Source organism: Nakamurella endophytica, assembly GCF_014646215.1.
In the GTDB taxonomy this organism is placed as follows: domain Bacteria; phylum Actinomycetota; class Actinomycetes; order Mycobacteriales; family Nakamurellaceae; genus Nakamurella; species Nakamurella endophytica.
The window spans coordinates 57092-114050 of record NZ_BMNA01000008.1 but is presented as its reverse complement, the minus strand read 5'-3'; the positions used below and the strand labels follow the sequence as shown (position 1 = coordinate 114050).

Annotated in this window: 54 protein-coding genes and 1 pseudogene (2 of these 55 cut by a window edge); 33 read left to right on the top strand and 22 right to left on the bottom strand. The window is 74.2% G+C overall.

All coding sequences use genetic code 11. The features are described from left to right. The 4 genes in view from IEY37_RS16660 to IEY37_RS16645 are tightly spaced (at most 26 nt apart) and all read right to left on the bottom strand, a layout consistent with a single transcriptional unit that may run on beyond the window. Nucleotides 1-141: the beginning of an urease accessory protein UreF gene (locus tag IEY37_RS16660; RefSeq protein ID WP_229674530.1), read on the bottom strand. It extends 597 nt beyond the left edge of the window; 141 of the gene's 738 nt are visible here — the first part of the coding sequence; the start codon lies at nucleotides 139-141; its stop codon lies off the left edge, out of view. 5 nt (nucleotides 142-146) lie between these two features. Continuing rightward, nucleotides 147-1853, bottom strand: a complete 1707-nt coding sequence (locus IEY37_RS16655) for an urease subunit alpha (protein ID WP_188943548.1) — start codon at nucleotides 1851-1853, stop codon at nucleotides 147-149. Between the two features lie 2 nt (nucleotides 1854-1855). Then, nucleotides 1856-2188: an urease subunit beta gene (gene ureB / locus IEY37_RS16650; protein ID WP_188943546.1), complete on the bottom strand. Its 333-nt coding sequence runs from the start codon at nucleotides 2186-2188 to the stop codon at nucleotides 1856-1858. Nucleotides 2189-2214: 26 nt separating this feature from the next. Beyond that, the gene (locus tag IEY37_RS16645; RefSeq protein WP_188943544.1) at nucleotides 2215-2517 is read right to left on the bottom strand and encodes an urease subunit gamma; all 303 of its coding nucleotides are present in this window, start codon (nucleotides 2515-2517) and stop codon (nucleotides 2215-2217) included. A 220-nt stretch (nucleotides 2518-2737) separates the two neighbouring features. Here IEY37_RS16645 and IEY37_RS16640 point away from each other — a divergent pair, with 220 nt between their 5' ends. Then, nucleotides 2738-3019, top strand: coding sequence for a hypothetical protein (locus tag IEY37_RS16640; protein WP_188943542.1), 282 nt, complete (start codon nucleotides 2738-2740; stop codon nucleotides 3017-3019). 30 nt (nucleotides 3020-3049) lie between these two features. Here the strand turns inward: IEY37_RS16640 and pucL are convergent, their stop codons facing one another. Genes pucL through uraD form a run of 3 tightly spaced genes read right to left on the bottom strand, consistent with a single transcriptional unit; the run spans nucleotide 3050 to nucleotide 5076 of the window. Then, complete coding sequence (pucL, locus tag IEY37_RS16635; RefSeq protein WP_188943540.1) at nucleotides 3050-3952, bottom strand: factor-independent urate hydroxylase; 903 nt, start codon at nucleotides 3950-3952, stop codon at nucleotides 3050-3052. A gap of 3 nt (nucleotides 3953-3955) precedes the next feature. Then, nucleotides 3956-4309 (bottom strand): hydroxyisourate hydrolase, encoded by a 354-nt coding sequence (uraH, locus tag IEY37_RS16630; RefSeq protein ID WP_229674529.1) that lies wholly within the window; start codon nucleotides 4307-4309, stop codon nucleotides 3956-3958. Beyond that, nucleotides 4306-5076, bottom strand: a complete 771-nt coding sequence (gene uraD, locus IEY37_RS16625) for a 2-oxo-4-hydroxy-4-carboxy-5-ureidoimidazoline decarboxylase (protein WP_188943538.1) — start codon at nucleotides 5074-5076, stop codon at nucleotides 4306-4308. The genes uraH and uraD overlap by 4 nt, the downstream gene beginning before the upstream one ends. A 132-nt stretch (nucleotides 5077-5208) precedes the next feature. On the opposite strand from uraD, the gene IEY37_RS16620 reads away from it, so the two are divergent. From IEY37_RS16620 to IEY37_RS16610, 3 genes are all read left to right on the top strand, one after another. Further along, nucleotides 5209-5580 (top strand): ArsR/SmtB family transcription factor, encoded by a 372-nt coding sequence (locus tag IEY37_RS16620; RefSeq protein WP_188943536.1) that lies wholly within the window; start codon nucleotides 5209-5211, stop codon nucleotides 5578-5580. Then, the gene (locus IEY37_RS16615) at nucleotides 5577-6062 is read left to right on the top strand and encodes an SRPBCC family protein (RefSeq protein ID WP_188943535.1); all 486 of its coding nucleotides are present in this window, start codon (nucleotides 5577-5579) and stop codon (nucleotides 6060-6062) included. The genes IEY37_RS16620 and IEY37_RS16615 overlap by 4 nt, the downstream gene beginning before the upstream one ends. A 105-nt stretch (nucleotides 6063-6167) precedes the next feature. Next, complete coding sequence (locus IEY37_RS16610) at nucleotides 6168-6848, top strand: maleylpyruvate isomerase N-terminal domain-containing protein (protein ID WP_188943533.1); 681 nt, start codon at nucleotides 6168-6170, stop codon at nucleotides 6846-6848. Between the two features lie 31 nt (nucleotides 6849-6879). Here IEY37_RS16610 and alc read toward each other — a convergent pair whose 3' ends face one another. The 3 genes from alc to IEY37_RS16595 form a co-directional block, all read right to left on the bottom strand. Beyond that, nucleotides 6880-7968, bottom strand: coding sequence for an allantoicase (gene alc, locus IEY37_RS16605; protein WP_188943531.1), 1089 nt, complete (start codon nucleotides 7966-7968; stop codon nucleotides 6880-6882). 316 nt (nucleotides 7969-8284) lie between these two features. Beyond that, nucleotides 8285-9730 (bottom strand): allantoinase AllB, encoded by a 1446-nt coding sequence (gene allB, locus IEY37_RS16600; protein WP_229674528.1) that lies wholly within the window; start codon nucleotides 9728-9730, stop codon nucleotides 8285-8287. A 108-nt stretch (nucleotides 9731-9838) separates the two neighbouring features. Then, complete coding sequence (locus IEY37_RS16595; protein ID WP_308426396.1) at nucleotides 9839-10351, bottom strand: nucleoside deaminase; 513 nt, start codon at nucleotides 10349-10351, stop codon at nucleotides 9839-9841. Nucleotides 10352-10530: 179 nt separating this feature from the next. Here IEY37_RS16595 and IEY37_RS16590 point away from each other — a divergent pair, with 179 nt between their 5' ends. Next, nucleotides 10531-11097: a phosphoribosyltransferase gene (locus IEY37_RS16590; protein WP_188943529.1), complete on the top strand. Its 567-nt coding sequence runs from the start codon at nucleotides 10531-10533 to the stop codon at nucleotides 11095-11097. Between the two features lie 125 nt (nucleotides 11098-11222). Here IEY37_RS16590 and serS read toward each other — a convergent pair whose 3' ends face one another. Then, the gene (serS, locus tag IEY37_RS16585; RefSeq protein WP_188943527.1) at nucleotides 11223-12482 is read right to left on the bottom strand and encodes a serine--tRNA ligase; all 1260 of its coding nucleotides are present in this window, start codon (nucleotides 12480-12482) and stop codon (nucleotides 11223-11225) included. 95 nt (nucleotides 12483-12577) lie between these two features. On the opposite strand from serS, the gene IEY37_RS16580 reads away from it, so the two are divergent. From IEY37_RS16580 to IEY37_RS16570, 3 genes are all read left to right on the top strand, one after another. Continuing rightward, nucleotides 12578-12841, top strand: a complete 264-nt coding sequence (locus tag IEY37_RS16580) for a hypothetical protein (protein WP_188943524.1) — start codon at nucleotides 12578-12580, stop codon at nucleotides 12839-12841. Between the two features lie 129 nt (nucleotides 12842-12970). Continuing rightward, nucleotides 12971-15064: an alpha/beta hydrolase gene (locus IEY37_RS16575; RefSeq protein WP_188943522.1), complete on the top strand. Its 2094-nt coding sequence runs from the start codon at nucleotides 12971-12973 to the stop codon at nucleotides 15062-15064. A gap of 92 nt (nucleotides 15065-15156) precedes the next feature. After that, the gene (locus tag IEY37_RS16570) at nucleotides 15157-15504 is read left to right on the top strand and encodes a metallopeptidase family protein (RefSeq protein ID WP_229674527.1); all 348 of its coding nucleotides are present in this window, start codon (nucleotides 15157-15159) and stop codon (nucleotides 15502-15504) included. 33 nt (nucleotides 15505-15537) lie between these two features. Here the strand turns inward: IEY37_RS16570 and IEY37_RS16565 are convergent, their stop codons facing one another. Next, on the bottom strand, nucleotides 15538-16236 hold the full coding sequence (locus IEY37_RS16565) for an alpha-ketoglutarate-dependent dioxygenase AlkB (RefSeq protein ID WP_188943520.1): 699 nt from the start codon (nucleotides 16234-16236) through the stop codon (nucleotides 15538-15540). 110 nt (nucleotides 16237-16346) lie between these two features. Between IEY37_RS16565 and IEY37_RS22855 the strand changes: the two are divergent. The 3 genes and pseudogenes from IEY37_RS22855 (at nucleotide 16347) to IEY37_RS16550 (ending at nucleotide 19064) form a co-directional block, all read left to right on the top strand. Continuing rightward, nucleotides 16347-17179 (top strand): annotated as a pseudogene (locus tag IEY37_RS22855) (LLM class flavin-dependent oxidoreductase). Nucleotides 17180-17338: 159 nt separating this feature from the next. Next, entirely contained in the window at nucleotides 17339-17896 is a 558-nt protein-coding gene (locus IEY37_RS16555) for an alpha/beta hydrolase family protein (protein WP_188943518.1), read from the top strand. Between the two features lie 211 nt (nucleotides 17897-18107). Next, nucleotides 18108-19064 carry a carbohydrate kinase family protein gene (locus IEY37_RS16550; protein ID WP_188943516.1) on the top strand — a complete coding sequence of 319 codons (957 nt, stop codon included), beginning with the start codon at nucleotides 18108-18110 and terminating at the stop codon, nucleotides 19062-19064. Nucleotides 19065-19129: 65 nt separating this feature from the next. Here the strand turns inward: IEY37_RS16550 and IEY37_RS16545 are convergent, their stop codons facing one another. From IEY37_RS16545 to IEY37_RS16535, 3 genes are all read right to left on the bottom strand, one after another. After that, a complete protein-coding gene (locus tag IEY37_RS16545; protein WP_188943514.1) occupies nucleotides 19130-19912 on the bottom strand; it encodes a histidine phosphatase family protein in 783 nt (260 codons plus the stop codon). Beyond that, a complete protein-coding gene (pheA, locus tag IEY37_RS16540; protein ID WP_188943512.1) occupies nucleotides 19912-20838 on the bottom strand; it encodes a prephenate dehydratase in 927 nt (308 codons plus the stop codon). The genes IEY37_RS16545 and pheA overlap by 1 nt, the downstream gene beginning before the upstream one ends. A gap of 67 nt (nucleotides 20839-20905) precedes the next feature. Beyond that, the gene (locus tag IEY37_RS16535) at nucleotides 20906-21517 is read right to left on the bottom strand and encodes a P-loop nucleotide/nucleoside kinase family protein (RefSeq protein WP_188943510.1); all 612 of its coding nucleotides are present in this window, start codon (nucleotides 21515-21517) and stop codon (nucleotides 20906-20908) included. 294 nt (nucleotides 21518-21811) lie between these two features. On the opposite strand from IEY37_RS16535, the gene IEY37_RS16530 reads away from it, so the two are divergent. The 5 genes from IEY37_RS16530 (at nucleotide 21812) to IEY37_RS16510 (ending at nucleotide 27310) form a co-directional block, all read left to right on the top strand. Next, complete coding sequence (locus tag IEY37_RS16530) at nucleotides 21812-22939, top strand: diguanylate cyclase domain-containing protein (RefSeq protein ID WP_188943508.1); 1128 nt, start codon at nucleotides 21812-21814, stop codon at nucleotides 22937-22939. 109 nt (nucleotides 22940-23048) lie between these two features. After that, nucleotides 23049-24227, top strand: coding sequence for a LacI family DNA-binding transcriptional regulator (locus tag IEY37_RS16525; protein WP_188943501.1), 1179 nt, complete (start codon nucleotides 23049-23051; stop codon nucleotides 24225-24227). Further along, entirely contained in the window at nucleotides 24224-25060 is an 837-nt protein-coding gene (locus IEY37_RS16520; protein ID WP_188943499.1) for a class I fructose-bisphosphate aldolase, read from the top strand. The genes IEY37_RS16525 and IEY37_RS16520 overlap by 4 nt, the downstream gene beginning before the upstream one ends. After that, complete coding sequence (locus IEY37_RS16515; protein ID WP_188943497.1) at nucleotides 25057-26238, top strand: Gfo/Idh/MocA family protein; 1182 nt, start codon at nucleotides 25057-25059, stop codon at nucleotides 26236-26238. Before IEY37_RS16520 ends, IEY37_RS16515 begins: the two co-directional genes overlap by 4 nt. Nucleotides 26239-26473: 235 nt before the next feature. Continuing rightward, nucleotides 26474-27310 (top strand): alpha/beta fold hydrolase, encoded by an 837-nt coding sequence (locus tag IEY37_RS16510; RefSeq protein WP_188943495.1) that lies wholly within the window; start codon nucleotides 26474-26476, stop codon nucleotides 27308-27310. Between the two features lie 134 nt (nucleotides 27311-27444). On the opposite strand, the gene IEY37_RS16505 is transcribed toward IEY37_RS16510, so the two are convergent. Beyond that, a complete protein-coding gene (locus tag IEY37_RS16505; protein WP_188943493.1) occupies nucleotides 27445-28599 on the bottom strand; it encodes an AAA family ATPase in 1155 nt (384 codons plus the stop codon). 171 nt (nucleotides 28600-28770) lie between these two features. Here IEY37_RS16505 and IEY37_RS16500 point away from each other — a divergent pair, with 171 nt between their 5' ends. Continuing rightward, nucleotides 28771-29412, top strand: coding sequence for a ribulose-phosphate 3-epimerase (locus IEY37_RS16500; RefSeq protein WP_188943491.1), 642 nt, complete (start codon nucleotides 28771-28773; stop codon nucleotides 29410-29412). Between the two features lie 696 nt (nucleotides 29413-30108). Here the strand turns inward: IEY37_RS16500 and IEY37_RS16495 are convergent. Next, on the bottom strand, nucleotides 30109-30909 hold the full coding sequence (locus IEY37_RS16495) for a DeoR/GlpR family DNA-binding transcription regulator (protein WP_188943489.1): 801 nt from the start codon (nucleotides 30907-30909) through the stop codon (nucleotides 30109-30111). A 275-nt stretch (nucleotides 30910-31184) separates the two neighbouring features. Here IEY37_RS16495 and IEY37_RS16490 point away from each other — a divergent pair, with 275 nt between their 5' ends. From IEY37_RS16490 to IEY37_RS16420, 15 genes are all read left to right on the top strand, one after another. Further along, nucleotides 31185-32135 carry an ROK family protein gene (locus IEY37_RS16490; RefSeq protein WP_188943487.1) on the top strand — a complete coding sequence of 317 codons (951 nt, stop codon included), beginning with the start codon at nucleotides 31185-31187 and terminating at the stop codon, nucleotides 32133-32135. Nucleotides 32136-32230: 95 nt separating this feature from the next. Next, entirely contained in the window at nucleotides 32231-33274 is a 1044-nt protein-coding gene (locus IEY37_RS16485; protein ID WP_188943485.1) for a Gfo/Idh/MocA family protein, read from the top strand. Beyond that, nucleotides 33271-34116 (top strand): sugar phosphate isomerase/epimerase family protein, encoded by an 846-nt coding sequence (locus tag IEY37_RS16480; RefSeq protein WP_188943482.1) that lies wholly within the window; start codon nucleotides 33271-33273, stop codon nucleotides 34114-34116. The genes IEY37_RS16485 and IEY37_RS16480 overlap by 4 nt, the downstream gene beginning before the upstream one ends. A gap of 14 nt (nucleotides 34117-34130) precedes the next feature. Next, nucleotides 34131-34922, top strand: coding sequence for an alpha/beta fold hydrolase (locus IEY37_RS16475; protein WP_188943480.1), 792 nt, complete (start codon nucleotides 34131-34133; stop codon nucleotides 34920-34922). Between the two features lie 79 nt (nucleotides 34923-35001). Beyond that, nucleotides 35002-35769: an SDR family oxidoreductase gene (locus IEY37_RS16470; RefSeq protein ID WP_188943478.1), complete on the top strand. Its 768-nt coding sequence runs from the start codon at nucleotides 35002-35004 to the stop codon at nucleotides 35767-35769. A gap of 289 nt (nucleotides 35770-36058) precedes the next feature. Next, the gene (locus IEY37_RS16465; protein WP_229674525.1) at nucleotides 36059-37009 is read left to right on the top strand and encodes a 1-phosphofructokinase family hexose kinase; all 951 of its coding nucleotides are present in this window, start codon (nucleotides 36059-36061) and stop codon (nucleotides 37007-37009) included. Next, nucleotides 37006-38004 carry a LacI family DNA-binding transcriptional regulator gene (locus IEY37_RS16460; RefSeq protein WP_188943474.1) on the top strand — a complete coding sequence of 333 codons (999 nt, stop codon included), beginning with the start codon at nucleotides 37006-37008 and terminating at the stop codon, nucleotides 38002-38004. Before IEY37_RS16465 ends, IEY37_RS16460 begins: the two co-directional genes overlap by 4 nt. A 22-nt stretch (nucleotides 38005-38026) precedes the next feature. Continuing rightward, a complete protein-coding gene (locus IEY37_RS16455) occupies nucleotides 38027-39112 on the top strand; it encodes a class I mannose-6-phosphate isomerase (RefSeq protein ID WP_188943472.1) in 1086 nt (361 codons plus the stop codon). Beyond that, nucleotides 39109-40599 (top strand): FGGY-family carbohydrate kinase, encoded by a 1491-nt coding sequence (locus tag IEY37_RS16450; RefSeq protein WP_188943470.1) that lies wholly within the window; start codon nucleotides 39109-39111, stop codon nucleotides 40597-40599. The genes IEY37_RS16455 and IEY37_RS16450 overlap by 4 nt, the downstream gene beginning before the upstream one ends. Further along, a complete protein-coding gene (locus IEY37_RS16445) occupies nucleotides 40596-41519 on the top strand; it encodes a hypothetical protein (RefSeq protein WP_188943468.1) in 924 nt (307 codons plus the stop codon). The genes IEY37_RS16450 and IEY37_RS16445 overlap by 4 nt, the downstream gene beginning before the upstream one ends. Further along, nucleotides 41516-42286 (top strand): ATP-binding cassette domain-containing protein, encoded by a 771-nt coding sequence (locus IEY37_RS16440; RefSeq protein ID WP_188943467.1) that lies wholly within the window; start codon nucleotides 41516-41518, stop codon nucleotides 42284-42286. Before IEY37_RS16445 ends, IEY37_RS16440 begins: the two co-directional genes overlap by 4 nt. Further along, a complete protein-coding gene (locus IEY37_RS16435; RefSeq protein ID WP_229674524.1) occupies nucleotides 42283-43356 on the top strand; it encodes an ABC transporter permease in 1074 nt (357 codons plus the stop codon). The genes IEY37_RS16440 and IEY37_RS16435 overlap by 4 nt, the downstream gene beginning before the upstream one ends. An 11-nt stretch (nucleotides 43357-43367) precedes the next feature. After that, on the top strand, nucleotides 43368-44501 hold the full coding sequence (locus tag IEY37_RS16430; RefSeq protein WP_188943465.1) for an ABC transporter substrate-binding protein: 1134 nt from the start codon (nucleotides 43368-43370) through the stop codon (nucleotides 44499-44501). Nucleotides 44502-44716: 215 nt separating this feature from the next. After that, complete coding sequence (locus tag IEY37_RS16425) at nucleotides 44717-49771, top strand: LamG-like jellyroll fold domain-containing protein (protein WP_188943463.1); 5055 nt, start codon at nucleotides 44717-44719, stop codon at nucleotides 49769-49771. Next, nucleotides 49768-50469, top strand: a complete 702-nt coding sequence (locus tag IEY37_RS16420) for a hypothetical protein (RefSeq protein ID WP_188943461.1) — start codon at nucleotides 49768-49770, stop codon at nucleotides 50467-50469. The genes IEY37_RS16425 and IEY37_RS16420 overlap by 4 nt, the downstream gene beginning before the upstream one ends. Nucleotides 50470-50591: 122 nt before the next feature. On the opposite strand, the gene IEY37_RS16415 is transcribed toward IEY37_RS16420, so the two are convergent. Then, nucleotides 50592-52010: a polysaccharide deacetylase family protein gene (locus IEY37_RS16415; RefSeq protein ID WP_188943460.1), complete on the bottom strand. Its 1419-nt coding sequence runs from the start codon at nucleotides 52008-52010 to the stop codon at nucleotides 50592-50594. Between the two features lie 406 nt (nucleotides 52011-52416). On the opposite strand from IEY37_RS16415, the gene IEY37_RS16410 reads away from it, so the two are divergent. Continuing rightward, nucleotides 52417-53211: a CPBP family intramembrane glutamic endopeptidase gene (locus IEY37_RS16410; protein ID WP_229674523.1), complete on the top strand. Its 795-nt coding sequence runs from the start codon at nucleotides 52417-52419 to the stop codon at nucleotides 53209-53211. A gap of 55 nt (nucleotides 53212-53266) precedes the next feature. Here IEY37_RS16410 and IEY37_RS16405 read toward each other — a convergent pair whose 3' ends face one another. The 4 genes from IEY37_RS16405 to IEY37_RS16390 form a co-directional block, all read right to left on the bottom strand. Further along, on the bottom strand, nucleotides 53267-54211 hold the full coding sequence (locus IEY37_RS16405; protein ID WP_229674522.1) for a DUF5926 family protein: 945 nt from the start codon (nucleotides 54209-54211) through the stop codon (nucleotides 53267-53269). 69 nt (nucleotides 54212-54280) lie between these two features. Beyond that, on the bottom strand, nucleotides 54281-55309 hold the full coding sequence (locus IEY37_RS16400; protein WP_188943459.1) for a DUF4328 domain-containing protein: 1029 nt from the start codon (nucleotides 55307-55309) through the stop codon (nucleotides 54281-54283). Nucleotides 55310-55652: 343 nt separating this feature from the next. After that, on the bottom strand, nucleotides 55653-55997 hold the full coding sequence (locus IEY37_RS16395; protein WP_188943458.1) for a rhodanese-like domain-containing protein: 345 nt from the start codon (nucleotides 55995-55997) through the stop codon (nucleotides 55653-55655). A gap of 113 nt (nucleotides 55998-56110) precedes the next feature. Then, on the bottom strand, nucleotides 56111-56959 hold the 3' portion of the coding sequence (locus IEY37_RS16390; protein WP_188943457.1) for an Fpg/Nei family DNA glycosylase. The gene runs 36 nt beyond the window's last position; the window shows 849 of its 885 coding nt (coding positions 37-885); its start codon lies off the right edge, out of view; the stop codon is at nucleotides 56111-56113.

Sequence of the window (56959 nt, the reverse complement as noted above, 5' to 3'; positions counted from 1 at the left end):
GTGCACCGGCATGCCGGCGGCCAGTGCCCCCTCCAGCCCCGCCGACTGGGTGTGCGCGCCGACGGGCAGCCGCGAGTCCGCCAGCAGCAGCTGTACCACCGCCGCCGCCGGTGCGCCGGTCGCCACGGTCGGTCCGGTCACCTCCGTCAGAACAGCGAGTACAGCTGCGCCAGCGGCAGCACATCGGCGGGGGCCGGATCGATGAGCTCGCCGTCCACCCGGATCTCGAACGTGTCCGGGCGGATCTCGATGTGCGGCAACGCGTCGTTGTTCACCATCTGCGCCTTGCCGACGTCGCGGGTGGGTCGTACGGCGACCAGCTGCCGGCGCAGTCCGAGCCGCTCGCCCAGGCCGTCGTCCAGCGCGGCCGGAGCCACGAACGACAGCGACAGATCCGCCCCCACGGTGTCGGCCAGCGCCGGCCGCATCAGCACCGGTTGCGGCGTCGGGATCGAGGCGTTCGGATCGCCCAGGGCGCCCCAGACGATGGCGCCGCCCTTGAGCACGACGGACGGCCGCACCGCGAAGAACCGCGGGTCCCACAGCACCAGGTCGGCCAGCTTGCCCACCTCCACCGACCCGATCTCGTGGTCGACACCGTGCGAGATCGCCGGGTTGATCGTGTACTTGGCGATGTAGCGCCGAGCGCGGAAGTTGTCGGCTGGCAGGTCGTCGCCGGGCAGCTTGCCGCTGCGGGCCTTCATCACGTGCGCCACCTGCCAGGTCCGGGTGACGACCTCGCCGATCCGTCCCATCGCCTGGGCGTCCGACGAGGTGATGGCGATCGCGCCCAGGTCGTGCAGCACGTCCTCGGCCGCGATGGTCGTGGCGCGGATCCGCGACTCGGCGAACGCCAGGTCCTCGGGCACGGCCGGGTTCAGGTGGTGGCAGACCATCAGCATGTCCAGGTGCTCCGCCACGGTGTTCACCGTGTGCGGCAGCGTCGGGTTGGTCGACCCGGGCAGCACGTTGGGCAGCCCGGCGAGGGTCAGGATGTCCGGCGAGTGCCCCCCGCCGGCGCCCTCCACGTGGAACGCCGAGATCGAACGGCCGGCGATCGCGTCGATGGTCGACCGGACGTACCCGGCCTCGTTCAACGAGTCCGAGTGCAGCGCCGCCTGCAGCCCCCACCGCTCGCAGGCGCGCAGTGCCGAGTCGATCGCCGCCGGCGTGGAACCCCAGTCCTCGTGCAGCTTGTAGCCGCCGGCACCGGCCAGCGCCTGCTCGGCCAGTCCCTCCGCGGACACGGTGTTGCCCTTGCCCAGCAGCAGGACGTTGACCGGGAACGGGTCCAGCGCCCGGTGGATCTGCCGCAGGTGCCACGCCCCCGGCGTCACCGTGGTCGCCTTCGAGCCCTCGCTCGGCCCGGTGCCGCCGCCACCCAGCGTCGTCAGGCCGGTCGCGAGCGCCTCGACCACCTGTGACGGCGAGAGCAGGTGCACGTGGGAGTCGAAGCCGCCGGCGGTGAGGATCCGGCCCTCGCCCGAGATGACGTCCGTCGACGGCCCGATGCGCAGCGCGGGATGGACACCGTCGGCGATGTCCGGGTTCCCGGCTCTGCCGAGACCGACGATGCGCCCGTCGCGGATGCCGACGTCGGCGCGGACGACACCCCAGTGGTCCAGCACCACCGCGTTGGTGATGACCGTGTCGGGAGCGCCCTCGGCGCGCGTGGTGCTGCCCTGGGCCATCGACTCGCGGATCGACTTGCCGCCGCCGAAGACCGCCTCCTCGCCGCCGGCGGTCAGGTCCTGCTCGACCTCGATCCACAGGTCGGTGTCCCCCAGCCGCACCTGGTCACCGACCGTCGGACCGTACAGCGCCGCGTACTCGGCGCGCGAGATCTCCACCACGGCTACAGGTCCCCGCCGTCCTTGAGCTGCAGCCCCGGGACCCGGCGGGCCCCGCGCAACGCCACCGCGGCCACCCGCCTCGAGGCGCCCGGCTCGAAACGGCGCGACGTCCCGGACGGGATGTCGAGCCGGAAGCCGTGCGCGGCGGCCCGGTCGAACTGCAGAGCGCCGTTCGCGTCCGGCAGGTGCAGGTGCGACCCGATCTGCACGGGACGGTCCCCGGTGTTGACGATGTCGAGCTCGATCCGCTCGTCCGGGCCGCGGTCGGCGTTTAGCAGGATCGTGCCGTCGGCCACCCGGATCGCGCCGGGTCCGCCGGAGGTGCCGGAAGCCATGGGGTTGTGGGCCTTTCGTCGGGGTGTCAGGCGATGGGCTGGTGGATGGTGACGAGCTTGCGCCCGTCCGGGAACGTCGCCTCGACCTGGACGTCGGTGAGCATCTCGGCGACCCCGTCCATGACCTGCTCACGGGAGAGCACCTCGCGACCGGCCTCCATCAGCTCCGGGACGCTGCCGCCCTCGCGGGCGCGCTCGATGACCCAGGTGCTGAGCAGGGCCACGGTCTCCGGGTAGTTCAGGCGCACACCGCGGGACAGCCGGTCCCGGGCGACCATGCCGGCGACGGCCAGCAACAGCTTCTCGGTGTCGGCGGGACTGAGGTTCACAGGGTCCTCCCGGCGGTGGTGGTGACCCATCCTGCCCGGCGGGTGTGTCCGCCATGTGTCGCCGTGGCTGCGACCGGATGGCCCGGGTGTCCCCCGACCGGTGGAGACCGGGATCCGCCGCCGGGTCCGCCGGGAGGCCGACCCGGGGGCGGCTCCGGGGCCACCAGGGTGGAGCCATCCGCGGCACACCGGCCCGGCCCACGCAGAGAGAGGCACCGACATGACCACGTCGTCCGTCGTCCGCACCGCCAACCCGCGCCGCATCGTGCTCGACGACACCGCCGGCCGGATCTCCAGGGGCCGCGCCCGGGGCTGCGGGCGCCTCGGCGGGCCGGCGCCGGTACCCGCCCGCGCCACCGTGTCCGTGCCGGCCGGCACGGTCCGCGACCTCGGCGGCCACGACCTCGGTCCCTGGTTCCTGGCCGGTGGCGAGGACGTCGAGGCCCACAACCTGCGGTTGGCCGGCTTCGCCCGGTCCGACCGGTCCCTGCTCGGCTGCTGAACCACCGGCGGGCGCGGCTGTCCGACCTGCCTAGACGAAGCCGGACACGCCGTCCCACGCCCACGGGACCGGCTCGACGTCGTCCCGCACCACGGCGGCCTCGATCAGCCCGTACGGGCGGTCGGCGGCGTGGAACACCTCGTTGGGGTTGTCCAGCCCCCACGGCGACAGGTCGACGAGGAAGTGGTGTCTGTTCGGCATCGACATCCGGATCTCGGCGATCTCCGGGCGGCGTTCCAGCACCGCGGTGCCCATCGCGAACAGCGTCTGCTGCAGGGAGAGCGAGTGGAGCGTGGCGAACCGCTCCAGCAGGGTGGCCCGCACGTCGGCGTGCAGCCGGTCGAAGGTGGCCGGGTCGTGTCCCGGGTCGGTGTACCGCCAGCGGGCCGTCACCTCGGTCGCCATGATGCGGTCCCGGGTCTCGACCAGTGACGTGTACGGCGCGTCCGGGAAGCCCCAGAACTCGCTGCCGGTGCTCTTGAGCACCACCAGACCGGCCAGCCCCGACAGGACGACCTCGCGGTCGCCGTCCTTGCGCACCAGGACGGTGCGGACCTCGCCCCCGCTGCGCACGAACGAGTGGTCGTGCGGCCCCTGCGCGGTCGGGATGCGGTCCCAGAAGTGTTGCCGGATCTCCATCCTCGCGCCGGTCACCTGGTCGAACCCGTCGACGAACCACCGCGCCAGGCGCAGGCCGAACTCCTCGACGGCACCGATCCCGCCCGTCCTGGCCAGCGCGTACACCGTGTTCTTCTGCGTGTCGGTGGCGATCACCGAGGCGTTCGACCCGGTCAGGAACGTCTCGTCGAAGTGGCCGAGGAGCTGGCTGGTGACGGTCACGTCCGTCAGGACGTGCCGCGGCGTCGACCGGTCGACGTGCACCATCCGCACCTCGGCCTTGCCGTAGCGGTTGTCCCCCAGCACGATCCCCATCGCTCAGCTCCCCAGGTAGGTCGAGAAGTGGTACGTGCCCAACAACAGCGGGACGTGGTGGTGCGCGCGCGCGGCATCCAGCCGGAACTCCACGGTGACCCGCGGGTAGAAGTCCGACCCGTGCACCCGCCGCAGGTACGGTCCGGTGTCGAAGGTCAGCCGGTAGATGCCGGGGACCAGGTCCGTGCCGAGCTGCGGGATGCGGCCGTCGGCGTCCGTCGTCCCGGAGCCGGCCGCCACGGACCCGTCGCCCTCGCACCGGTCGAGCCGGACGGCGATGCCGTCCGCCGGGCGTCCGGCCACCGTGTCCAGGACGTGGGTCGACAGCCGGTTGCCGGTCCGTTCGTCCGCGGTCACCGGCCGTGTCCCGTCCCCGCGCGCCGGTCCCGGGTGACGGCATCCGGGGAGCCCCGGTCTCCGTCTCCGTCCTCCTCGGCGACCGCCTTGGCCAGCCGCACCGCGGCGATGCGGCGCAACTCCTGCGCCACGACGAGCTGCTCCGTGGCGTCGTCGTGGGTGAGCCTCCGGTGCAGCGCCTCGAGGACCTGCGGCCGGGTGAGCCCGGTGGCGCAGATGAGGAAGATGTGACCGAAACGGTTCTCGTAGTCCCGGTTGCCCTGCCGGAGCTGGTCCGCACCGTCGTCGGCCGAGGCGCCGTGGTCCCCGTGCCGGCCGTCGTGCTCCTGCGCCGTGGCCTGTTCCTGCGCCGACCAGGCCGCCTCCAGTCCGGTGCGGCCGGCGCTCGCCGGACTCTCGCCTATGCGCGGGTGGCGGGCCAGTGCGGCGGCCACCTCGGCCCCGTCGATACGCTCCGCGGCCGCTGCTGCCGCTTCCAGCAGCGCGGCGCGGGAGCCGTAGGGCCGACCGGCGACGACGGCTGTCACCCAGGACGGGACGTCCAGACAGGCGGTGAGCAGCTCGGTGACCGGAGCGGCCGGAGCCGTGTCGAACCAGCCGACCGCGACCGGTGCCGCGACGGCGTCCGCGGTCCCGCCGGTGCCGGCCTCCGTGGTCCCGACACCGGTGTCGGCACCAGCGCCGGCGCCGACGGCAGCCGCGCCGTTGCCCTGGACACCGTCGCCCCGGCCCGCGCTCGACGGTCCTGGCTGCACGACTCGGTCCATGACGTCCCCCTCCCCGGGCCCAGAGCCGCACCGTAGCGGCACGACGTTTCCGGCGGGTGTCCGTCGTGCGGAGCGTCTGGCGCTGCGTACGGCCCTGGACACCGCCGCCCCCGACCGCTAACGTGTAACCAAATGGTTGTAGATGAAGGGACCGAGCAGGAGGTCGACCGCCTGTTCCACGCCATGGCAGACGCCACGCGCCGCGACATCCTGCAGCGCTGCACCGGCGACGGGCTGTCCGTGACGCGACTGGCGGCGGCGTACCCGATGAGCTTCGCCGCCGTGCACAAGCACGTCGACGTGCTGGCCCGGGCGGGTCTGGTGCGTCGGCAGCGACGCGGGCGGGAGCAGCTGGTGCACACCGAGCACGACGGCCTGCGACAGCTCCGGCAGGCACTGGACGACCTGGAGCGCACCTGGCGGGCGCGGGCGGACCGGATGTCCGACCTGCTGGCCGAACCGGGACACCGGACACCGAACACCGATGGAGGGCAGCGACGATGACCGTGACGAGCACCGACAAGGACTACGGCGCCCTGGCTCTGACCCTGGTGGCGCACTTCGACGCCCCGGTGCACCGGGTGTGGGAGCTGTGGTCGGATCCGCGCCGGCTGGAGCGGTGGTGGGGGCCGCCGAGCTACCCGGCGACCGTCGACCGGCACGAGCTGGTGCCCGGCGGGACGGTCACCTACTTCATGACCGGTCCGGACGGCGCGAAGTACCACGGCTACTGGCAGGTCCTTGCGGTCGACGCCCCGCGTGCGCTCGAGTTCGTCGACGGGTTCGCCGACGCCGACGGCCGGCCGGACACCAGCCAGCCGGCGCCGACGTGCCTGGTGTCGCTGTCCGAGGACGGTGGTCGGACCCGGATGGAGATCCGGTCGCGGTTCGACACCCGCGAGGACATGGAGCGGCTGCTACAGATGGGCGTCGCCGAGGGCATGGCCGAGGCCCTGGGTCAGGTCGACGAGCTGCTCGCCGCCTGAGAGCAGCGGCAGGACGGCCCGGTCCCGGCGGCCTGCACACCCGACCGCCACGACCCCGGGTACCGCTGTGGACGGAGCCGGTGCGGCGGTGACACCCTCGTGCCCGTGCACGTCGACCACGAAGCCGGGCTCGCAGCGTTCGGATCGGCGGTGGACGCCCTGCTGACGGCGGTGAACGGATGGCCGGAGCAGGCCTATTGGGCGCCGAGCCACTGCCGCGGGTGGTCCGTAGTGGACGTCGTCGTGCACGTGCACCTCGGCCTGCAGGAAGCGGTCCTGGGTTTGTTCGACCTGGTCGAGGAACCGGCCGACACGGACGCGGTCGGGTACTGGCGTTCGTCGCCGCCGGCCACGGATCCGCAGGCCGACGGGTTGGACGCCGCGGCGTTCGTCCGCCGGGTCGCCGCGGCCTACCGCCGCCCGTCCGGCGCGGTCGCGCACCTTGCCGCCACGTCCCGCGGTGTCCTCCGGGCGGCGGGCCGTGCCACCCCCGGCACCGTCGCGTTTCAGGGCCACCGGCTGGGCACCGGCGACCTCCTGGCCACCTGGGCGGTCGAGGTGGCGGTGCACCACCTGGACGTCGGCCGTGGTCCGGCGGTCGACCCGCCCGCCCCGGACGCCCTGGCACTGGCTCGGCGGACGGTGGAGGAACTGTGCGGAGCCGCCCTGCCCGCGTCGTGGCCGGACGCGCGGGCGGTGCTGCTCGGCACCGGGCGGGTCGACGGCGATGCAGCGGAACGCCGGGCGCTGGCGGCACTGCCGACGCCGCCGCCGGTGCTCGGCTGACCGCGACCCGTCCGTGGCCGCCGGGCTGCGGTCACCACACCAGCCGCAGCAGCTGATCCGCGGACAGCTCGTGCACCGGCCCGTCACCCGGTCCGCCCGGGATCGCCTGCAGCACGCCGGCCCGGGCCGCAGCGGGCAGCAGCCGCAGCCAGTCTCGCACCGCTGCGGCGAGGTGGTCGCGGTCGAGCTCCCCCCACAGGTGCAGGCGGGAGAAGCCGCCGTCCGGGTACACGTCGACCCGCACCGCCGACGCCGGGACGGGGTCGGCGAACGGGAACCGGTTGTGCGCATCCGGCGAGACGCGGGACAGCGGCAGGATCTCCTGCCACGGGTCGCCGTCCGCGGTTTGCGCCGTCACCCGGACGGTGCCGGGGGCGTTGCCCAGGAAGTAGCCGGTATCCAGATCCATCCACTGCAGCCGTGCCGGCCCGGCGATCGTCACGACCAGGTGGTCGTTGCCCGGGGTGCGCCGGCGCGAGGTCTCCCACCCGTCGCTCATCACCCGGGCGACGCCGGGGTGGAGGACGTGGCGCGCGTCCGAGTAGAACATGTTGCTGCAGTCAGCGATGTCGCCGCCGTGGTGCAGCGCCGCCAGGTCGACGCGCCCGCCGAGCAGCCGGGGATCGGCCACCGCCGTCCCGAGCACCCGTAGCCGGGACACCCCGCCGTCGGGGAAGATGTTGAGCCGCACGTGGCTGCACAGCTCGCGGTCCCCGACCGGGTAGCTGTTCACCGAGTCGCCACGGGCCGGCGAGCGCGGCACGACCGGCCGCCACGACGCGGCGGCGAGTTCGTCCGCGGACGGGTTGCCGTCGACCCAGGTGGCGTCGACGGAGATCTCTGGCGCAAAATTGCCCGTGAACCAGGAGGTGTCGACGACGACCTGGTGGACGACGCCGGGCACACCGAGCGCGACGACGGCCCAGTCGTGGCCGGGTGACCGGCGCCGGCGCGTCTCCCACCCGTCGTAGATCTTGCCGTGCGGCCCGAACGTCGTCCGGTCGTGCACGGGTGGCACCGGGTCGAGCAGGGCCTCCCCCGGTGCGAAGAACTCGTCGCTGACCAGCCGCACGGATCCGCCGAGTGCGCGGGAGGCCAGGTCCAGGTCGGTACGCGTCATGCCTGCCACCCTCTCCCGTTCCACCGGCCTTTCGCACGTCGCCCGGTCCGGACGGCGCGCCGGGCCCCGCGGTCCGGCGGGCGGGAGGTCCGCCGATAACCGGGACGCCGCCGCGGGCGGGGCATCACGGTGACCGCGACACCGGGCCGCGCGCGGCACCCGGGTGGCCCCGCCCCGCAGCCGACCGCCGCCACCCGACCGCAGGATCCGCGCGGCCGCGCGGACCGGGCGGTTCGGGAGACGGGGACACTCCGGTGCGGTCGCACCCGCCCCACGTCGCTCGCATCCGGCGACATCCGGTCGTGCGCAACGACGCTCACCGGTCACCGGCGCGCAGCAGGCGCCCGGCCGGCCGGTCGCGGGTGAGCTCCGTCCCGCGGAGCCAGCAGCGGCGCACCACACCGGAGAGCGTCCGTCCCAGGTACGGGGTCACCGGGTGCCGGTGCCGGATGTCGCCGGTGGTGACGGTCCACCGCTCGCGGTCGGCCAGCGCCACCAGGTCGGCGTCCGTCCCGACCTCGATCCGGCCCTTGTGCCGGAGCCCGGCGAGATCGGCGGGACCACGGGCGGTCCAGCGGAGCACGGTCGCCAGGTCGATGCCGCGGTCCTGGGCTGCGGTGCGGACGGCCGCGGCACCGAACTGCAGGCCGGCGATCCCGCCCCAGGCGAGCCCGAGGTCGCCGGCGTCGAGCTGTTTCAGCTCCGGCGTCGACGGTGAGTGGTCGCTGACCACGATGTCGACGGTCCCGTCGAGCAGGGCGTCCCAGAGCGCCTCCTGGTCCGCACGTCCGCGGACGGGCGGGCAGCACTTGTACTGCGGCGCACCGTCCGGGATGTCCTCGGCCGCCAGAACCAAGTAGTGCGGACAGGTCTCGGCCGTGATGCGGACTCCGTCGGCCTTGGCGGACCGCACCACCCGGGCACCGGCCGCGCTGGACAGGTGCACCACGTGGACCCGGCAGCCGGTCTCCCGGCTGGCCCGGACGACCTCTGCGACGGCGGCGGCCTCGGCACCGGCGGGCCGGGAGTCGACGAAGGCCGGGTAGCTGCGTCCGCGCGGCGCGGGCGCCGATCCCAGCACGGCGGGGTCCTCGGCGTGCACCAGCAGCAGTCCGTCGAGCGCGGCGACGATCCGGGCGGTGCGCCGCAGGTCCGCCGGCGAGACCGGCGGGAACTCGGGCACCCCGGAGTCCTGCAGGAAGCACTTGACGCCGAAGACCCCGGCGGCGAACAGGTCCGGCAGGTCGTCGGTGTTGCCGGGGACGGCGCCGCCCCAGAACCCGACGTCGACCCGGCAGCGGTCGCGGGCCGCGTCCCGCTTGCGCTCGAGCGCGGCCGCGTCCAGCGTGGGCGGCAGGGAGTTGAGCGGCATGTCGATCAGCGTGGTGATCCCGGCGGCGGCCGCGGCCGCGGTGGCCGTGTCGAACCCCTCCCATTCCGTCCGGCCGGGCTCGTTGACGTGGACGTGGGTGTCGACGAGACCGGGGACCAGCACCTCGTCGGCGGCCAGGGTGGCGACCTGCCGGGCCGGGCCGGACCAGGGCCCGGTGTGGACGGCCACGATGCGGCCGTCCCGCACCAGGACGGTCGCGGGCCGCTCGGCCCCGTCCAGCTGCACCCGGGATGCATGGATGGCGAGATCGACCGGCTGGCCGTCGGTCTCGAGGTCCTCGCGCTCGCCCACCGCCACGGGCTCCGTCGCCTCCAGGTCGTCGCGCCGGTTCGCGTCGAGGTCCACCGACGGCGGGGTGCGGTCCTGCACGGTCACCTCCTTCGCCGTTGCGTCGGTCCGGGCGCTGTTTTCGGGTCGGGTGTTTCCCAGGGCCGGGCCGCCCGGCACCCCGATCCGGTCCCCGGCCGCCCCGGGCGATCAGTACGGCGTGCGGTCCGTCTTGGCCTTCCACTGCACGAACAGGTCTCGCGCGGATCCGTGCGGCACCTGGACGAAAGGAATGGTGCGCTCGGCCGCCGCGGTGGCCAGCTCCCGGTAGATGAACGCGTCGTCGAAGTCGCCGAATGCGGCGTCCTCGCGGTCGGCGGCGAAGTAGAGGACCTGCGGTCGCGCCCAGTACACGGCGCCGAGGCACATCGGGCACGGCTCGCACGACGAGTAGATCTGGCACCCGTCCAGCTGGAAGGTGGACAGCGCCGCGCAGGCACGGCGGATGGCGGTGACCTCGGCGTGGGCCGTGGGATCGTTGTCCGCGAGCACCTGGTTGCAGCCCTCGGCGACGACCGCGCCGTCCCGGACGACGACGGCGCCGAACGGGCCACCCTTGCCGGCCGCCGCGCCCTCCGCAGCCAGGACGAGCGCGCGGTCCAGGAAGGCGGCCTGGAACGGCGCCATCGGGTCGGGCCGGCCGGTCGCCACGGAACGGGTCACGCGGGGAGGGTAGTCCGCGGGTGGGTCGATCCGGAGTCCCGCGGATGACGGACGTGTGACCGGTGACCGGGCGCCGGACCGGGCGCGTGATTGGGCGCGGAACCGTCACGCGGCGGCACCTCCGGGGCGGCACGGGCGCCCGCCGACGGGTGACGCCGCGTCCCGGGTACGTTGCCCCGATGGCCGACTCGCCCCGTGAGGTACTCAGCTACGCCGAGTTCGGGATTGCGGTGCGCGAGCTGGCGCAGCAGGTCGCCGACAGCGGCTGGCAGCCGGAGATCGTCATCGCCATCGCGCGTGGCGGGCTGATCCCCGCCGGTGGCCTGGCCTACGCACTGGGCACCAAGGCCGCCGGCACGTTGAACGTCGAGTTCTACACCGACGTCGAGGAGACGCTGCCCGACCCGGTGGTGCTGGAACCGTTGCTGGACACCGACGCGGTGCGCGGCAAGCGTCTCCTGGTCGTCGACGACGTCGCCGACTCCGGCCGCACCCTCGCCCTGGTGATGGACCTGCTGCGGGGGCACGGCGCGTTGGCCCGGTCCGCGGTGCTGTACACGAAGTCGCGGACGGTGGTCCGGCCCGACTACTCGTGGCGGTCCACCGACCTGTGGATCACGTTCCCCTGGTCGGCGCAGCCGCCGGTCGAGGCACGGTCGGCGCAGCCCCTGGTCGAAGCACGGTCGGCGCAGGCGCCGGTCGAGGCACGGTCGGCGCAGGCAGGATCGGCACGACCGGCGGTGTAGGCAGGATCCGCGGTCCCGGCAGGATCGGCGCGCCCGGCGACGGCGGCAGGGTCGGCTGGGGTCCAGCGCTGTGGCGACGGACCCGCCCGGGGACGTCGCCGTGGGTGTCGCGCTCCGCCGGCCGGTCAGGCCGGTTCGAGCACCTCGCGGCCGCCCAGGTACGGGCGCAGCGCCGCCGGGACCCGCACGGAGCCGTCGGCCTGCTGGTGGTTCTCGAGGATCGCCACGATCCACCGCGTGGTGGCGAGCGTGCCGTTCAGCGTGGCGGCGACCTGGGGGCGGCCGTCGGCGTCGCGGAACCGGACGCCGAGCCGCCGGGCCTGGAACGTGGTGCAGTTCGAGGTGGAGGTCAGCTCCCGGTAGGCCTGCTGCGTCGGAACCCAGGCCTCGCAGTCGTACTTCCGGGCGGCCGAGCTGCCGAGATCGCCGGCTGCGACGTCGATGACCCGGTACGGGACTTCGACCGCCGCGAGCATCTCCTGCTCGTAGCCGAGCAGCCTGCGGTGTTCGGCGGCGGCGTCCGCCGGGTCGCAGTAGCTGAACATCTCGACCTTGTCGAACTGGTGCACCCGCAGGATGCCGCGGGTGTCCTTGCCGTACGAGCCGGCCTCCCGCCGGAAGCATGACGACCAGCCGGCGTAGCGCACGGGACCGCTCGACAGGTCGAGGATCTCGTCGCTGTGGTAGGCCGCGAGCGGGACCTCCGACGTGCCGACGAGGTACAGGTCGTCGGCGGGCAGCCGGTAGACCTCGTCCGAGTGCTCGCCGAGGAAGCCGGTGCCCTCCATGGCCTCCGGCTTCACCAGCACGGGCGGGATCATCGGGACGAAGCCGTGGCCGATCGCCGTCGTCAGTGCCAGGTTCAGCATGGCCAGCTGGAGCTGGGCCCCGACTCCGCGCAGGAAGTAGAACCGGGCGCCGGACACCTTGGCACCGCGCTCGGTGTCGATCGCCCGCAAGCCCTCACCCAGGGCCAGGTGGTCCTTGGGTTCGAAGTCGAAGTCCGTCGGCTCCCCGACGTGCTCCAGGACGACGAAGTCCTGCTCGCCGCCGGGCGGCGCACCCTCGATGACGTTCGGGATGGCCCGGTGCGCCGACGTGAGCGCGGCGCCGGCCTCCGCCTCCGCCGCCTCGGCGACCTTGACGTCTGCGGCGAGCGCGCGGCCGCGCTCCAGCAGCGCGGGACGCTCCTGGGGGTCGGCCTTGCCGATGGACCGCCCGAGGGTCTTCTGCTCGGTCCGGAGCTCGTCCGCCCGGACCACCGCGGCACGGCGTGCGGCGTCCGCGGCCAGCAACGTGTCGACCAGGCCGGGGTCCGCGCCTCGGGCCCGCTGCGAGGCCTTCACCGCCTCGGGATCGTCACGCAGGGCACGGAGGTCGATCACGTGCCGAGCCTAACGGGCGGCGGGGGCCCGCCCGGCCCTGCCGGACTGTGGACAACCTCGCCGCCGGCCGGCCGTCCGTGGCTAGCGTCCGCGGCATGACACGCATCGACACCACCGGTCTGCGGCGGCTCGCGGACGAGCTCGCGGCGATCCGGGAGCGCCTGGTGCCGGACGGTGCCACGCTGCCCGGCGCCGTCTCGGAGATCGCGGAGCTGGACGACGCGTGCCGGGAGCTGCAGGAGGCGACCGACGCCGCCCGAGTCGGCCAGGCACGCCAGGTCGACGCGCTCTGGTCCGGCTCCGCGTCGGCAGCGGCCCGGTGGGAGGCGGCCGAGGAAGGGGTCGCCGGCGCGCTGTGAGCCCCGCGCCACGGCCGCGCCGACGGGCCGTCCTGCGGACTGGACGACGCGGCGCCGGCGCGGGCCGGCCAGCGGACCCGCAACCCGTTCCCGGGACCGTGCTCTGTGCCCGTCACTGTGCCGGTCACTGTGCCAATCACTGTGCCGGTCACCGTGCCGGTCACCGTGCCGGTCACCGTGCCGACGTCCGCGCGGCGGCCCGGCAGCCCGCGACCGGCTGCAGCGCTCGCGGCGCTGCCGGACGTCATGTCGACTGACCTGGCCCCGGGATCGGCGGACGTGTTGCGCGCCCTCGCTGCGGACTGGCGGGTCGACGCGGGCGTCGAGCGGTCTGCCGGTGCGGCCCTGCACTCGGTCGCGGCTGCCCTGCCGGCCGTGTGGCGGGACTCGGTCGGCGCCGACGCCCTGCGGCGGGCGATCGTCCTCCCGACGCGGGCGCTCTCCGACACGGCCGATGCGCTCGTCCGCGCGGCCGCGGCGGTGTCCCAGCACGCCGACGTGGTCGCTCGGGCGGACGCCGCCGCCGGATCGGTCCGGGCCGCACTGCAGGCGGCGCAGCAGCGCCTCGCGGAGGCCGGTCGGGCCGTCGACCGGTTGCCCTGGCTGGCGGCCGTCGAGGGACCGTTCAGCCTGCCGGCCACCCTCGACGCCGGCCGGCGGGCCGAGCAGGACGTCGTCGCCGCCCTGCGCGACATCGCCGCGGCGACGGCCGACGGCACGCGGCTGCGTCACCAGGTCGTGGAGTCCGCCGCCGGCACCGCACGGATCGTCCGGGAGTGCCTGGAGGTCGTGTCCGGCTGGGAGACCGGTCGGTCCTACGGACCCCACGGGGCACCGGTCGAGGGGGCCTTCGTCGGGTCCGCCGCCCATGCCCGGTGGGCGGACCGCTTCGCCGCCACGCATCCCCTGCCCCTCCCGTCGGATCCGACTGCCGCCGCGGCGTCCTGGCTGGGCCTCGACCCTCTCGTCCGCACGGCGATCGCCGCCCGGCGACCCGACCTCGTCGGGCAGGCACCGCTGCCGGCGGCCAACCGGGACCGGGCGAACCGTGCCGCCCTGGCGACCCTGGTCGGCGACGCCCGGAGCAGGGTCGCCGCGGTGGGTGCCGCGCTGCCCGGCCCGGACACCGACCCGTCGCTGCACCACGACGGCGTCCTCGATGTCCTGGCCGCCGCCGGATACGGCGCCGCGGACGCCGAATCGGTCGCCGGTGCGCTGGCCGTCGAGCACCAGTTGCAGGTGGCCGCCCGGGCGACGGCTGCGCGCCCGGCGCCGACGGTGCAGCTGCTGGTCTTCGATCCGTCCGCCTTCGACGGTCGCGGCCGGGCCGCGATCTCCGTCGGCGACGTCGCCAGTGCCCGGAACGTCGCCGTGCTGGTGCCCGGGATGACCTCGGACGTCCCGGAGTACCTGGACAACCAGGTGCTCAACGCGGTGCAGCTGGCGGACGAGGCGGCCACCGAGGATCCCGGCCGCGCGGGAGGGGGCGACGACACCGCGGTGGTGGCCTGGGTCGGGTACCGCGCGCCGGATGTGGACATGGAGGTCACCGATCAGGTCCGCGCCGACGCCGGCGCCCGGCTGCTCGCCGCGGATCTCGCGGCCCTGGCGGCGGCCCGGACCGGCGCCGCGGCCAGGACCACCGTGGTCGCCCACTCCTACGGCTCGACCACCGCCGCCACCGCCTTCCAGCGCTACGGAGCCCGGGCGGACGCCCTGGTGCTGGTCGGGTCGCCAGGCGCCGGCAGTGCACGGACGAGCGCGGACCTACACCTGCCGGACGGCCGGGTCTACGTCGGCGCTGCGTCCGGGGACCCGGTGACCACGGTGGTGCAGCAGCTGCAGGACCCGGAGCAGTCGGAGGGAGCGGTGCTGGAGACGGTCGACCGGTACGGCGGCGCGGCCGCCGTCGCCGGGATGGTGCTGCTGGCCGGGCCCGTCGTCGAGGGCCTGCGGACGATGTCCCGGCGTCCCGGACTCGGCGTCGATCCCGCGGGCAGCCGCTTCGGTGCCACCCGGTTCCATGCAGAGACCTCGAGCAAGGACCGGTTCCGCGGCACCAACCACTCGGAGTACTTCCGGCCCGGCTCGGAGTCGCTGCGCAACATCGGCCGGGTCACCACCGGGCGCTACGGACAGGTGGCGGTGGCGCCGCCGCGTCCGGAGCGGGGCGATCACTTCGACGGCCGGGATCCGGAGGCGGACCACACGCCGGTCGGGTGAGTCGCCGGCCGAGCCTCCCGGGTGAGTCGCCGGCCGCCGCCGGCCGTGGGTGATCCGGGCGGTGCGGCCGCTGCCCTCGGCATAGTGGTGGGGTGGCGCTGACGATGAGCCGGGAGGACTTCGAGGGTCTCGTCGCCGAGGCACTGGACCTGATCCCGCGGCAGTTCGCGCGGGCGATGGACAACGTGGTGGTGCTGGTCGAGAACCGTCACCCCAGCCAGCACCTCTACGGGCTCTACCACGGGGTCGCCCTCACCGCGCGGACGTCGAACTACAGCTGGAACCTGCCGGACACCATCACGATCTACCAGGACCCCATCCTCGCCCAGGCGGACACCGTCGAGCAGGCGCGCGAGCAGGTGGCCACCACGGTGATCCACGAGGTGGCCCACCACTTCGGGATCGACGACGACCGGCTCGACGAGCTCGGCTGGGGCTGACCCCGGGGTCCGGACGGTCGTGTGCAGGACGCGTCAGGCGACGCCGTGCGGCCGGAACTGGATGCTGACCCGGGGGCCGACCGGACGCGCCGTCTTGGGAATGGCGTGCTCCCAGGTCCGCTGGCACGACCCACCCATCACCACCAGGTCGCCGTGCCCGAGCGGGACCCGGATGGACGGTCCGCCTCCCCGCGGTCGCAGGTGCAACGGGCGGGTGTCGCCCACGGACAGGATCGCCACCATGGTGTCCTGCTTCGCCCCGCGGCCGATGGTGTCGCCGTGCCAGGCGACGCTGTCCCGACCGTCCCGGTAGAGGCACAGCCCCGCCGTCCGGAACGGCTCCCCGAGTTCGGCCGCGTAGTGCGCGGACAGCTCCTCGCGCGCCGCCTCCAGCACCGGCACGGGCAGCGGCGCACCGTCCGCGTACAAGCAGACCAGGCGCGGCACGTCGACCACCCGCTCGTACATCTGGCGCAGCTCGGCCCGCCACGGCACGTCCGTCAGCAGGGTGTCGAGCACCTGCGCGGAGCCCTCCAGCCAGCCCGGACGGTGGTCGATCCAGGCCCCATCGGTGAGGACGGTGCGGCGCAGCCCGGCCCGCAGCGGACGCAACCCGACCTCCTCGCCCAGATCGAGCAGCGAGGGCTGGATCGCCGCTCCTTCCGGCGGCGCGACCCGGCGCCCGGGCCGGGTGGGACGGACGGCGGTCCCGTGCGACGACGCTGTGGTCATGCACTGATGGTAGGCCCTTCGTCGAACAGGCGTACGACCTTGTGCACAGGTCGGTCAGGACCGCAGATGCCGGACGGCGACTGTCGGACCCTCGTGCCACGGTGACCGACATGAGCAGCTGCCGGTACGGCGTCGTCGTCAGCAAGGCCACCGCCCGCGAGTTCGCCGAGCTCGCCGTCGCGGCCGAGGCCGCAGGGTGGGACGCCGTCTTCACGTGGGAGGCGGTGTGGGGGACGGACGCCTGGGTCACCCTCACCGCCGCCGCGATGCGGACCGAGCGGATACGCCTCGGCACGCTGCTGACGCCGCTGCCCCGCATCCGGCCGTGGGACCTGGCCGGCCGCGCGGCCACCCTGGACGACCTGTCCGGTGGGCGCCTGCAACTGGCCGTGGGGCTCGGCGCGCTCCACCCGGGATGGCTGGCCTTCGAACGGGACCAGGGACGCAAGGTCCGCGTCGAACTCCTCGACGAGGGTCTGGCGGTCTACGACGGGCTGATGCGCGGGCAGCCGTTCCGGTTCTCCGGCCGGCACTACCAGGTCGACCCCACCGACTTCGTCCCGCCTCCGCCACCGGTGCAACGACCACGGGTGCCGGTGTGGTCGGGGCGTATCCGTCGACGGTGTCGCTGCGGAGGGCCGCGCGGTGGGACGGGCTGCTGGCGACCAAGGTGGGGTTCGCGGCGGAGACACCGTTCGGCCCCGACGACCTGCGGGAGGTCGCCGACGCGGTCCGGCCGCTCCGCGAGGCGGCGGGGCTGCCGTGGGAGGGCTACGACGTGGTCGCCGAGGGCACCAGCGAGCCGGGGGCGGCCGGCGTCGACACGGTCGCGCGGTGGATCGAGGCAGGTGCCACCTGGTGGGTGGAGTCCGACTGGGCCATGGGCGACGACGCCGTCGCCCGGCACCGCCGGCGCATCGACGCCGGCCCCCCGCGGCCGTGACCGCCGCGGTCGATCAGGACCGTGGACCCGCCGGACCGGCGGGTCCCGGTCCGTCCGGTCCGGGCCGCCGACCCCGGCGCGCACGGGGGTGGCCGGACGGCGCCGCCGGCCGGGCCGGGTCCAGGATGGACGCCGCACACGAGACGAACGGGGGGCGGGATGGTCGCCGGTGCTCTGCTGCTGACACCGGGAGCGGGCGCCGGACGCGACCATCACACCTTGGTCGCCGTCGAGCGGGCGGTGGCGCCGCTGCCCTGCGAGCGCGTCGACTTCCCGTACCGGCTGGCCGGCCGCCGGTCCCCCGACCGTCCGGAGGTGGCGGTCGCCCACCTGCGGACGGCCGCGGCCGGTCTCGCGGCGCGCGCGGATGTCCCCGCCGACCGGTTGGTGCTGGGCGGACGATCCTTCGGCGGCCGGATGTGCTCCATGGCCGTCGCCGAGGGTTTGCCGGCGGCGGGGCTGGTGCTGCTCAGCTACCCGCTGCACCCGCCCGGGAAGCCCGACCGGCTCCGGGTCGCGCACTGGCCGGAGATCCGCGTACCCGTCCTGTTCGTCTCGGGCCGGTCCGACCCGTTCGGCTCCCCCGACGAGTTCGCCGCCCAGCTCTCCGCGGTGGCCGGGCCGGTCACCCAGGTGTGGCTGCCCGGCGGTCATCAGCCGTCGGCGCCCGACGGTCGCATCGGCGAGATCGTCCGGGACTGGTGCTCCGGGCTGTGACCCGTCCCGTCGACGGGAAGAGGCCCGCTCCGCGGCGCCCCGGAACGCGCCGCCGGCCGGACGGCACGGGCGCCGCCGGGCACGGGCGGCGGCGTCCGGAACCCGCCCGTACGCTGTCGGGGCTTCGACGGGTCCGCCCCGCGGCGGACCGCCCACCAGGACGACTGCCCGAGTGGTTCCACCGGACCACCACCGACCGACCAGGAGTGCCATGGCCACCATCGCCGTCGTGGGCGAGGTCGTCGCCGACGCCGTGCTGCCGCCCGACGGCATCGTCGACGGCGCCGCCCAGCTGACCGTCCACCCCGGCGGCGGACCGGCGAACACCGCGGTGACGCTCGCCCGACTGGGGACGACGGCGCGCTTCGGCGGCCGGCTGTCCGGCGGGGCACTGGGCGCCCTGTGCCGCGCCAAGCTCGAGGCGTCAGGGGTGGATCTCACCGCCAGCGAGCTCGCCACCGAGCCGGCCACGCTCGCCATCGCCCGGCTGGACGCCTCCGGCGCGGCGAGCTACGAGTTCTACACGGACGGCACCGCGGACTGGGCCTGGACCGACGACACGCTCGCCCCGGTCGTCGACGGTCCGTTCGGTGCCGGCGGCGCGCCGGTGGCCCTGCACTCCGGGTCCCTGGCCCTCGCACTGGAGCCGTCGGGGCCGGTCATCGAACGGCTGCTGGCCAGGGCCCGCGGCCGGATGACCGTGTCGATCGACCCGAACCTGCGGCCGCTGCTGGTGCCGGTCGAGCGCTACCGCGCCGCGATCGACCGGTGGGCGGCCCTGGCCGACATCCTCCGAGTGTCCGGTGACGACCTCGAGCTGCTGTGGCCGGGTTGGACCCCGGAGCAGGCGGCGGCGCACCTGCACGCGGAGGGGGTGCCGCTGGTCGTGGTCAGCCTCGGCGCGGACGGCGCGTACGCCTCCCTGCGCGGCGACGCCGTCCGCGTCCCGATCGCGCCCACCTCGCTGGTGGACACCGTGGGCGCCGGCGACTCGTTCCACGGCGGGCTGCTGCACCACCTGGCGGGCATCGGCGCGCTCGGCGGACGGCTCAAGGCGCTCACCGCCGCCCAGCTGGAGGAGGCGCTGCAGTACGCGTCCCGCGTCTCGGCGATCACCTGCTCGCGGCCCGGCGCCGACCCGCCCTGGGCACGCGAGCTGGCCGGCTGACCGACCACCCGCTCACTGGATCCCCGCCGGAGCGGATTCGCGGGTGGCCGCGGCCCGGTCCCCGCCTACCCCGCCCAACCGTGGCCGCCCTCCGAACCGTGGCCGCCCTCCGAACCGTGGCCGCCCGGCGCACCGTGGCCGCCCAGCCCACCGGGCACACCCGCGCCACCCCGCCCACCCGGCCCGTCCGTTGTCCCCGGACCGGTCCGGGCGAACACGTCGCCCGCCGTCGTCCCGCCGACCAGCGCCTCGCCGGTCCAGGACCGGCACACCCATCCGGCCCGCGGGTCACCGTCGACCTCGATGCGCCCGGTGTTGCGCAGGCGGTGCTCGGCGCCGAAGCCGACGGGCAGGTTGACCGACCGGGCGGCCGCCCAGAACCGCAGCACCGCACCGTGGGCGACCAGGACCGCATGGCCGACCCCGGAGGCGGCGACCTCGTCGACCACCCCGTCGAACCGCTCGAGCACCTGGTGGCCGCTCTCCCCGTCCGGGCCGGGCGAGCGCCCGTCAAGCCGCCCGGACATCCACTCGACGATCAACCCCAGGTAGCGGGTGACCGTGTCCATGTCGCCCGCCATCTCCCAGTCCCCCGCTGGGATCTCGCGCAGGTCGGCGCGCACCAGGATCGGCAGCCCGCGCTCCGTCGCCAGCGGGGTCGCCGTCTGCTGGGCGCGCACCGCTGTCGACGCGTACAGCGCATCCACCGGACGCCCGGCCAGGGCTGCCGGGACCGCAGCCGCCTGCTGGCGGCCGAGCTCGGTGAGGGCGGGACCGGGCGGCGCCGTGTCGAGCAGTCCTCGCACGTTCGACGGCGTCTCGCCGTGACGGATGAGCGTCAGGTGCATCAACGACCTCGTTCCAGCAGGTGCTCGACACGGTCGCGGGCATCGGCGTAGGCCGCGTCGCTCGCGTGGTCCGGGGGCGGCACGGCGGTTCCCGACGCCCGGGGATAGCAGCCGAGCCACCGCAGCAGCGCCGATCGGCGGATCAACGCCGCCACCATGTCGGCGACCGCGGGATCGGACAGGTGACCGTCCAGGTCGACCAGGAACACGTACTCGCCGAGCGTGCTCCGGGCCGGCCGGGACTCCAGCCGCACCATGTTCACACCCCGCCCGGCGATCTCCGCGAGGACCTCCAGCAGGGTGCCGGGCCGGTTGTCGACCGACAGGACGAGCGACGACTTGTCGTTGCCCGTCGGCGGCGGAGGCGGGCCCGGTCGCCGGAGCAGCACGAACCGGGTCACCGCGTTGCGGGTCAGCCCGATGTCGTCCGCCAGCACGGTCAGGCCGTACCGCACTCCCGCGACCGGAGCCGCCGCCGCCGCGTCCAGCAGGCCGGCGGCCACGTCCGCCGCCGCCTGCGCCGTCGAGTCGGTGACCACGCTGTCCGCGTCCGGCAGGTGGTCGGTCAGCCAGGCCCGCACCTGCGCGTGCCCGTGCGGGTGCGACCCCACCCGCCGCACCTGCGACAGCGCGGTGCCGGGCCGCACCAGGAGTTGGAAGGTCACCGGCACGAAGGCCTCGGCGGCGATCAGCAGCGGCTCGCCGTGCGTGAGCTCGTCGTTGGTCAGCGGCACCCCGCCCTCGACGGAGTTCTCCAGGGGCACCACGGCCGCCGAGCAGCTGCCGTCCCGCAGCGCCTGGAGGGCCCGGGCGACGCCGGCCGCGGGAAGCAGCTCGACCCCGCCGCCGTGCCGCACGGCGAGCTCCTGGGCGGCCTGCTCGGAGAACGTCCCCTCCGGCCCCAGGAAACTCCACTGCTCGCCCACGCCGTCACCCTAGACGGGGCGGCCGCGGCCACCTGGCCGCGCACGGTCGCGCCGGTGCACCCCGGGGTCAGCCGGCCGGCGTTCCGGTCCTGGTCGCCGGCCCCGCCTGCGCGACCAGCCGGGCGGCCTCCGCCCCGGATTCCGCCGCGCCGTCGGCGGCCAGGTGCGGGACCGCGGGAGGCGGCACCTGCTCGGTGGCCGCCGGCACGGCGGACAGGTCGGCCGCCCGGTCGCGGGGCAGGTTCCGGCGCAACCGTCGCGCCAGGGCCACCTCCGGCGGCACGGTCACCCACACCAGCAGCACCCGGGCCGGCGAGAGCTGCGCCGCCAGCGCGTCGAAGGCGGCCGGGTCACGGATCTCCGAGGTGAACGGCGCCACCATCACCACCGACCGGCCGATGCGCCGGTTGTCGACGGCGATGTCCAGCAGGCACTGGTAGCGCGCCGCCCGGACCGGGCCGCGCAACGCCGGGTGGTCGAGGTCGTCGCCGGCTCCCACCAGGTCGGCGATGCTCTGCATCAAGGGGTTGGTCGCGACGTCCTGGTCCAGCAGCACCGCACCGGCCGCCTTGGCCAGCGCCCTGCCCAGCGTGCTCTTGCCGCTGCCCGGCGGCCCGGCCACCACCCAGACGGTCGGCACCCGGGCGCGCGAGCGGCGCCGGGACGAGGTGGGACTCACCGGCACATTGTGCGGACCGGGACGCGCCGACCGGCACCGCCCCCGGTTCACCCGCCACCGGACGCCGGGCAGCCGTACGGTGGTGCGGGCGGACGGCAACGACGACGATGTCGGACTCGGGGCGACGGGCCGCGGGTGGTGCGGCCGCCGACCGCGAACCGTCGGCACGACGGCCGGGACCCTCCCGGCCCGGACGGGTCCGGGACGCGTGCACCGCCGCCGGACGGGAGGCTCCGTGCACCTGGCGCTGCGATCCACCCCGTCCGACGGCACCGCGGCGGCGGGTTCGCCATGATGACCTGCTTCGCCTGCGGCGACGTGCTGACCGGCTGCCCCGAGGTGTTCCTCGGCGCCGACGACGCCGAGATCCTCGAGCTGGTCGTCGCGCACGCGGCCCAGGACCACGGCATCACCGATCCGCCTCCCGGCTTCGCCGACCAGGTGCTCGCGGCGACGGCGCCGGTGTCCGACTACGTGGCCGGCGTGCTGCTGTCCGGCGGTGACCGGCACGTGCACGTGCTGCCCGGCCGGCGCGACGCCGCCCGCACCGTCCGCGCTCCGGGCTACGACGTCGGCCTGCTGCGGAGTGTCTTCGACGACGCGCCGGTCGCCGTCGCGGTCACCGCCGTCGACGGTCACTTCCTGCACGTGAACCAGGCGCTGTGCGACCTGCTCGGCATGCCCGCGGCCACCCTCGCCGGCCTCGCGCTCGACGACGTCCTCGCTCCCGCGCAGGTGGCCCAGGCACGGCAGGCACGGGAGCAGATGCTCGCCGAGCGGCAGCACCGGCACCAGGGCGAGTTCGACGTCGTCCGGTCCGACGGCCGCACCGTGCCGGTGGAGCTGACCTGCGCCCTGGTGCTCCGCTCCGACGGCGAACCCGAGCACGTGGTCTGCCACCTGCAGGACATCACGGCCCGGCGCGCCGACCACCGGCGGCTGGCCGAGGCGGCCCAGTACGACCCGCTGACCGGGCTGCCCAACCGGGCGTACTTCTTCGAGCAGCTCGAGCAGGCGCTCTTCCGCCGCGACCTGTCGTCGGGAACCGTCGTGGTGCTGTTCTGCGACCTCGACCGGTTCAAGGCGATCAACGACACCTACGGCCACCAGGTGGGCGACGAGGTACTGGTCGAGTTCGCCGCGCGGCTGCTCGCCACCACCCGACGGGGCGACCTGGCCGCCCGGCTGGCCGGCGACGAGTTCGTGGTGCTGTTCGAGCACGGGTCGCGGCTGAACCCCGACCGGCTGATCCGCCGGATCCAACGGGAGATGGCGGCGCCGTTCGCCGTCGCCGGCCTGGAGCTGCCGGTCCGGGTCTCGATCGGCGCCGCGGTGGCCGACCGGCCCGGCTCCACCGCCTCCGAACTGCTGCGCCTGGCGGACGAGGCCATGTACACGGCGAAGCCGCGCGACCGCGGGTGAGACGGGCCGGACCCGACGCCCGCGGGCCGTGTCGGACCCGCCGCCTGTGGTTGACAACCGGCACGGTCGACCGCCACACTGCGGATAACGTTATCCCACCGGAGGTGCGATGGAGTCCGGCAAGCGGGCGACCATGGTCGACGTCGCGGCCGCGGCCGGCGTCGCGCTCCGCACCGTGAGCCGGTACGTCAACGGGCAGACCAACATCGCCCCCGAGATCGCGGCCCGCATCGCCGCCGCGATCGAGACGCTGAACTTCCGGCGCAACAGCGCGGCCGCGAGCATCCGCCCCGGCCAGCGGTCCGGGCTGGTCGCCCTGATCACCGAGGACATCGCCAACCCGTTCTACGCCGCGGTCACCGGTGCGGTGGAATCGGTGCTGCGACGGCACGGCTACCTGCTCCTGGCCGCGTCGTCCGAGGAGGACGGCGGCCGGTTCGCCGACCTTGTCGAGCGGCTCATCGAGCGCCGGGTGGACGGCCTCATCGTGGTGCCTCCACTGGACCCGGGTCCTCGCTGGGCCGCCCTGGCGCGGGAGATCCGGGCGCTGGTCCTGCTCGACCGCCCGGTCGTCACCGAAGCGGCAGCCGGAACCGGTACCCCGACCGGGACCGGCACGCCCACCGGAACCGAGGCACCGACCGCGCCCGGCGCGCTCCGGGCCGACCTCGTCGTCGCCGACGACCGGGCCGGCGGTGCGCTGGCCACCCGGCTGCTGCTGCCGGCCGGCCCGCGCGTCGCCTTCGTCGGCGACACACTGGCGCTGCCGACCCTGGCCGCGCGCCACCGGGGCCATCTGGACGCCCTGCACGACGCCGGCATCCACGCCGACCCGGCGCTCACCGTGGCGGGTCTGCGCGAGTCGTCCACCGTGGCAGCCGGGATCGGTGCGCTGCTCGACGCCGGGGCCGCCGTGGACGGGTTCTTCGCGGCGAACAACCGGGCGGCCCTCGGGGTGCTCTCCGCACTGGCCGAGCGCGGCCTGCGGCGACCCGTCGTCGGGTTCGACGACATCGAGGGAGCGCAGCTGTTCGACCCACCGCTGACCGTCGTCCGCCCCGACCTCGCCGCCATGGGCCGCACCGCCGCCGAGCTGCTCGTCGAGCGGATCGCCGGCAGCGACCGGGATCCCGTCGTGCACGTGGTCCCCGTCGATCCCGTCCTGCGCCGCTCCCACCTCGCCGCGCCAGCACCGGCCCGGGTCACCGGACCGGCCGCAGCGCCGCCGGCACCCGCGACGTCCCCACCTCCACCCGCACCACCCACACGAGAGAGAGACCACCAGTGAGCACCTACCGGCTGCAGCGGCTGTTCCACCCCCGATCCGGGCGGCTGCTGGACGTGGCCGTCGACCACGGCTTCTTCGGGGAGCCGGCCTTCCTGTCGGGCATCCGCGACATGCGCACGGCCATCGACGTCCTCGTCGACGCGGCACCGGACGCGATCCAGCTGACCGCGGGCCAGGCGCCGCTGCTGCAGGACCGGCCCGGCCGCGTCAAGCCCAGCCTGGTGCTGCGGTCCGACGTCGCCAACGTCTACGGTCCCGCCCTGCCGGACCGGCTCTACAGCCTGCCGATCCAGCACGCGGCCGAGACCGCGGCCCGGCTCGATGCCGCGTGCCTGGTGGTCAACGTCTTCGACATGCCGGGGCAGCCGGAGCTTCGCGAACAGTGCGTGCGCAACGTCCTGGCGCTGCGTCCCGAGTGCACCGCACTGGGGATCCCGTTGATGGTCGAGCCCCTGGTCATGCGGGCCAACAACGCCGGCGGGGCGTACCTGGTCGACGGTGACGTGGACCGGATCACGGCGCTGGTCCGCCAGGCGGTGGAGTTGGGCGCCGACCTGATCAAGGCGGACCCCACCGACGACATCAGCCGCTACCACGAGGTCGTCGAGGTGGCGGGCCACATCCCGGTTCTCGTCCGCGGCGGCGGCCGGGTTCCCGACGACCAGTTGCTGCAGCGCACGGTCGACGTGCTCGCCCAGGGCGCCCGCGGGATCGTCTACGGGCGCAACATCATCGCCCACCGGGATCCGGCCGGCATCACCCGCGCGCTGATGGCCGTGCTGCACGACGACGCCTCGGTGAGCGACGCGCTGGCCCTGGTCGGTGCCGCGTGAGCGCGCCGCAGCGGGTCCGGATCGGCGTCATCGGCGCGGGCCTGATGGGCCGCGAACTGGCCGGGGTGGTGGGCCGGTGGTCGGCCCTGCAGCAGAGCCCGGTGGAGCCCGTGCTGACCGCCGTGTGCGACGTCAACGAGACCGCGCGCGAGTGGTTCCGCCGGGTCGGCAGCGTCGAGACCTTCACCGGCGACCACCGCGACCTGCTCGACGGCCGGGTCGACGTGCTCTACATCGCGGTGCCGCACCACCTGCACGAGGCGGTGTACACCGACGTGGCCGCCGCCGGCGTGGACTTCCTCGGCGAGAAGCCCTTCGGTATCGATCCCGCCGCCGCGGCGGCGATCGCCACCGCGGTCGAGCAGGGCGGCGTGTTCGCCCGCTGCTCCAGCGAGATGCCCTTCTACCCCGGTGCCCAGCAGGCGGTCCGATACCTGCAGGACGGTCGCGCCGGCCGGATCGTCGACGCCGAGTTCTCCTTCCTGCACTCGTCGGACCTGGACACCCGCAAGCCGATCAACTGGAAGCGCCGGACCGAGTTCTGCGGGCAGATCGGCGTCATGGGCGACCTGGGGATGCACGTGGCGCACGTCCCGCTGCGGCTCGGCTGGCAGCCGGCAACCGTCTTCGCCCAGCTGCAGGACCTGGTGCCGGAGCGGCCGGGGCCGGACGGCCGCCCCGTGCCGTGCGACACCGTCGACAACGCCAGCCTGTACACCACCGCGGGCGCACCGGCCTTCCCGCTGTCGTTGCACACCAAGCGCATCGCGCCGGGCGAGATGAACACCTGGCGGATGCGGGTGACCGGCATGGAGGGCGGCGTCGAGTTCTCCACGCGCTACCCGCAGTCCGTGCGGGTGATGAGCGTGCGCGACGGGGTGCAGGTGTGGGAGGAACGGATGGCCGGCAGCCAGTCGGCGCAGCCCACCGTCACCGGGCCGATCTTCGAGTTCGGCTTCCCGGACGCCCTGCTGCAGATGTGGGCCGCCTACCTGACCGAGCGGGCCGGCGCACTCGGGACGGCCTTCGGGTGCGCCACGGTCGCCGAGGCGCGCGCGGCGCACGACGTCTTCGACGCGGCCCTGCGGTCCAGTGCCGCGGCGGCGGCCGTGCCGGTGGAGCATGGCACCGCGCGGCGGCACGAGCCGTCCGACGTCGCCGGGGTGATCGGCCGCTGACCCCCGGCGGGCGGGGGGTCGCACCCGTCCGGATCCGGGACGGGTCCGGCCCTCAGCCGGAGCCCGGGGCGGGCACCGGTCCGGTCCCCGGTGGGTGCGGCGCTCCGGTGGGAACCGGTGCGGACCCGTCCGGGTAGCGTCCCGCGTCGAACCGCCGGTGACGCCGGGCGGGTCGTGTCCCGCGGGCCGCGGCCGGCCGGCGAGATCCCCACGACAGCAACCGAACGGAGCGGACATGACCGAGATCACCGCCCACCACGGCATCTTCAAGAACACCGACCTGCACGTCGACGACACGGGCGGCCCGGGCCGCCCGGTCGTCCTGATCCACGGCTGGCCGCTGTCCGGGCAGGCGTGGTCGCTGCAGGTACCGGCGTTGCAGGCGGCGGGCTACCGGGTCGTCACCTACGACCGGCGCGGCTTCGGCCGCAGCGACAAGCCGTCGACCGGCTACACCTACGACACCCTGACCGACGACCTGCGCACCCTGCTCACCGAGCTCGACCTGCAGGACGTCACGCTCGTCGGCTTCTCGATGGGTGGCGGGGAGGTGGCGCGGTACTTCTCGCGGTACGGCGCCGAGCGGCTGCACAGCGTCGTCTTCGCCTCCGCCGTGCCGCCCTACCTCGAGAAGACGGGCGACAACCCGGACGGCCCCTTGGAGAGGAGCCAGGCGGCGGAGATGACCGCCCAGCTGACGGCCGACCAGGACGCGTTCTACGACGACTTCACCCGGCAGTTCTTCTCGGCCGACGGCGTGCTGGCGGTCACCGAGGAGCAGCGCCAGGAGGCGCTGGCGCTGTGCCACCAGGCCGACAAGAAGGCGGCGCTGGCCTGCATGGCGGCCTTTGGGACCACCGACTTCCGCGACGACCTGCCGAAGGTGTCGGTGCCCACGCTGGTGCTGCACGGCGACAAGGACGCCACCGTCCCCTTCGAGGGCTCCGGCCGGCGCACGCACGAGGCGATCCCGGGCAGCCGGGTGCACCTGGTGGCCGGCGGACCGCACGGGGTGAACACCAGCCACCCCGACGAGTGGAACCGGGTGCTGCTGGAGTTCCTGGCGGTCTGACCGGTCCCCGGGCAGGGCCGGCTCCCGGCCGGTCCCGCCGGCAGCCGGCCGGCCGCGCGCACGTGCGGCCGGCTGCGGTCCCTGCCGGCTGCGGTCCCTGCCGGCTGTGGTCCCTGCCGGGCGGTTGGGCCGGCTCAGCGGCCGGGCCAGCGCCAGGACGGCTCGTCCAGCCGCCCCTGGTCCACCACGACGGTCCCGTCCGTTCCCCGGGCCAGCTCGACGGACCTCGAGTCGGGCGAAGACTGCTCGAGCAGCGAGCAGAACGCCACCGAGTGCGACACGACGACGACCTGCGACCGCTGCGCCGCTCCGGCGACGAGCTCAGCGAGCGCCGGGAGCAGGCCGGGGTGCAGGCTCGTCTCCGGTTCGTTGAGCACCAGCAGCGGCGGCGGCCGCACCGTGCCCAGGGCGGCGACCCACAGCAGGTAGCGCAGCGTCCCGTCGGAGACCTCGGCCATGGACAGTGGCCGCAGCAAGCCCGGCTGGTGGAGCACCAGCCGGAAACGCCCGTCCCGCTCCTGCACCTGCACCCGGCTGCCGGGGAATGCCGACCGGACCGCCGCCTGCAGGGCGTCGGCGTCCCCGACGTCCTCGATGGTGGCCATCGCGGCCGCCAGGTCCCCGCCGTCGGAGGCCAGGGACACGGTGCGGGTGGCGATCGGATCGGTCCGCGCGGGAGCGTGCGCGTCGGTGCGCAGCTGGTCGTAGAACCGCCACCGGCGCAGGCGGTCGCGGAGCGCCAGCAGCTCCGGAGCGCCCCGGGGGTCACCCAGCTCGCCCAGCACGCTCTCGTAGGGCCGCAGCGGGTGGTCGACCTGCTGCCAGCGTCCCTCGTCGTCGCGGATCCGGACCGCGCCGTTCGCGCGGTCCACCAGCTCACCGGCCGGCGTGAGGACCGGCCCGGCCCACACCGATTCGCGCTTGATCTCCGGGTCGAGGACGAACCGGGTCGGCGGCGTCGGCAGCCCCAGGTCGATCGCGTATCCGAGGTCGTCGCCGGAGAACCCGACCCGCAGGCTCACCGGGCGGCGGCGGACGGTGCCCTGAGTAGGGCCGCCGTGCCGTCCGGAGCCGTTCTCCGGTCCGGCCCAGAGGGCCGACCCGATCCCGCCCTCGCGGGCCAGCGCCGCCACCGCGCCGTCGTGCGCGGCCGCCGCCAGCAACGACAGCGCCCGGTACAGCGTCGACTTGCCGCTGCCGTTCTCGCCCGTGACGATCGTCAGCGGGGCGAGCGGGACGGCGAGGTGCCGCAGCGACCGGTAGCCCTCGACGGCGAGCGTGCGCAGCATCGGCGAGAGCCTACGGGCGAGGACCGACGAGCACGCCGGTATGTTGCGGTCCGCCCGGCCCGGGCAGCGCCGTGGTCGGAGGGCCGCACCGCTCGACTGCGCTCGACTTAATGCGTTATCCTTCGACGGGCGTCCGCGGGTGGCATCTTGACGACCAGGAACGGAGCAGCCGTGCAGGCGTACGTGTCGCTGTGGTCTGCGGACCTGCTCGACATCGGCCGGGCCGTCGATCTGGTCGCCGACGTGGCCGACGGGTTCCACCTCGACGTCTTCGACGGCCACAACGTCGACGACCTGTTGTTCGGGCCGGACTTCGTGGCGGCGCTGCGCCGGCGGACGACGCTGCCGCTGGACGTCCACCTGAACGTCACGGATCCCGACCACTGGGCCCGGCGTTTCGTCGACGTCGGCGCGGACATGGTGACGGTGCAGTCCCGCCCGTGCCCGGATGTCGCCGCGACATTGGACCGCATCCGCGACCTGGGTGCCCGTTCCTCGCTGGGCGTGGAGACCGACGAGTCCATCGCCGACGCCGCGCTTCTCGCCGGGCACGTCGACCGGTACCTCGTGATGGGGACGGCGATCGGCGTCAAGGGCGTCGGACTGGACCCGTGCACACCCCAGCGTGTGGCCGAGCTGCGGTCGACGGTGGCGGACGGTGGACACCGGATCCCGGTGTTCGTGGACGGTGGCATCCGCCCGACCACGGTCGACGCGCTCGCCGCTGCCGGCGCCGACGGCGTCATCCCGGGTTCGCTGGTGTTCGGCGTGCCGGATCCGGTGGCCGCGATCCACCGGCTCCACGGACTCTGACGACCGCCGCGGTCCGTCCCGCCGTGTCGGCGGACCGCGGCGGTCCGCGGCGGATCCTGCGCCAGGGACCACCGTGCGATCTCGAGTCATCGCCTGTCGATGGTCCACGGTGGCAGGCGATGTCACCGGCACCCGGTGGAGATCCGAGATGGGAAGCGACCACGCCCGTCCGGCCGAACTGGTCCAGGCGGGCGACGAGCGGCGGTGGGGGCCTTGGGCACGCACACCGGTGCGGCCCGGAGCAGCATCGTGACTGCCCGGTCGACGGGGGTCCGGCCGCGACGCGGCGGATCGCCGAGTCCCTGCCGACCTGGACCCGGCACAGCAGCGCCGGACGCCTCTTCAGGGCCTCAGGACCATCTTGTGCACGGACGGGTCCTGGCGGGCGGCGTCCAGCGCCTCGCCGTACTGCTCGAACCGGAACCGGCGCGTGACGATTCCAGCCGTCCGGGCACGGCCACTGCGCAGGCCCGGAGTGCGGGCCCGAACGAGTCGATCTCGGCGAACGAGCCCTTGATCGTCAGCTCCTGGCGGAACACCTCGTACGGCGAGACGGTGATCAGGCGCTCCTAATTCGCCGCGGGCCCCCGACGGCGGGCAATGTCAAGACGTCACTGGTCGAGTCGAGTCGGAAAAAGTAGCAAGTCCATCGACGCCCGGCGGGGCTCGACGGGTCGCCGAACAGCCGGCCGGACGTCAGGGAGTGAGCACTCGCAGGCCGCGCCGGTCGGCCAGCCGCCGTTCGTCGTCCGGGAGCCGGTCGGTGACGAGCACGTGCACGTCCTGCAGCGACGCCACCCGGGCGAAGTCCGAGGCGCCGAACTTCGACGAGTCCATGCAGACCACCACCCGCCCGGCCCGCTGGATCACCTCGTGCTTGACCTGCGCCTCGGACAGGTCCGCGACGGACAACTCGTCACCGCGCAGGCCGGACACCCCGATGAACGCAGTGGACACCGAGAACTGCTGCAGCGACAGCAACGTCAGCGGCCCGGTGAAGGACTTGCCGGCCGTGCGATAGCTGCCGCCCAGCACCACCAGGCCGATGCCCGCGGCGTCGGCCAGGGTCTGCGCCACCTCGATGCCGTTGGTCAGCACGTTGAGCTGCCGTGGTCGCTCCGTCACCGGTGTATCGGCCAGCAGCGACGCCAGGGCCAGCACCGTGGTGCCGTTGTCCAGGTACACCGACTCACCGTCGCCGATGAGACCCAGCGCGAGCGCGGCGATACGGCTCTTCGCGTCGACGTTGCGCGAGCTCCGGGCGGCGATCGTGGGCTCGGCGGACTGCGCGGCAGCGGCCAGCGCCCCGCCGTAGGTCCGGCGCAGCAGGCCGCGCCCGGCCAGGTCGATGATGTCCTTGCGGACGGTGGGTTCCGCCACGGCGAGTTCCGCCGCTAGCTCGACGGTCCGGATCCGCCCGCGTTCGGTGAGCAGCTGCAGGATGCGTTCCTGCCGCTCGGCGGCGAACGCGGGTGGATCGCCGTCTGCCCTGCCCATCCGCAGGACTGTAGCAACGCCGGGTATCGCCGCCGGGTCCCCGACTGAAGACCACGGCCGGCCATCAGCCACGGGCTCGGAGCGAGAGCTCGCACCCAGGTCTGGACATCTTCGACTCGTTCCGTCATGCTTCGACTCGACACAGGTCGGCGCGGGCCGGCTCCCACCACGGCGGCGGAGGCGGCATGGAGCGGACGGCCCAGCGGTCCGACGCGCGGCCGGGCGCCGCTAACCGGCCGCCCGCGCCCGTCCCGGCACCTGCCGACGACCGGGACGTGCACCCACCCGCCCGGCGGATCGGGATCGACATCGGTGGCAGCAAGATTGCATCCGCAGCGGTGGCCGCAGAGGTCACCGCGGGCGCGGACCCGGACGACCTGCTCCGGCACCACCGCTCCGACCCGTGGGAGTCCCGCGACTACGAGGCGGCCGTCGACGGCCTCGCCCGGCAGGTGCGCTGGTTGCTCGACGAGCTCGCCTGGCCGGACGCCGCGGTCGGCGTGTCCGTGGCTGCGTTCCTGACCCCGGACCGGTCCGGGATCGTCGAAGCGCTGAACCTCGGCTGGCGCGACCGGCCGCTGGCCCGCGATCTCTCCGTCGTCCTCGACCTGCCGGTGACGCTGCACAACGACGCCAACGCGGCCGTGTGGGGCGAGTACCTGCTGGCCGGCAGTCCTGCCGAGGGCGCTTTCGTGCTGCTCACCCTGGGCACGGACGTCGGCGGCGGGGTAGTGGTCGACGGCCGGCTGCTGACCGGCGCGCACGGCATCGCGGGCGAGCTCGGGCACCTGACCGTGGATCCCGGAGGTCAGGTCTGCGTCTGCGGCGCCGCCGGTTGCCTCGCCGTCTACGCCAGCGGCGCGGCCATCGCGGCCGGCGTCCGCGCCGCGGTGCCGGCCGCCGACCTGGCGCGGGCCGGCGGCGGAGCGCCGGCCGTGACCGCGCTCGCCCGTCGCGGCGACGAGCGGGTGCTCGCCGTCGTCGACCGTGCCGCAGCGGCCATCGCCGCCGCATCGGGCCAGATCTCCCGGGTGGTCGACCACCACACCCTGGTGCTCGGCGGCGGGGCCGCCGACCTCGGCGACCCGCTGCTCGCGGCGGTCCGCCGCCACCTGTCGGCCGGCGTCCCCGTCGGGCCGGTCCGACCGCACCCGCACGTCCGCGCCGCCAGGGCCGGCAACCGCGCCGGTGTCCTCGGCGCCGCCGACCTCGCCGGCCGCCGCTGACCGCCCCGCACCCCGGCACCCGCGCCACGGGGTGCTCGCAGCCATACCGCACGACCCGACACCATCACGAACCCCGTCCCCCGAGAGGCGTTGCCATGACCGACGAACTAGGGATCGGCGTCATCGGCGCCGGCCGGATCGCCCAGGCGGCGCACCTGCCGGCCCTGGCCCGCGCCGACGGGGCCCGGCTGGTGGGGCTGTGCGATCCGTCCCCGGTGCTCGCCGAGGCGGTGGCCCGGCGGTACGAGGTGCCGGGTCACACCTCGGTCGAGCGGTTGCTGGCCGACCCCGCCGTGGACGCGGTCATCGTGGCGGTGCCGGACCGCCTGCACCTCTCGCTGGCCGGGATGGCCCTCGACGCAGGCAAGCACGTCCTGGTCGAGAAGCCGATCGCCGGCACGGTCGGCGACGCCGAGGCGCTGGCCGCCAAGGCCGCCGGCACCGGCCTGCACCTGCAGGTCGGCGCGATGAAGCGGTACGACCCCGGTGTCGCGTTCGCCGCCGACGCGGTGCGGAACCGGATCGGGCGGGTGCTGTCGGCCAGCGTCTGGTACCGCGTCATGTCGGCCCTGCGCCCGGCGACGGAGGCGACGCTGTTCCCCGCACTGGTGGTCGACCCGGAGGTCCGCGCCCACGAGGCCACGTTCAAGGCCGACCGGCCCGGCTACCTGCTGACTACGCACGGCTCGCACGTCTTCGACGGGCTGCGCTACCTGCTCGGCGACCCGGTCACGGTGTCCGCCCGGCTCGCCCAGGTCGGTCCGGATCTGAGCTGGCACGGCCTGGCGACGCTGGGCGACGGCGGTCTCGCGCACTTCGAGATCTCCGCCAACGTGCACGCCGAGTGGTCCGAGGGTGCGGACATCTACGGCGAGAAGGGCTGCGTGCGACTGCGGACCCACTTCCCCTTCGCGTTGCGGGCCAGCGACGTGGAGGTCTTCGACGAGGAGACCGCGACGGCCAAGCGCCCGGCGTTCGGCGACACCAACGCCTACGAACGGCAGGTCGAGGCGTTCGCCCGCGCCATCCGCGACGGTCTGCCGGACAACCCGGATGCCACCGACGGTGTCGCCGCCGTGCGGCTGATCGCCGCAGTGGCGGAATCGGTCTCGCGGGACGGCGCGGCGGTGGCGCCGTGACCGAACTCGGCGTCTTCGCCCGGGTGTTCCCGGCCGGTCCGGCGCCCGCCGTCGCGCGGGCCATCCGCGGAGCCGGGTTCACCGCGACCCAGCTCAACCTCTCGGCCGTCGGCCGGCCGACGCTCGACACCGGGCTGACCGAGGACGACGCCGCGTCGATCGGCACCGCGTTCCGCGACGCCGGGATTCGGATCTGGGGCGTCTCCGGGACGTTCAACGCGATCCACCCCGACGTCGAGGCCCGCCGGCGCGGTGTCGACGGCTGCCTGGCCGTGGTGCGCCGCGCCGGTGCCCTCGGCGCCGAGGTCGTCACCCTGTGCACCGGCACCCGGGATCCGGCAAACATGTGGCACGCGCACCCCGACAACCGGTCCCGGGCCGCCTGGGCGGACCTGCTGCGCACCCTCGACCCACTGCTCGACGCGGCCCGGACGGCCGGCGTCCGGCTTGGCATCGAGCCCGAGCCCGGCAACGTGGTCGCCGACGCGGACACCGCCGCCCGGCTGTTCCAGCACTACGGCATCGACGCCCGCCACCTCGCGGTCGTCCTGGACCCCGCCAACCTGCTCACCGTCGACACGCTGCCGCACCAAGAGGCCGTGCTCACCGAGGCGTTCGACGTCCTCGGCGCGCACGTCGCGGCCGTGCACGCCAAGGACGTCGTGGCCGCCGGCTACGCCGCGTCCGGATGCGGCGGCATGGACTACCCGCTGGTCCTGCGCCTGCACGCCGGACTGCCGCACCCGGTGCCGGTCATCGCCCAGGACCTGAGCGCCGAGGACGCGCCGCGGGTGGTGCGATTCCTGCGGGACGCCGAGCGGGCCGCAGGGTCGTCGCGGTGACGTCCCGATCGACAATGGACACGACCGCCGAAGGGCTGGCCCATCGCCGGGTCGGTACCGGGCCGCAGCCGCTGCTGCTGCTGCACGGGCTGGGCGGCGACCACCGCCAGCCGCTCGTCCTGCTGGACGACCGGCTGTCCCGCCGGTGCACCGCGGTGGCCCCGGACCTGCGGGCGCACGGCGCCACGACGCTCGACGACGGCCCGTTGCACCTGGACTTCCGCACGCTGGCCGGTGACATCGCGAGGCTGGTGGCAGGTCTCGACGTTCCGGCCGGCGACGGCTGGACCGTGGTGGGCATCTCGCTCGGCGCCGCCGTCACCGCCCAGCTCCTGGCCGACGGCGCGATGCCGATCCGGCGGGCCGTGCTGGTCCGGCCCGCGTGGCCCTGGGAACCGGCACCGGAAAACCTGTCGGTGTTCCCCCGGATCGCCGATCTGCTCACCGCACACGGTCCCGAGGAGGGCCTCCGCCGGTTCCGCGACCACCCGGCCCGCGCTGCCGTGCAGGCCGTGTCGCCCGCAGCGGCGCAGGCGCTGACCGGACAGTTCACCGCCCCGGACGCAGCGCGGCGGGCCGCCCGGCTGCGCTGCCTGCCGGCCGTGGCCCCGGCCCGGCCCGGCGGACCAGTCCCACCCACCCTGGTCGTCGGCAGCCCGCAGGACCCGGTCCACCCGGTGGCGATCGCCCAGCGCGTCGCGGCGGACCTGGACGCCGAGCACCTCGAGGTGGCGCCCCGGTACGACGCCCCGGAACGGCACGCCCGCGAGGTCACGGCGGCGCTGCACGCCGTCCTCGGGACCTGACACCGCAGCGGCGACGTCGACCGGACCGGACGGCAGCCGGAGCCGCACCCCACGAGTCGCACCACCAGGAGGACCGACCGTGCTCCTCACCGGCAGGACCGCGCTGATCAGCGGTGGTGGCAGCGGCATCGGCGCGGCCACCGCGACACTGCTGGCCGCCCAGGGCGCCCGCGTCGTCGTCGCGGACCGCACCGTCAAGGCCGCCACCCCGGTCGCCGCGTCGATCGGTGGCGACGCCGGCGCCGCCGCGCTCGACGTCCGCGACACCGGCGCCCTGCGAACGGGTGTCGCGGACATCGCCGGCCGCGTCGGCCGGATCGACATCCTGGTCGCCGCTGCCGGCGTCTTCAGCCTGCAGCCCTTCGCCGAGGTGACGGAGGCCGAGTACGACCGCACCTTCGCGGTCAACTGCAAGGGCATGTTCTTCCTGCTGCAGGCCGTCGCGGAGGTGATGGTCCGGCAGGGCGGCGGCACCGTGGTCACCGTGGCCTCGCAGGCCGGTCGCCGCGGCGAGCCGCTGTCCAGCGTGTACGCCGCGACCAAGGCGGCGGTCATCAGCTTCACCCGGTCCGCGGCCCTGGACCTGATCCGCGCCGGGATCCGGGTGAACGCGGTCGCCCCGGGCATCGTCCGGACGCCGATGTGGGACCAGGTCGACGGCGCGTACGCCGCCCACCTCGGCCTGCCGCCGGGCGCGTACACCGACCGGGTCCGGCAGGCCGTCCCGGTGGGCCGGCTGGCCGATCCCGTCGAGGTGGCCCAGGTCATCGCGTTCCTGGCCGGTCCGCACAGCAGCTACGTCATCGGCGAGACCGTCGACGTGACCGGCGCCGACCCGGCCTCCTGACCGCGAGGATCCCGTCCGCCCGGGACGCCGGAGCGGCGCCCGGACCGGCCGGACGGCACGGCAGCGCCGGGTCACCGGCGAGGCCGCCGGCGCGATCCGATCGTGACCGAAGTGAGCCCCGTCACGGGTTGACAACGCTGTCAGCCCCAGGCAGAGTGACGGAACCGACGTCCGACGGCACGGCGATCCCCCGACGTGCCCAGTGGCCCGGCGGGCGACGCGATATCTGCGGACGTCCGTGACAACGCTGTCAGCGGCTCGCCGGCCGCGGAACCCCGGAGGGCTCTCGGTGCTGATCGCCACGCCCAACATCTGCCTCGACATCACCGTGCGCGTGCCGCGACTGGTGCCCGGGGCAGTGTTGCGGGCCACCGGCACCGAGACCACGGCCGGTGGCAAGGGCGTCAACGTCGCCAGGGCCGCCCGCGCGCACGGTGTGGCCGGCGTGCTCACCGGCTTCCTGCCGCGGGAGGACGGCGACCGCTTCGCCACCCTGCTCGGTCGCGAGGGCACCGCGTTCCTGCCGGTACCCGTGGACGGCGTCCTCCGGGTCGTCACCATCTTCCTGCCGGACGACGGGCAGGTGACCGTCGTGAACGGCCGCGGGCCGGAGATCGACGCCGCGCACTGGTCCCGCTTCGTGGACGGCGTCCGCGCCGCCCTCGCCGGCCAGGACGTGCTGGTGTGCTCCGGCTCGCTGCCCCCGGGCGTGCCGGTGGAGGCCTACGGCGAGCTGACCCGGCTCGGGCACGAGGCCGGTGTCCCGGTCGTCGTCGACGGTGCCCCGCCGGTGCTGCGGGCCGCCCTGCCGACCGGCCCGGACCTGGTGTCCCCCAACCTGTCCGAGGCCGAAGGCATGCTCTTCGGTCGGGTGGACGAGGACGTCAACGAGACCGGCGACGACGTGCCGGACCGGGCCGTCACCGCCGCACGCGAGCTGCGCCGGGCCGGAGCCGTCCGCGCCGTGGTGACCGCCGGCGGGTCCGGCGCCGCGCTGGCCACGGCCGACGGCGTCTGGTGGCTACCCTCCCCCACCGTCCACCTGGTCAGCCCCATCGGCGCCGGGGACAGCTTCGCCGCCGGCGCCGGCATCGCCCTGGCCCGCGGCGACGCCGACGTCGACGTGGTCCGGCTGGGCATGGCGACGGCGTCCGCCTCCTGCGAGACGGCGGTGGCCGGCATCCTGGACGGTGCCCGCGCCCTCGAGCTGTTCGAGCAGATCGAGGCGGAACCGCGGTGACGCCCCGGGCGACCGTGTACGACGTCGCCCGCGCGGCCGGCGTGTCGATCAAGACCGTGTCGCGGGTGGTGAACGGCTCGGACGAGGTCAGCAAGGAGACCCGGGAGCGGGTGATGACGGCCGTCGCCGACCTGGACTACGTCCGCAATCCCATCGCGCGGTCGCTGCGCACAGGCAGCAGCGACACCATCGGCGTGGTCGTCGACTCCATCGCCGACCCGTTCTTCGCCAGCCTGGTCTCGGTCGTCGAGCAGCTGGCGCTGGCGCAGGACGTGAGCGTGCTGATCGCATCCACCGGGCGCTCGGTGAGCCGGGAGAAGGGGCAGGTGCTCCGGCTGCTGCAGCAGAACGTGGGTGCGCTGCTGCTGGCCCCCAACGGCCACGACCACCGCTACCTGCTCGACGCCGCCCCCGGCATGCCGATCGTGCTGGTGGACCGCGGCTGGGAGCTGCCGGGCTTCGACACCGTCGGCGTCGAGGACGAGGACGGCGGACTGCGGGCGACCCGGCACCTGCTGGCCCACGGCCACCGGCGCATTGCCTTTCTCGGCGAGTCGCCGGAGCTGACGACGATCGTGCACCGGCAGCAGGGTTACCTGCGGGCCCTGGCCGAGGCCGGCCTCGCACCCGCGCCCGAGCTGGTGCGCACCGACTGCTCGGTGGCCGCAGCGGCCGCCGAGGCGACCGAGCAGCTGCTGCGGCTGCCGCAGCCGCCGACGGCGATCTTCTCCTCGAACCCGCGCGCTAGCCTTGGGGTGGTCTCGGCGCTGCACCGGGCGGATCGACTCGACGTCGCCCTCGTCAGCTTCGGTGACTTCGACCTGGCCGACGCTCTGCGACCCGCGGTGACCGTCGTCGACCAGGACCCGGGTCCGCTCGCCCAGGCAGCGGCCGTGCGCGTGCTCGCCCGGATGCGCGGCCAGCGCCTGCCCCCGGAGGACATCGTGCTGCCACTCCAGCTCGTCGAACGCGGCTCGGGGGAGCTCCGGCCGTGACCACGCCCAGAACGGAACAGAGATGAACCAGGTGCCGGTGGTGCTGCCACCGAATGTCATCGACCACTTCTACGCCGGCGGCGGCAACATCGAACGGCTGCGCGGTTTCACCTCCCCGACGCCGGCCGACGGTGTGCTCCGCCGCCCGGAGGAGTGGCTGGCGGCCACCACCCATCGGTTCGGCGAGGACGGGTTGGGGCTGAGCCGGCTCCCGGACGGGCGGCTGCTGCGCGACGCGGTCGCCGCCGACCCGCAGTCGTGGCTCGGCGTGCCGGCCGACGCGGCCGCAGCGCTCCCGGCCGGCGACACCGGGCTGCTGGTCAAGCTGCTCGACGCCGGCCAGCGGCTGCCGGTGCACGTCCACCCGGACCGCGCCTTCGCCCGGTCGCACCTGGACTGCCCCTACGGCAAGACGGAGTCCTGGTTCGTGCTCGGCACCACGGGCGAGGAGCCCTCGGTGTGGTTGGGTTTCACCGAGGACGTGGAACCGGACGAGCTGCAACGGCGGGTGGACGCCCAGGACTCCGCGTGGATGCTCAGCCGCATGCACCGCGTGCGGGTCCGTCCCGGCGACGGCATCCTGCTCCCCGCCGGCACGGTGCACGCCATCGGCGAGGGCGTGTTCGTGGCCGAGCTGCAGGAGCCCAGCGACTGGTCGATCCTGCTGGAGTGGTCGGTCACCACGGCCACTCTCGATGAATCGCACCTGGGACTGGGCTTCCCGCGGGTGATGGGTGCGGTGAACCACCGCGCCATGTCGGCCGACCAGGTGGCCGCCCTCGTGGTGCACACCGACCCGGACACCGTGGCGGACACCCCGGTGCCGCTGCTGCCGGCCGCCGCCGACCCGTTCTTCCGGCTGCAGCTGTGCGCCCCGGACGGCGGAGCGCTGCCTTCGGTGGACGCCGGCTTCGCGGTCGTCGTGGTGCTCGCCGGTGCCGGCCGCCTCACCGGCAGCGACGGTCCCGTCGACGTCGCCGCCGGCCAGGTGCTCGCCGTCCCGCACGCGTTCGGCGACTGGACGGTGTCCGGCGAGGTGCGGCTGCTGGCCTGCCGTCCCGGCGCCGGCTGGCCGGAAACCCTGTCCACGCAGGACGGTCCGCGGTGACCCGGGACATCCTGCTCGGCGTCGACGTGGGGACCAGCGACTCCAAGGTGCTGGTGACCACCCGCGACGGCCAGGAGGTGACGTCCGTCGCGACACCCACCCGGTGGCGCACCCACGCCGGCGCACTGACCGACACCGAGCCGCAGACCCTGGTGGACGACGTCGTGGCGTTGCTCCGCCGGGCCGTCGAGGCAGGTGCCGACGCGCTGGGGCCGGTCCGCGTGGCGGGCATCGCGGTGACCGGCATGGCCGAGGCCGGCGTCCTGCTGGACGGCCCGACCCGCGGCGCCCGCCCGCTGCACCCGGTCATCGCCTGGTTCGACCCGCGCGGCGAGGACGAGGTGCGCCGGCTGCCTGAAGAGCTCGTCACCCGGTTCCAGGGCACCACCGGCCTGCCGCTCTCGCCGCTGGCGACCATCGCCAAGCTGGCCTGGATGCGGGTCCAGGGCACGGATCTGGCCGGCTGCCGCTGGTTGAACGTGCCGGAGTACCTGGTGCACCGGCTCGGCGGGCAGATGGCCACCGAGATGTCGCTGCTGGCCAGGACCGGCCTGCTGGACCAGGACACCGAGCGGCTGTGGCCGGTCGCGCTGGATGCCCTCGGCGCGACCGCCGACCTCCTGCCGCCCGCCGCCCGGGCCGGGGTGTGCTGGGGCGTCGCGGGCGGGGACGACGTCCCCGCGGAGCTGCACGGCGCCGCCCTCACGGTGGCCGGCCACGACCACCCGGTGGCGGCCGTCGGCTGCGGCGTCGTCGGCCCGGAGGAGGTCTTCGACTCCTTCGGCACCGCCGAGGCGCTGGTCCGCACGGTCTCCACACCGCTGGCCCGGGACGCCCGGGAGCGGCTGGCGCAGGCCAACATCAACTCCGTGCACCACGTGCTGGAGGGTCGCCGGCTGCTGCTCGCCGGCACCAAGGCCGGGTTGCTGATGCGCCGCACGCTGCAGCTGCTCGGCGCCGCGGAACCGGCCGCGCGGGCCCGGCTGGACGAGGCCGCGGTGGCCGCGGACTCCATCCCGCGCCCCGACGGTGTGCGCGTCACCGGTGCCGACAACAGCGACGGTGCCCTGCGGGTCGTGGTGGACGCCGACGGCGTCGACCCGACTGCGCTGTGGCTGGCCACGCTCGCGCACGGCGTCGACGAGGCCGGCCTGGCGCTGGCCCGCATGGAGTCGGAGGTGGGGCCGGCCAGCGGCGCCACCGTCGCCGGCGGCTGGACGCGTATGCAGTCCGTCCGCCGGGCCAAGGAACGTTCCCTGCCCGACGTGCGGTTCTCCGACCGCACCCAGGCAGGGGCCTTCGGAGCGGCGATGTTCGCCGCCTTCGCAGCCGAACAGTCCGAACGCGGCGTCCGGGTCCCCGACGACGCGACCGCCGGACGGGGCGGGGTCCCGCTCGACCTCCCCGGTCCCAGTCAGCAGTACGCCGCCGTGTTCACCCGAGGTGCCCACCGCACCGCCGCCCCCCTGGAGGAGATCCCCGTATGAGTCCCGAGAAGACCGGCCTGTCCGCCATCGCCACCACCGACGAGACATTCGCCATCGTCGCCATGGACCAGCGCAACACCCTCAAGCGCATGTACGCCGCGGTCGGCATCGCCGATGCGACGCCCGAGGAGCTGACGGAGATCAAGGCGGACACCGTCCAGTCGCTGAGCCCGAGCGCCTCCGCCTTCCTGCTCGACCCGACCTACGGCGTGCCGGCGCTGGCCGAGCTGCCCGACCTGCCGGGGGGCTCGTCGTTCGGCGTGCTGGTCGCCGCCGAGCCGTCGGACCGCGGGACGTTCAACGGCGAGCCGCGGACCCACCGCGACCCGGCGCTGAACGCCGAGTGGGTGCGCCGCCAGGGCGGCCACGCGGTCAAGTTCCTGGTCCAGCTGCGCGCGGACCGCAGGCCCGGCGCGGGCGAGCCGGACATCTCCGCGGAGGTGCTCGAGGTGGTCCGGGAGGTCGTCGAGGACTGCCGGGCCGCCGGGATCCCATCGGTCATCGAGAACCTGATCTACCCGCTGGCGGGCGAGCAGCCCCCGACGCCGCAGCAGCGTGCCGACCGGATCATCGAAGCGGCCATCGCCCTCGACGAGCTGCGTCCCGACCTGATCAAGCTGGAGTACCCGGGCGACGCGGCGTCCTGCCGCCGGCTGGCCGAGTCGCTGCACGTGCCCTGGGCCGTGCTGTCCGCGGGCGTCGGCTTCGACCAGTTCGCCGACGCGCTGCGGATCTCCTGCGACGAGGGTGGCACCAGCGGCTTCATCGCCGGACGATCCATCTGGAAGGAAGCGGTCGGCATGGGCCGCGAGGAGCGGCGCGCGTTCCTGTCGGAGACCGGACGCCGCCGGCTCGACGATCTCGTCAAGGTCATCGACGGCCGCGCGCGGCCCTACACAGAGGTGGTGGCGAACGCATGACCCCGATCCTGGAAGCAAGAGGGCTCTCCCGCGCCTTCGGTCACGTCCAGGCGCTGGACAACTCGGATTTCGACGTCAACGCCGGCGAGGTGGTCGCTCTCATCGGCGACAACGGCGCCGGGAAGTCGACGATGGTGAAGGCGTTGTCGGGCAACCTCCAGCTGGACTCCGGGGAGATCCTCTTCGAGGGCAAACCGGTCCACATGACCTCGACGCAACAGGTTGCGGCGATGGGCATCGAGGTGGTCTACCAGGATCTGGCGCTGGCGCCGCACCTGGACCCGGCCGAGAACGTCTTCCTGGGCCGGGAGATACCGGCCAAGGGCATCGCCGGATGGCTGGGCTTCATGGACAACAAGCAGATGCGGCGCAAGGCGCGGGCCAGCTTCGACGAGCTGGGCGCCACCGTCCGGTCGATGACCTCGCCGGTGGGCTCGATGTCCGGTGGCCAGCGGCAGGGCATCGCCATCGCCCGGGCGATCGCCTGGGCGAGCAAGGTGGTGTTTCTCGACGAACCCACAGCCGCCCTGGGCGTGGTGCAGACCAAGAACGTCCTGGAGACCATCAAGAAGGTCCGCGACAGAGGAGTCGCCGTGGTTCTGATCTCGCACTCCATGCCCGCCGTGCTGGAGGTGGCCGACCGGGTCCAGGTCATGCGGCTGGGCCGGCGCATCGCCACCTACACCGCGGCCGACACCTCGGTGGAGCAGCTGGTCGGTGCGATGACCGGCGCGCTGGAGGTTTCCGACGGGCGGGATGCCGCGTGAGCACCCTCGAGACCACCGACACCGGCCAGCCGGTCGACCGGCAGGAGACCGGCGAGTCCTGGATCAAGAAGATGACCGGCGCGCAGTCGGTCTGGATCCTCGGCGTGCTCGTCGTGATCATCGTGTTCTTCGCGATCACCGGTGGCCGCAACTTCTTCTCGGCCAGCAACTTCCTGCAGATCTCCCAGAACCTCGCTGTCCTCGCGGTCCTCGGCGTCGGCGTGACGTTCGTGATCATCACGTCAGGCATCGACCTGTCGATCGGGTCGGTGCTGACGTTCTCCTCGGTCATCGCCGCCAAGGTCATGGAGGCCATGGGCGGTCAGGGGTGGGGAACAGCGCTGGTCGGCCTGCTCGTCGCCATCGTGAGCGGCGGGGCGTGGGGCTGGGTCAACGGCTTCCTGGTCGCGAAGGCCAAGGTGCCTGCGCTGATCGTGACCCTCGGAAGCCTCTCGGTCGCACTGGGTCTCGCCCAGGTGATCACCGGCGGCATCGACATCCGTGCAGTGCCGACTGCTCTTGCGGATTTCGCCGCGTATGACAAGATCCTCGGCATACCCGGTCTCGCGTTCGTCGCGCTGATCGTCGTGATCGTCGGCGGGATCGTGCTGCACCGAACGCGGTTCGGCCGGTACACCTTCGCGGTCGGGTCCAACGAGGAGGCGGCACGGCGGGTCGGCGTCAAGGTCGACCGGCAGCTCATCTACATCTACCTGATGACCGGCGCGCTCGCCGGGCTCGGTGCCACCATGTACCTCGCCCAGTTCACCACGACGACGATCGCCGGCAACACGCTCACCAACCTGAACGTGATCGCCGCGGTGGTCATCGGCGGGACCTCGATCTTCGGCGGGGAGGGCTCGATGTTCGGTACCGTCGTCGGTCTGTTCATCCCCGCCGTGCTGCAGACCGGCTTCGTCATCATCGGTGTCGAGCCGTTCTGGCAGGGCGTGGCGGTGGGCATCGTCCTCGTCGCCGCCGTCTACGTCGACCAGACCCGCCGCGCCGCGGCGCTGCGGGGTGCACGCAAGAACCGAAGGGCCGCCAGGTCGGCGGCCACAGCCAAGTGAAGGGAATTGCAATGAAGCGATCCGTGCTTGCGACGACCGCGGGAGGCGCCGTGCTGGCGATGCTCGCGGTCGCCGGGTGTTCGTCGTCGAAGCCGGCGGACGCCGTGTCCTCCGCAACCTCGGCGGCCGGTTCGGTGGTGTCGTCCGCGACCTCCGCGGCCGGTTCCGTGGTGTCCTCGATCACCGACTCGAGCTCGTCCTCGGGCATGGCCACGTCCGGGTCGGCCTCGTCGGGATCCTCCTCGCCCAGCATCGTCGCGCCGACCAAGGCGTCGAAGAACTACAAGATCGCCTTCATCCAGGGCGTGCAGGGTGACGAGTTCTACATCACCATGCAGTGCGGCATCGAGGCCGAGGCCAAGCGGCTCGGCGTCACGGTGACCACCCAGGGCCCCAAGCAGTTCGACCCGACCCTGCAGCGGCCGATCCTGGACTCCGTCGTGCAGACCAAGCCGGACGCCATCCTGATCGCCCCGACGGACGTCCAGGCGCTCCAGCAGCCGCTCGCCGACGCCGCCAAGTCCGGCATCAAGATCGTGTTGGTGGACACGACCACACAGGATCCCTCGTTCGCGGTGTCCCAGGTCTCGTCCGACAACGTCGGCGGCGGCGCCGCGGCGTTCAAGGCGATCCAGGAGCTGTCGCCCAACGGCGGCAAGGTGATGGTCGAGTCCGTCAACCCCGGCATCTCCACCACCGACCAGCGCAACGAGGGCTTCCAGAACGCGGTCAAGGCCGACTCGAAGTTCACCTCCGTCGGCGTCCAGTACTCCAAGGACGACCCGGCCACGGCGACCCAGCAGGTCGCGGCGCAACTGCAGAAGGACCCCGACCTGGTCGGCGTCTTCGGCGCCAACCTGTTCGCCGCCGAGGGTGCCGCCACCGCCGTCCGGCAGTCCGGGAAGACCAACCAGGTCAAGATCGTCGGCTTCGACGCCGGCCCCGGCCAGGTCAAGGACCTCAAGGGCGGCATCGTGCAGGCCCTTGTCGCCCAGCAGCCCGGACAGATCGGCACCTACGGCCTGGACCAGGCTGTCGCCGCGCTCGACGGCGGGCAGGTGACCCCGAAGATCCAGACGGGCTTCACCATCCTGACCAAGGACAACGTCGACAGCTCGGGCGCCGCCTACAAGGCGTCCTGCTGACCCAGCTGCCCGGGTAGCACGCCCGGGTAACGCACCACCCGCACGACGGCCCCGGTCCGACAGGACCGGGGCCGTCGTCGTATCCGGGACCGGCCGACGGGCTCGACCGGCGGAACTCACCCAGCAGCAGCAACCGGACATCGGGTCCCACCCTTCCGAACCGCTCGTTCGGCGCATACAGTCGCCACGTCCTCGACGGTGATGGAGAGTGTCGGATGGCCCGCGTGCGCACCGTGCTGGATCCGCCGACCACGGTCCCCGGTCTGCTCCCCCGGGTCTCCCGCAGCGCGCTCGGCATCCGGACCGTCCGCGCCGGCCGGCAGTTCGGCGCCGGCCGCACCCGCGGTGCGGTCCTCGAGTTCCTCGACACCGACGCCCGCGGTCCCGTCCCCGCGCCGCGCTGGGCCTCCGGGGTGTCGTCCGACGCGGCCACCTTCGAGGTGTGGATCCGCACCACCGCCCGGAGCCCGCAGGTCCTGCTGGCCGGGGTCCAGGGCGGCGCCGGGAGTCCGGAACTCGGTGTCGACCACGACCGGCTGTGGGTCCGGTGGGACACCGGATCCCGCCGCGGCACGTGGCGGTCGGCCGACACCGCGCCGATCACCGACGGGCAGTGGCACCACGTCGCCGTGGCCTTCTCCCGGGGCACCGTCACCGCCTTCAAGGACGGCATCGCCACGGCGGACCGCTGGACCGTCGACGGTGTGCGCCGCGCGGGCGGCCGACTCGTGCTGGGCGCCGGACGGACCGGTGGGGCCGGCTTCGTCGGGCAGCTCTACGGGGCCCGGGTGTGGTCGACCGCACGCAGCGCCGATCACCTCGCGAACCAGCGCTGGACGGTGCTCCCGCGGGGCACCGCCGGCCTCACCGCCGACGTCCGTTTCGATGGGCGCCGCGACCGGATCGTCGACGCGGTGGGCGGCGGGACCGCCCGCCCGGTCGCCGCTGGCGTGACGACGACGGACCTGCCCGGGCCGACGCTCGCGTACGCCTTCGACGGCACCTCGTCCGTCCGCTTCCCCGGGGTGGCGTCGCAGACCTCGTCGGCACTGACCGTGGAGGCGTGGATACGGATCCCCGCTGCGGCCGCCGGAACCCGCCGGTCGATCCTGTCCTGGCAGGGCTCCTCCGGCACCGCCCGCTTCGAGTACCTGGGCGGCGGGCGACTGGGTCTGCACTGGCCGGGCTCGGGCGCACCGGAGGACCTGGTCTCGGCCGACGCCGCCGTCCTCGCCGACGGCTCCTGGCACCACGTGGCACTCGTCCTCGACCACGGGTACGCCCGCTTCTTCAAGGACGGCCGGCTCACCGCCGACCGGCCACCGCGGATCGGCGATCGGCGGACAGCGTCCACCCTCGTCCTGGGATCGGCCGACGGGCCGGCGCAGGGCTTCCTCGGGGACCTGGCGGACGTGCGGGTCTGGCGGGCGGCCCGGTCCTCGGTCGAGATCGACTCGCTGCGCTACATCCGGCTGTCCGGCGCGGAGCCGGATCTGGTGTTCCTGTCGAACCTCTCCGACGCCGACCCCGCGACGCTGACGTCGTTCCGACCGCGCAACCAGGTCTCCCCCCACCAGATCGGTCGCACCAGCACGGACCGCATGGTCGGCGTGGCAGATCCGCCGGCCGCGCCCGCGCCCACCCGGTCGTGGACGTACGCCATCCGGCATCCTCCGTGCGGGCCGGTCACCGGCTCCGGATCCGTCTTCGGGGTCAGCGAGCCGACGGGCGACGGCCCGACCTACGGCACCCTGCAGTCCATCGACCCCGAGACCGGTGCGCTGCACTGGAGCTACGACCTCTACACGGGCGTCGAACTCGTCGAACCGTTGGTGGCGCCGGCCCTGACCGTCTCCGACGGCGTGGTCTACGTCGGCGTGAACTCGTTCTCGGACAGACAGTCCGCCTACCTCCAGGCCGTCGACGCAGCGACCGGGACGGCCGCCTGGCCCGCCCCGGTGGAGCTGACCTCGTATTCCTGCGTGCTGACCAACCCGGTGGTGGCGGACGGGACGGTGTTCCTCGGGGTCGGCGACGGACCCGGTGGTCATGTCGGCGTCGCCGTCGTCGACGTGGCGACCGGGGCGGTGCGGATCGCCGAGCTGCCGACCGGGTCGTTCCTCAGCGACCCGGTGATCGACGGGACCAACGTCTACCTCGGGATGTCCCTGTCCGGTGGACCCGGTGAGGACGCTTTCCTCGTCCTGGCGTGCGACTACCAGCAGACCGGGACGCTGGGCGGTGGCACCACCATCTTCAGCAGCGACACCGGTTCCCGCGCCCAGCTCGTCCTCGGCGAGGGACGGCTCTACCTGCACCTGGACGGCACCGTCTACGCCACCGCCGCGGGCGAGCAGGACGACGGTCCGATCTGGACGCAACCGATCGCGGATCCGGGGACGTCGCAGCCCTACCAGCCGGTGCTCATCGGGTCCACGCTGTACGTGGCCGACGCGGGCGGCACGATCCACGCACTGGACTCGGCGACCGGGGACCCGCTGTGGACCGTCTCCGCGCAGTCCCCGATCGTCACGGACCTGGCCAACGAGGAAGGGATCCTGTACTTCGCCACCCAGGGCGACGGCCAGGACGTCGCGCCGGCCATGTGGGCGGTGGACACGCTCAGCCAGGGCGCCGACGCGGTGAGCATGGTGCTGCCGGTGGACACCGTGCAGTTCGTCCCCGGCGGGCTGCTGAACGGCAACGTCTACTTCGCCGCCGGCGACGACCTCTACGCCGCCAACCTCTCGAACCTGGTGCGCGAGTTCGGCGTCAGCACGAAGCTGATCGTCGAGAACTACGACACCTCCGGCATCACCCGGGCCGACGGGGAGCCGACCGGGTCGGACACGTCGTACCGGGTGACGATCTCGGTGACGGACGACACCGGCATGGTCCGCACCCAGCAGCCGGTGAAGGTGTGGGCCTCGGCAACCGTCTCGGTCACCAATCAGGGGTCGACGCCGGTGACGCTGGGGCCGGATGCGCCGGTGTGGATGCAGACCGACGGCACAGGCCGGCTGACGTTGGCGGTCAGCGCCTTCGACAACGGCTCGGCCACCACCGGCAATCCCAACCTGGCGTGCCCGGCGATCCTGCTGTGGGCCAACTTCCTGCCCCAGGGCACCGCCGTCGTCGTCCATCCCGACCACGAGTCGCTGACCGACCTGTCCACCGTGCAGGGCACGACTCCGACGACGACGGGCCGGGCCCGGCCGCTCGGCGCGACCCCGTCGCCGCTGTACCTGGACGCCGCCCAGGGCTACGACGGCAAACCGCTCATCCTGGCGCAGTACCGCGACGCTGCCTCGTTGCAGGCCATCGCGTCCACCATCTCGAACACCGTCGGCAGCGTGAGCGGGTCGACCGGCGGCGCCAGCTCGCAGGTCGCCGGCCGATCCCGCACGTACGTCCGGGCCGGCGCGCTGCCCAACGTCCGGTTCGCCCAGGACGATTCGCTGCCGACCACCCGGCCCTACGCTCCGGGGAGCACGGCGGTGTTCACCGCCGACCTGTCGGGCGGCAGCTACTCGTACCAGCCGGGCGTCTACGACAGCGGCCCGCCCGCGGGCGCCGCAGCACCGAGAACGGAGAGCGTCTTCTCCGACATCGGCGACTTCGTCGACCATGTCGTCAAGGGCGCGGAGTCGGTCGTCAAGCTGGCCTGGCAGTGGACCGGGTCCGAGGTCGAGACCGTCATCCACACCGCGGAGAACACGTACGACCTGGTCATCGCCACCCTCGAGGACGCCGTCACCGCGGTGGCCGGATTCCTCAAGTCGGTCGTCGACGACGTGACCCGGGTCATCCAGTGGTTGTCGGCGGTGTTCGACTGGGGCAACATCATCGCCAACCACGACTACCTGAAGAAGGCCCTGACCAACCCCGGCGATGCCGACAACCCTGGTATCACCGACCTTCTCGGCACCTGGCTGGGTACCGAAGCGAGCGGCACCAGCACCGACACCAGCGACGTCCTGACGGCGATCGGCGGCAAGGGGGCCGGCGCGGTGGGTGCCGCGGGGACCTCCACCGCCGGGCAGACGGTCGGGTCGACAGCCGGCAACGGCACGAACGACCCGACGACCGTCTACAACACCGGCGGGGGCAACAACGCCAACCAGTGCACGTGGATGAACCAGAAGGTCACCGAGAACTCGTCGTCGGGGTCGGTGAGCACCGGTGGCACCACCGGGTCGACGATCACCGGCGCCCTGACCACCTATCTCGACAGCCTGGCCACCACGCTGGCCGACGACTTCGCGGACCTGCCCGGCGACATCACCGTAGCCTTCACCCAGCTGCTGGACAGCTTCAAGGATCCGAGCACGCTGCTGAGCACGGGACTGCCGGCGATCCTCACGGTGTTCTCCGACGTCGCCGACGACATGATCGCCTTCGGCAAGGGTTTCGCCGCCGACACGCTGACCTTCCTGGAAGCGGTGCTGGCAGCGGTGGTCGAGACCCTCGGCCGGACGATCACCATCCCGTTCGTCTCGGACCTGTACCAGATGATCACCGGCAACTCGTTGAGCATCCTGGACCTGCTGTGCCTGCTCGCCGCGGTGCCCGGCACGATCCTGCTGGAGGCGATCACCGGCTCCCCCACGGTGCCCGCGTCGACCGCCACGCCGGCGGCCGCGCGCCGGGCGGGCGAGGCCGACGGCGCCGCGGATGCCGGAATCGTGCTGGCCGGTCTGGCCGGTTGGGCGCTGGGCGAGGCCGGCGACGCGCTGGACATCTTCACCCTCGACTTCCAGGCCGCCGCCCCCTCCTGGTTCGTCCCGCCGCCGCCGAACCCCCTGTCCACCTTCTACGGATCCCTCGACCTGGGAACGGATTTCGCGTCCTGGGCGTTCTACGCGGCCGCCGGCGCAGGACTGGCCACCACCTCGGGGACGCCGTGGCAGGCGCAGGACTACGTCTTCCAGTGCCTGGCCCTGCTGCCCCAGGCGATCAACTTCGGGGCCACCCTCGCCGACGTGAACACCGGTGAGCTGCAGTGCTTCCGGGACGTGCTCTGGGGGTGCGTGCAGCTCGTGACGTCCACGGTGTGGGCGTTGGTCTGGCCGGACACCTACCTCGACGCGCCGGGCGGCCCGGGCCTGACGCTGATCGCCAACCTGTTCGGTGCCGCGCAGGGGATCTCCGAGATCCTGTTCCTGCTGCTCGGCCCGTGGGAGTGGCTCCCGGTGGAGACGGCGGTCAAGTTCCTGCTGTACACCGTCGGCAATTCGCTGTCCCTGCTGGCCCTGGACGTGGTGTCGTGAGCCTGCGGACGGCCGGCCCGGTGCTGTCCCGGCGGCAGGCGATCGCCGCCGGCGGGCTCGCCGGACTCGCCGTGGCCGCTCCGGTCGCGCTGCCGCGCCGGGCCGACGCCGCGCCGGCGGCCACACCGCTGGGCGCCCTGCCGAGGCTGTACGGGACGCCGACCGCCATCGCTCGGGGCGCCGCGCAGCAGGTCTGGACCAGGGAGCCGGACGGGACGGTCGTGACCTGGGACCGCCGGCGGGGCCTGTGGACCGTGGACCGGCAGCGGTGGGCGACGGTGCTGACCTACGGCACGGCCCATCTCCTCCGGTGGTCCCGCCCGTCCGGGGTGGAGCTGGTGGTGGTGCTGGGGACCGCGCCGCAGCCGCCCGGTCCGTCGACCGCTCCGACCAGCACGGCGCCGTCGACGGGGACGACCTCCCCGGGCAGCACGCCCCCGACGACGACCCGGGCGCCGACCTCGACGGTCCGGACCACTGCCGTGCGGACCACTGCAGCGCCGACGGCGCCGGGAGGATCCGGCAGGTCGCTGCCGCCGTCCGCGCAGTCGCCCCAGCTCGCCGACACCGGCGTCGACATCGGTCCGCTGGCCGTGGCCGGCGGCGTGCTCGTCGCCGTGGGCGGTGTGCTGCAGGCGGTCCGCAGCCGCGCGGTGCGGGTGGGGCGCCGCGAGCGCGACAGCCGACCGCCGCCCTGACCGTCGACACTGCGCAGGCCGCCGTGTGTGCCGCCACCCGGAAATGCGAACGGCCCCGGTCCCATCGGGACCGGGGCCGTTCGTGCGTCGGCGGGTCGGGTCGGCGCCGGGCCGACCAGCGGTCACTGACCGGGCGGGCCGACCTCCGGGTCCTGGGCCTGCAGCTGCGCCAGCCGGGCCGGGTCCTGGACGTCCATCCAGGCGATCAGGTCGCGGAAGGGCACGCAGTAGGTGTCCGGCTTGCCGCAGTTGGCCAGCACGAAGTTGGCGATCGCGTCGGAGTAGGCGTTGTTGTTCCAGGCGTTGAAGTGGTTCCCCAGGATCAGCGGCGCCCGGTTGCCGTTGAAGGTGGCGTCGTACATGTCCTGGTAGGTCGCCTGCACCTGCTCCGAGTCGGCCTTGGACTGCGCCGGCGAGACGGTCTTGGCGCCCTCCTGGGAGTACCAGAAGTTGTAGTCCATGGTGATCTGGAAGTGGTTCTTGCGCTCGCTGGCGTCGACCGGCGAGGTGTCCGGCAGCGTGCCGTGGATCGGGAACTCGGCCATCCCGATCTGCCAGATCTTGTTCTCCTTGGACTGCACCGGCCAGGAGATGCCGTGCTTGGTGAAGCTGCTGTCGTAGGTCATGCCGTGCGCCTTGAGCGCCGGGAACAGGTCCTCGGCGTGCCCCTCCAGGCACGGGGTGCGCTCGCCCTTGATCTCGCTCGGGTTCAGGTTCAGCTTCTTGGTGATGCCGTTGTTGGCGTCGACGTTCTTCACCAGCGAGAAGAACTGGTCCAGCTCGTTGTTCCAGTCGGCGGTGTTCCAGTCGTTGCCACCGGGCGGGTTGTCCGAGCAGAAGTGCCCGTTGAAGTGCGAGCCGATCTCGTCGCCGCGGGCGAGCGCCTCGTTCAGGTCGTCGATCTCGACGGGCAGGTCGGTCGGGCTGTTCCAGCTGATCGACGACTTGCCGACGCCGTGCCCCGGACCGGCGTACTTGTCCTTGGTCTGGTCGGACAGCATGTAGGTGCCGGACAGGAAGCCGGTGAAGTGGAACGGCACCTTGTCCTGGATGGACCGCCAGTACTCCCACTTCTCGTGCCAGCCGACGCCGTCGAAGCTGACGACGATGAACTGCGGCGGCTTCTGGCCGGGCTTGAGCTTGGTCGGCGTGAAACCGTCCGGCAGGGTGCCCGGTCCGCCGCTGCCCGAGGTCTTCGTGGTGGAACCCGTGGTGCCCGACGCGCCGGTCGACCCGGACGTGGACGTCGTGCTGCCCGCGCCGCCGGAGGAGCTGGACGACCCCGACGACGACGATGACGACGACGACCCGGACGACGAGGCGGCGGACGACCCTGCCGACGAGGACCCCGACGACCCCGAGCCGGTCGACCCCGCGGTCCCCGGGACCGTGACATTCACCGTCGACGTCACCACCGCGCCGGAGTCACCGCCTCCGCAGGCCGTGGCCAGCAGCACCGACGTCAGGACGGCGCCCGCCGCCGCCGTCCGTGTCCTGGTCCGCCTGCGGATCGTCGTCGACCGGGTCCTGGCCTGCACCATCGTCTCCTCGTTCGTCCCTCGTCGTCGCCGGGCGCATGCCGTCCCGACCGCTCGCGTCGGCTCGCGTCCCGTCCCGCGCCGGTCCCGACGCCCGCGGACGGTCCCGCGGAACGCACGTCCAGGGGACGGCGCACGGTGGACAGGACGTCCGGCCGGGCGTCCGGGTTGCCGGCCGCTCACCCGCAATCCCCCGCGGGCCGACGACCAGTGTGGACCACCGGTGATCGGATCTCGGTGAACCGCACCCGCGATCCCGCCACGGCGGGCCCACCGCCGGCACACCCGATCCCCACCGGATGCCCATCCGGCCGGTCCTACGCTGGCACCGGCTGTGCACGCCGGCGCCGGTGCAGCATCCCGGTGGGGCGCCACCGAGGTCCCGCGCCGCGACCGTGGGAGGCACCGGGTGAGCACCGCACCGACCGTCGAGCTGCAGCCCCGCCGGGACACCGCCGCGTCGGTCCGCACCGAGATCGTCCTGGTCTTCCTGGTCAGCCTCGGGTTCTCCGGGCTCACCTCGCTGGTGTCGCTCATCGAGACGCAGATCAAGGCCGCGCGGGCGCAGATCGGGCTGTCGCAGGTCCAGGTCGCGGTCGCGGCGCCGCGGTCCAGCGTCGACGTCATCGACCTGGTCCGGCAGCTGCTGGTCGTCGTGCAGCAGCTGGCGTGGGCGTCCCTGGGCATCTACCTGCTCTGGCGGGCCGGGGTCGACCTGTCCGCCCGGCTGGGGCTGAACCTGCGGCGGCCGTGGCGCGACCTGGCGGCCGGTGTCGGGCTGGCCGCCGTCATCGGCATCCCCGGCCTGTTCCTGTACCTGCTCGCCCGGTCCCTCGACCTGTCGCTGACCGTCGTGGGCTCCAGCCTCACCGACACCTGGTGGCGGCTGCCGGTGTCCGTGCTGCTGGCCGTGGGCAACGGCCTGCTCGAGGAACTGCTCGTCGTCGGGTACCTGCTGACCCGGCTGGAACACCTGCGCGTCCGGCCGTGGGTCGCGATCCTGCTGGCCGCCCTGCTCCGCGGCAGCTACCACCTCTACCAGGGCTACGGCGGGTTCGTCGGCAACGCCCTGATGGGGCTCGTCTTCGGCTACGTGTTCCTGCGCTGGCGACGCATCTGGCCGCTGGTGGTGGCCCACTCGCTGATCGACATCGTCGTGTTCGTCGGCTACCCCCTGCTGCACGGGCACGTCAGCTGGCTGTGACGGCAGCATCGCCCGCCGGCGGGGGCGCCCGGAACGCCCGCCGCGACGGCGGGTGTCAGCGCAGGGTGAACTGCCGGCCGAGGATGCCGTCCCGCGCCCGGCGCTGGTCGGCGGTCAACGGCTCGTCCACCGCCAGCGCCTCCTGCAGCCGCTCGTCGAACGCCACCGCCGGACCGTCCCACTCGCTCGGGTGCGCCTCGCGGTCCAGGTCCCAGACGGGGACGAGCCGCCCGTGGGCCCGGAACGAGCCGACGTACCGGGACCCCTCGCCGAGGTCGAGCCGGTCCGCGGCGGCCAGCCGGGCCAGCGCCGACATCAGTGGCTGCTCGTCCTCGGCGCGCACCCACCGCAGGTGTGCCTTCTCACCCGCGTCGACCCAGTAGGCGCCGGGCCGGCCGGCCACCCGCGCCGTGGGCATGATCGCGGTGTTGGCCCGCTCCAGGGACAGCGCGACCTCGCTGCCCTCCTCCGGCGCCTCCTCGAGCCACCAGCCGAAGTCGTCGTGGACCGTGACGTCGAGCGGCTCGTCGACCACGACGTCGCCCCACCGGTTGCCGGTGGACGGCCGGCCCACCGCGGTCAGCACGCTCGACGGCTCGGCGGCCAGCGCCCACTCGAGCGCCGCGGCCAGGTCGCGCGACAGGTCGCCGGAGTGGGTCTGCACCTGCAGGCCGAGCAGCACCGAGCCGTCGGCGCGGGTGAGCGCCGCGGCGGCACCGGGCAGCACCGTCGCCAGGGTCACCGTGGGGGCGTCGGGAGCGGCGTCGCGGAGGGTCAGCGGCGCGGTGGCCGACGGCACGAACTCGCGCAGCGCGATCAACTCGGTCTCCGCCTCGAGACCGGCGAACGGGCGGGCGACGATCATCTCGGCGGCGTCGGCGGAGCCGTGGCAGGCCTTGTACCGGCGGCCCGACCCGCACGGGCAGGGTCGGCGGGGGTTCTCCAGCACCGACGTCCCGGTGGAGCCGCCGCCGACCTGCGTTCTCGCCTTCCTCGCCACGAGCGTCACGGTAGCCGACGCGAGCGGGGCCCCCGTCCGGGTCGGCCGCCGGGCCGGGCGGCCGACCCGTCACGCGCCGGTGCTGCCGGCGACCACCGGCTCCGCCTCGGCGCGACCGCGCTCGCTGGTCGGCGCGGGCGGCGCCACCTGCCAGCGCGCCAGGCGGCGGGGCGTCCGCTCGTCGAGCCGCGTCGCGAACCGGGTGGCCACGACCGCGGTCAGGGCGGCGACCACCGCCGCGACCACGTCGACCGCGACGTGCAGTTCCACCGTGTCCGCGACGGCCTGCAGCGAGCCGCCGAACGCGCGGCCCAGCGTCACCACCACCAGGACCGCGTCGACGATCCAGGCCACCCACCACCCGGTGACCCAGCGCGAGGTGCGCACCGGCACCGTCGCGTCCGCTCGACCGTCGGCGGCCGCGTCCTCCGCGCCGTCCCGGCCGTCCGCGTCCTGGCTGTCCCCCGCTCCGGCGCCTTCGGCGTCCCGCCCTCCGGGCGCGGCGAGCGTGCGGTCGATCTCAGCCAGCACCTGGCCGGCGCCGTAGAGGTTCCACACCGGGACGACCAGCCGGGCGAGCACGGCCGCGGGCCGCCGTGCCGGGCCGCGGCCGCGGCGGCGGGCGGCCGCCGCGTGGGCCTGCACCAGCGCGGGGACGAGCAGCAGCACGGTCACCACCGCCAGCAGCAGGGCCGTCCAGCCAGCGGCGACGACCAGGGCATCGCTGACCGCGACCGGCGTGCCCGGCAGGACCTCCCGCCGTCCGCGGAGCAGCAGGACGTACCGCCACACCTCCGCGCCCGCGGCCAGCACCGCGACCCCGGCGCACAAGCCGGCGGCCAGCGCGCCGGCGCGCAGCCGTCCTTCCGGGTGCACAGCCGACCCGCGCGCCGGCCGCTCCCCCGGCAGCGCCTGCCACACCAGCGCAGGGAACCCCCACTCGGGTGGCCGGTCCCCGTACGACGGCGGTCCCTGGTAGGGCCGCGCGCGGGGCACGCGTCGCGCCGGCGGCGTCCCGGGCGGCGGCGTCGCGCGCCACCGCCGGGCCGGCGCCGGCGGGACGCCGATCGGGGACCGGACGCCCGCGGCGCCGGGCACGCCCGCCACCGGGTACGGGACCGGGCCCGGGTACGTGCCGGGGTACGCAGGTGCCGGGCCGTACCCGGGTCCCGGGTACGGGGCCGGGCCCGGGTACGTGCCGGGGTACGCAGGTGCCGGGGCGTACCGGGGTCCCGGGTACGGCGCAGGTCCCGGGTAGTGGGGCAAGGAGGGCGCGGGACCCGGGTACGGCCCCGGCGCAGCCTCGCCCAGCGGGTACCCGCAGTGGACGCACGAGGCGACCCCCGCGGCCGGTGGCGGCACGACGCGGCCGCAGCGACGGCACACCACGGGGACGGCCGCCGGCCGGCCGGCGCTTGGCTGGGTCACGGAGCCTGCGGGGTCAGCGGATCGACGGTGTGGTGCCCTCGGGCCCGTCCGCCACGAGCGGCCGGCCGGCCGCAGCCCAGGCGGTCATCCCGCCGGCCACGTTGACCGCGTCCCAGCCGTTCCCGTTGAGGTACTCGGTGACCCGGGCGGACCGGCCGCCGCTGCGGCACACCACGTACACCGGTGAGCCGTCGGGCACCTCGTCCAGCCGGCCGGCCAGCTCGGTCATCGGCAGGTGCACCGCGCCGGGTGCGTGGCCGGCGACCCACTCGTCGTCCTCGCGGACGTCCAGCAGGACGGCATCGGCCGGTAGGTGGGCGACATCGGTCTCCGGCAGCCCGGACGGTGAGGAGGTCACCCCCGCATCCTCCCAGCCGCGGCGGCGGCACGTGGGCGGCAGCGGTGGCCGGACCGGTGGAACGCGCGGGACGGACCCGCCCGGTACCCCGCTGCCGGCGCCGGGCGCCGCGCCTACTTGATCAGCCGGGACAGCCGGCGGTCGGCCAGCAACCGCCCGCCGGTCTGGCAGGTCGGGCAGTACTGGAACGACCGGTCGGCGAACGAGACCTCCGCGACGGTGTCCCCGCACACCGGGCAGGGCAGCCCGGTGCGGGCGTGCACCCGCAGCCCGGTGCGCTTCTCGCCCTTGAGCCGGGCCGCCCCCGCACCCACCGTGCGCGCCACGGCGGCCGTCAGCACGTCGACGGTCGCGGTGTACAGCCGCAACAGCTGGTCCGGCGTCAGGGTCGCCGCGGTCGCGAACGGCGACAGCTTGGCGGTGTGCAGGATCTCGTCGGAGTAGGCGTTGCCGATGCCCGCGAGCACGGTCTGGTCGGTGATCACCGTCTTGATCCGGCCGGTGCGACCGCGCAGGGCGGCGGCGAACCCGTCGACGTCCAGGCTCAGCGGGTCCGGGCCGAGCCGGGCGACGCCGGGCACCGACCGCGGGTCGGTGACGATCGCCGCCGCCACCGACTTCTTCGTGCCGGCCTCGGTGATGTCGAACCCGGCTCCCGACGCCAGCCGCAGGCGGAGCGCGATCGGTCCGCCCATCTTCGGCGGAGCCGGGGACAGCTGGTCCGACCAGCGCAACCAGCCCGCACGCGCCAGGTGGACGACCAGGTGCAGCTCCGCGTCGGGTCCAGGGCCCCCCGGCGGCGGCGGGCCCACGACCACGTCCAGGAACTTGCCGTGCCGGGTGGCACCGGTGACCGTGCGGCCGACCAGCGCCGTGGGCGGCGGGTCGTAGGTGCTCAGCACGTTCAGCGAGGCGACGGTGAAGGCCGCGACCTGCTGCCCGCCGGCGTGCGCGGCCACGAA

Coding starts and splice junctions, on each gene's coding strand:
- IEY37_RS16455 (WP_188943472.1), top strand. CDS start 38,027: ATGAACCAGGTGCCGGTGGTGCTGCCACCGAATGTCATCGACCACTTC.
- IEY37_RS16530 (WP_188943508.1), top strand. CDS start 21,812: ATGACCTGCTTCGCCTGCGGCGACGTGCTGACCGGCTGCCCCGAGGTG.
- ureB (WP_188943546.1), bottom strand. CDS start 2,188: ATGGCTTCCGGCACCTCCGGCGGACCCGGCGCGATCCGGGTGGCCGAC.
- IEY37_RS16525 (WP_188943501.1), top strand. CDS start 23,049: ATGGAGTCCGGCAAGCGGGCGACCATGGTCGACGTCGCGGCCGCGGCC.
- IEY37_RS16505 (WP_188943493.1), bottom strand. CDS start 28,599: ATGCTGCGCACGCTCGCCGTCGAGGGCTACCGGTCGCTGCGGCACCTC.
- IEY37_RS16620 (WP_188943536.1), top strand. CDS start 5,209: ATGGTTGTAGATGAAGGGACCGAGCAGGAGGTCGACCGCCTGTTCCAC.
- alc (WP_188943531.1), bottom strand. CDS start 7,968: ATGACGCGTACCGACCTGGACCTGGCCTCCCGCGCACTCGGCGGATCC.
- uraD (WP_188943538.1), bottom strand. CDS start 5,076: ATGGACCGAGTCGTGCAGCCAGGACCGTCGAGCGCGGGCCGGGGCGAC.
- IEY37_RS16550 (WP_188943516.1), top strand. CDS start 18,108: ATGGCCACCATCGCCGTCGTGGGCGAGGTCGTCGCCGACGCCGTGCTG.
- IEY37_RS16555 (WP_188943518.1), top strand. CDS start 17,339: ATGGTCGCCGGTGCTCTGCTGCTGACACCGGGAGCGGGCGCCGGACGC.
- pucL (WP_188943540.1), bottom strand. CDS start 3,952: ATGGGGATCGTGCTGGGGGACAACCGCTACGGCAAGGCCGAGGTGCGG.
- IEY37_RS16440 (WP_188943467.1), top strand. CDS start 41,516: ATGACCCCGATCCTGGAAGCAAGAGGGCTCTCCCGCGCCTTCGGTCAC.
- IEY37_RS16590 (WP_188943529.1), top strand. CDS start 10,531: ATGGCCGACTCGCCCCGTGAGGTACTCAGCTACGCCGAGTTCGGGATT.
- IEY37_RS16485 (WP_188943485.1), top strand. CDS start 32,231: ATGACCGACGAACTAGGGATCGGCGTCATCGGCGCCGGCCGGATCGCC.
- IEY37_RS16425 (WP_188943463.1), top strand. CDS start 44,717: ATGGCCCGCGTGCGCACCGTGCTGGATCCGCCGACCACGGTCCCCGGT.
- IEY37_RS16545 (WP_188943514.1), bottom strand. CDS start 19,912: ATGCACCTGACGCTCATCCGTCACGGCGAGACGCCGTCGAACGTGCGA.
- IEY37_RS16445 (WP_188943468.1), top strand. CDS start 40,596: ATGAGTCCCGAGAAGACCGGCCTGTCCGCCATCGCCACCACCGACGAG.
- IEY37_RS16475 (WP_188943480.1), top strand. CDS start 34,131: ATGGACACGACCGCCGAAGGGCTGGCCCATCGCCGGGTCGGTACCGGG.
- IEY37_RS16565 (WP_188943520.1), bottom strand. CDS start 16,236: ATGACCACAGCGTCGTCGCACGGGACCGCCGTCCGTCCCACCCGGCCC.
- IEY37_RS16615 (WP_188943535.1), top strand. CDS start 5,577: ATGACCGTGACGAGCACCGACAAGGACTACGGCGCCCTGGCTCTGACC.
- IEY37_RS16430 (WP_188943465.1), top strand. CDS start 43,368: ATGAAGCGATCCGTGCTTGCGACGACCGCGGGAGGCGCCGTGCTGGCG.
- IEY37_RS16495 (WP_188943489.1), bottom strand. CDS start 30,909: ATGGGCAGGGCAGACGGCGATCCACCCGCGTTCGCCGCCGAGCGGCAG.
- IEY37_RS16510 (WP_188943495.1), top strand. CDS start 26,474: ATGACCGAGATCACCGCCCACCACGGCATCTTCAAGAACACCGACCTG.
- IEY37_RS16580 (WP_188943524.1), top strand. CDS start 12,578: ATGACACGCATCGACACCACCGGTCTGCGGCGGCTCGCGGACGAGCTC.
- IEY37_RS16415 (WP_188943460.1), bottom strand. CDS start 52,010: ATGGTGCAGGCCAGGACCCGGTCGACGACGATCCGCAGGCGGACCAGG.
- IEY37_RS16640 (WP_188943542.1), top strand. CDS start 2,738: ATGACCACGTCGTCCGTCGTCCGCACCGCCAACCCGCGCCGCATCGTG.